This window comes from Microbacterium sp. NPDC087868, from assembly GCF_044900755.1.
GTDB classification, from domain to species: domain Bacteria; phylum Actinomycetota; class Actinomycetes; order Actinomycetales; family Microbacteriaceae; genus Microbacterium; species Microbacterium galbinum.
The window spans coordinates 614,420-669,587 of the sequence record NZ_JBJDNO010000001.1 but is presented as its reverse complement, the minus strand read 5'-3'; the positions used below and the strand labels follow the sequence as shown (position 1 = coordinate 669,587).

The following is a 55,168-nucleotide window of genomic DNA, read 5'->3' as shown; positions in this document are numbered from 1 at the left end:
CTGCCCCCGTCGTCGCCGATCGCGTCGAGGGTCCGTCGCAGCACGCCGCGCCCCTCGGGGACGACCGAGCGGAAGAGGAGGACGAGCGTGCACCCCTGAGCACGGCGATGCTGCTCATCACGGGTATCGTCGGTGGTGTGTACCTCCTGTACTCGATCGGCTGGGTGGTCGGTGGTCTGAGGCTCAAGCCGCTCGCCAACTTCTTCGTCGCCGACGAGATGTTCGTCCCGTGGTTCGTGCTGGCGGTCGCCGCACCCGCGCTGTGGTTCCTGGCCACGTGGGTGCTCACCCGCGGGCGGGCGTCGTGGGTGCGGGCATCCCTTCTCCTGCTCGGTGTCGTGCTCCTCGTGCCGTGGCCGTTCGTGACCGTGGGGGTGATCGGAGCATGAGCGCCGAGCAGAGCATCGACAGCACGCGCACCTCGCCCCGCTGGATCACCGGCCTCATCCTGGGGCTGGCCGGGCTGTTCTACGCCTATGCGGTGTGGAACGCCGTCGCGCACCTGATCCAGATGGCGCAGGGCGGGCTGACCGCTGGGGGGTGGATCACGCTGCTGTTCGGCGTCGTGTTCCCCGCGATCGTCTTCGTGTTCGCGTCCGCGATCGGACGTCGGCGCCGCGCGGGTGAACTCGCGCTGGCACTGCTCGCCGGCCTCGGGATCGTGGCGGTGTTCTGGCTCTGCGTGCTGTCGTTGAGCCTCGGACTCATCGCCGCCTGACGCACGTCACACGGTAAAGCCGGGCGATCCCCTCGGGTACAGTGGAGGAGATCGCGCCCCCGAAGGCGTGCGGCGCATCGGCCCCTATTGTGTTGCCCCGAAGGATCCACTGTGCCGAAGCCCGTAGTGCTCATCGCCGAAGTTCTCTCTCCTGCCACGATCGAGGCCCTGGGCCCGGACTTCGATGTCCGCAATGTCGACGGCACCGATCGCGAGGCGCTGTTCTCGGCGCTGTCGGAGGCGGATGCCGTGCTCGTGCGCTCGGCGACGCAGATCGATGAAGAGGCGCTGACGCACGCGCCGAAGCTGAAGGTCGTCGCCCGCGCCGGCGTCGGACTCGACAACGTCGACATCAAGGCGGCCACCGCGGCCGGCGTCATGGTCGTCAATGCCCCGACCTCCAACATCGTCTCGGCCGCCGAACTCACCGTCGGTCACATCCTCAGCCTCGCGCGCCGCATCCCCGCCGCGCACGCCTCGCTGTCGGCCGGGGCCTGGAAGCGCAGCTCCTTCACCGGAGCGGAGCTCTTCGAGAAGACCGTCGGCATCGTCGGCCTCGGCCGCATCGGCGCGCTGGTCGCCGCACGTCTGGCCGCGTTCGACATGCGCGTCGTCGCCTACGACCCCTACGTCACCTCGGCACGTGCGCAGCAGCTCGGTGTGCAGCTCCTCTCGCTCGACGAGCTCGTCGCCGAGTCGGACTTCCTCACGATCCACATGCCCAAGACGCCCGAGACCACGGGGATGATCGGTGCGGAGCAGTTCAAGGCCATGAAGCCGACCGCCTTCGTCGTGAACGTCGCGCGTGGGGGGCTCATCGACGAGGAGGCTCTGCGCGAGGCGCTCGTCGCGGGCGAGATCGCCGGCGCCGGCCTTGACGTCTTCACGTCCGAGCCTCCGGTCGAGGGCGGGAGCGCCCACGCGCTCCTCGACCTCCCGAACGTCGTCGTCACCCCGCACCTCGGTGCCAGCACCGAGGAGGCGCAGGAGAAGGCCGGTGTCTCGGTCGCCCGCTCGGTGCGCCTCGCCCTCGGTGGCGATCTGGTGCCCGACGCGGTGAACGTCGCCGGTGGTGTCATCGACCCGTACGTGCGCCCCGGCATCTCGCTCGTCGAGAAGCTCGGCCAGATCTTCGCCGCTCTCGCGACGTCGCCGCTCACGAGCCTCGACGTCGAGGTGCACGGCGAGCTGAACGACTACGACGTGAGCGTCCTCAAGCTCGCGGCTCTCAAGGGCGTCTTCACGAACATCGTGAGCGAGACGGTGTCGTACGTCAACGCTCCGCTGCTCGCCGAGCAGCGCGGCATTGCGGTGCGTCTGCTCAAGGACGACGTCAGCGCCGAGTACCGAAACGTCATCACGCTCACCGGTGCCCTCTCCGATGGTTCGCAGCTCTCGGTGTCGGGCACGCTCACCGGCCCGAAGCAGGCCGAGAAGCTGGTCGGCATCAACGACCACGCACTCGAGCTCCCGATCGAGAAGCACCACGTCGTCATGCTCTACACCGACCGTCCCGGAATCGTCGCGGTCTACGGGCAGAAGTTCGGCGAGGCCGGCATCAACATCGCCGGCATGCAGATCGCCCGCGAGGCCGCCGGTGCCCAGGCGCTGAGCGTTCTCACGCTGGACTCGCCGGTCTCCGACGAACTGCTCGACGACGTGCGCGATGCGATCGACGCCGACCTGTTCCGTCAGATCGAGATCACCGACATCTGATCACGGCGGGGGATTCGAGGGCGGGGCGCGCGAGCGCCTCGCCCTTCGTCGTCGACGGGATGCCGATCACGGAGCCGTCGCGCGGAGGACGAGCGCGATCAGTGCGGAGAGTTCGTCGGGCCGGGGGACGAGATGCTCGGAGCCGTTCACGTCGAGGGAGTTGTTGAAGTAGAGGCCGTCGCTGAGCAGCATGACGAGATCGAGTCCCGCCTGGTCGCGCACGTGCGGACGGATGGTGTCCTCCCAGCGCCTGCGCGAGTCCCGAAGGGCGTCCGCAGCGGCGACCGAGCCGCCCTGGGCGAGCCGTGAAGTGGTGACCAGCGCACGGTCGAGTGCGTCGTCCTCCATGACGGAGGTCCGCACGTAGTACGACACGGGGCCTTCGTCCGCGGCGTTCATGCGTGCGAGGTCGGCGGTCGTCAGCTCCTCCAGGCGCTGCAGGAGCCCGGCGACGAGCTCGTCCTTCGATCCGAAATGGTAGAGCAGACCGCCCTTCGAGACACCGGCGGCCTTCGCTGTCGCCTCGATGGTGGCGGCCCGCTCGCCCTCGGTGAGGACGAGCTCTTCGAAGGCGTCGAGCACGCGCTCGCGGGCGAGGGGTGGTCGGGGCATCGGGTCCTCTGCTCAGTCGTCGATCAGGGCGGATTCTGTTACTATACCAGCCGGACGGTTTAGTAATGCCGCCGCAGAAAGTGAGAGGTGTGACATGACCCGGACCGCGTCGATCCCGACGGCAGGAACGGATGCCCCCCGCGTCGGAGCCCGCGGATGGGCCGCGCTCATCGTGCTGATGCTGCCGGTGCTGCTGGTTTCGGTCGACAATACGGTGCTCAGCTTCGCGCTGCCCGAGATCTCCATCGCGCTCGCGCCCTCCGGTGCCGAGCAGTTGTGGATCATCGACGTCTACCCGCTCGTGCTCGCGGGACTCCTCGTGACGATGGGAACGCTGGGCGACCGGTTCGGCCGCCGCAGGATGCTGTTGATCGGCGCGAGCGGATTCGCCGCCGTGTCGGTGCTCGCAGCCTTCGCCCCGACCGCCGGTCTGCTCATCGCCGCCCGTGCACTGCTGGGATTCTTCGGCGCGATGCTGATGCCCTCGACCCTCTCGCTGCTGCGGTCGATCTTCGTGAACCGCGATCAGCGTCGGCTCGCGATCGCCGTGTGGGCCTCCGCGTTCTCCGCGGGCTCCGCGCTCGGACCGATCGTCGGCGGGTTCCTGCTCGAGCACTTCAGCTGGGGCTCGGTGTTCCTCATCGCCGTCCCGGTGCTCATCCCGCTCCTCATCGCCGCGCCGCTGCTCGTTCCCGAGAGCCGCGACCCGAACCCCGGACGCATCGATCTGCTCAGCATCGCCCTGTCGATGGCCGCGATGATCCCGGTCGTCTACGCGATCAAGTCGCTCGCGGTCGACGGACCCTCGGTCGTCGCCGGTGCATGGGCGCTGCTCGGGGTCGTGATGGGCGTGCTGTTCGTGCGCCGCCAGCTCCGCGCGGAGATCCCGATGCTCGACATGGCGCTCTTCCGGCGCGGCACCTTCTCGGGGGCGATCCTGGTGAACCTCCTCAGCGTCGTCGCGCTCGTCGGATTCCTGTACTTCGTGTCGCAGCATCTGCAGCTCGTGCTCGGCCTGTCGCCGATGATGGCCGGTCTGGCCCTCGTGCCCGGCATGGCCGTGATGATCGTCGCGGGGCTCGGCGTCGTACCGATCTCGCGACGCGTGGCGCCGCACCTCGTCGTGCCGATGGGTCTCGCGTTCTCGGTGGCGGGGTACCTGATCGTGGCGTTCACGACCCACGAGCACGGTGTCGCTCCGCTCATCATCGCCTTCGTGGTGCTCGGCATCGGCATCGGCGCCGCCGAGACGATCTCCAACGAGCTGATCCTCTCCAGCGCGCCGGCCGAGAAGGCGGGTGCGGCCAGCGCGGTCTCGGAGACCGCGTACGAACTCGGTGCGGTGCTCGGTACCGCGGTGCTGGGCGGCATCATCACCGCGTTCTACCGCGCTGCGATCGTGCTTCCGGCGGGGCTGCCCGCCGAGACCGCGGATGCCGCGCGCGAGACGCTCGCCGGTGCCTATACCGCCTCGAACGAGCTCTCGGGCACGCTGGGCGACGAGCTGTGGCAGGCGGCGGCGGACGCCTTCGGCTCGGGTGTCTTCATCACCTCGCTCATCGGTGCGGGACTCGTCGTGGTCGCGGGCGTCATCGCCGCCGTCACACTGCGCACTCGCACCCTGCGCTGACCAGTACGCTGGGGGAACCGAGCCGTCGACACCGACTCGCGGCTCGGTTCCCGAAGCAAGGAGTGTCATGTCGCGTGTCGTGAAGCTGGCCGTCATCCCGGGTGACGGCATCGGTCCCGAGGTCATCGCCGAAGCCGAGAAGGTGCTCGACGCGGTCACCGCCGAGACGGACGTGACGTTCGACAAGACCCGCTTCTCGCTCGGAGCCGCTCGGTTCCTCGAGACCGGAGACACGCTCACCGACGACGACCTCGCCGCGATCTCCGCCCACGACGCGATCCTGCTCGGCGCGGTCGGCGGAACGCCGGGCGACCCGCGGCTCAAGAACGCGAACATCGAGCGGGGCCTCCTGCTCAAGCTCCGCTTCACGCTCGACCACTACGTGAACCTGCGCCCCTCCAAGCTCTTCACGGGCGCCGTGGGGCCGCTCGCGAACCGCGGTGACATCGACTTCGTCGTCGTGCGCGAGGGCACCGAAGGTCCCTACGTCGGCAACGGGGGAGCGATCCGTCAGGGCACCCCGCACGAGATCGCCAACGAGACCTCGGTGAACACGGCGTTCGGCGTCGAGCGCGTGGTCCGCTACGCGTTCGAGCTCGCGGAGCGCCGTCGCCACAAGCTCACGCTCGTGCACAAGACGAACGTGCTCGTGCACGCCGGTGCCATCTGGCAGCGGATCGTGAACGAGGTCGCGGCCGAGCATCCCGATGTCGCGGTCGACTACCTCCACGTCGATGCCGCCACGATCTTCCTCGTGACGGATCCCGCGCGTTTCGACGTCATCGTCACCGACAACCTCTTCGGTGACATCCTCACCGATCTCGCCGGTGCCGTCACCGGCGGCATCGGACTCGCCGCCTCGGGGAACATCAATCCCTCGGGCGCCTTCCCGTCGATGTTCGAGCCGGTGCACGGTTCGGCGCCCGACATCGCGGGGCAGCAGAAGGCCGATCCGACCGCTGCGATCCTCTCGATCGCGCTGCTGCTCGACCACCTCGGCCTCACGGCCGAATCCGCACGCGTCAGCGCGGCGGTCGAGGCGGACATCGCGAGCCGTGACGGCGCGCGCACCACCGCCGAGATCGGCTCCGCGATCGCCGCACGCCTCTGATCCGCAGGCGTAGGCTGGAACCGCGCGAGGACGCGTACACCCCTCAGAACGGAACATCACCATGACGACCATCGACGCACAGGCAGCAGTGGCTCCGCTCGATTTCGCTGTGACCAAGAACCTCACCGCGGCCTCGCCCGCGCGAGTCGCCGAAGTGCTGGAGAACCCCGGCTTCGGCGTCGTCTTCACCGACCACATGGTCGACATCTGCTGGTCGCTCAAGGGCGGCTGGCACCGACCGCGCGTACAGCCCTACGGCCCGATCCCGCTCGACCCCGCGGCATCCGTGCTGCACTACGGCCAGGAGATCTTCGAGGGCATCAAGGCCTACCGCCACGCGGACGGGTCGATCCACACCTTCCGTCCCGACCGCAACGCCGCTCGCCTGCAGGCGAGTGCGCGTCGCCTCGCGCTCCCGGAACTCCCGACCGAGTACTTCATCGAGTCGCTGCGTCAGCTCATCGCCGTCGACGGACGCTGGGTGCCGTCCGGTGCCGATCAGAGCCTCTACCTCCGGCCGTTCATGTTCGCCAAGGAGGCGTTCCTCGGCGTCCGCGCCGCGCAGAAGGTGGCCTACTACGTCATCGCGAGTCCCGCGGGCGCGTACTTCACCGGAGGCGTGAAGCCCGTGCGCATCTGGCTCTCCGAGGAGCACTCCCGCGCGGGTCGCGGTGGTACGGGCAAGGCGAAGACGGGTGGGAACTACGCGTCGAGCCTCCTGCCGCAGGCGCTGGCGAGCTCGAAGGGCTGCGACCAGGTCGTCTTCCTCAACGAGAAGAACGACGTCGAGGAGCTCGGCGGCATGAACGTGGTGTTCGTGTTCAAGGACGGTCGCATCGTCACCCCCGAGTCCGACAGCATCCTCGACGGCATCACGCGCGACTCGCTGCTGCAGCTCGCCGAGGACCGTGGGTACACGGTCGAGCGCCGGGCGATCTCGATCGACGAGTGGCGCGAGGGCGTCGCCTCGGGAGACATCACCGAGGTGTTCGCGTGCGGTACGGCCGCCGTCGTCACCCCGATCGGCGCGCTCGTGGGCGAGGGCTTCGACGAGGCCCAGCCGATCGGCGAGCTCGCTCTGTCGCTGCGCGAAGAGCTCACCGACATTCAGTACGGGCGCCGTGACGACCGCCACGGCTGGCTGCTGCGCCTCGACGCCTGACCGCTCGCCCACCACCTGAGACCCCGTTTCGCCGAACCGGCAAAGCGGGGTCTCGTCGTCGGGGCCGCTGGATAGGCTGGAGTCATGAAGATCGCCCGATTCAGCCATGACGACGCCATCCTCTTCGGGATCGTCGACGAGAAAGACCTCGTCGTCCTCTCGGGCGACCCTCTCTTCGCAGGCTACGAGCCGACCGGTGACCGTGTGCCGATCGCTGACGCCGTCATCCTCGCCCCGGTGATCCCGCGATCGAAGATCGTCTGCGTCGGCAAGAACTACCACGACCACGCCGCCGAGATGGGCGGAGAGGCCCCCGAGGAGCCGCTGCTCTTCCTCAAGCCGAACACCGCCGTGATCGGCCCGGGCGACACGATCGTGCGCCCGGCGATCTCGGAGCAGACCGAGTACGAGGGCGAACTCGCCGTCGTGATCGGCAAGGTCGCGAAGAACGTCTCGGCGGCGGATGCCCTCGACTACGTGCTCGGATACACGATCGGCAACGACGTGACCGCCCGCGACCTGCAGCGCAAGGATGGCCAGTGGGCGCGAGCGAAGGGCTTCGACACCTTCTGCCCGCTCGGCCCGACGATCAACACCGACTTCGACCCGTCCGAGGCGACGATCGAGACGCGCGTCAACGGAGAGGTCCGCCAGAAGGCGCCGCTGACCGACATGATCCACTCGGTCGAGGAGATCATCGCGTACGCGTCGGCCGTCTTCACACTGCTCCCGGGTGATGTCATCCTCACCGGAACGCCCGCGGGCGTGGGCACCTTCGCGGCCGGTGACACGGTCGAGGTCGAGATCACGGGTCTCGGCATCCTGCGCAGCGCCGTGCGCGACGCCGTTCCCGCGGCATGAGCGCGCCGGCCCTCACCGCCGCGCAGCAGTCGGCGGTGCAGCGCCGCACGGTCCTCGTCCTCTCCCTCGGGCAGGTTCTCGGAGGGATCGCCTTCGGCGCGACGGTGTCGCTCGGCGCGCTCCTGGCCGCCGACATCTCGGGAGACGACGCGCTGTCGGGGCTCGCGACGGCGTCGGTCACGCTCGGCGCGGCGCTCTGCGCGATCCCGCTGGCGCGTCTCGCCGCGCGGGTGGGCCGTCGAAGGGCACTGACCCTCGGCAACCTCTTCGCACTCGTCGGCATCGCGGTCGTCATCCTCGCTGCGTCGCTGCGCGTCTTCCCGCTGCTGCTGGCGGGCATCCTCATGATCGGCGCGGGCAACGCGGGCAACCTGCAGTCGCGCTTCGCCGCGACCGATCTCGCCGTTCCCGCCCATCGAGGCCGCGACCTGTCGATCGTCGTCTGGGCGACGACGATCGGTGGCGTCGCCGGCCCGCTGCTGCTCGGGCCGGGGGAGATCGTCGGCGCCGCGATCGGGATGCCGCCGCAGACCGGATCGTACGTCTTCTCGTTCGTCGCGCAGTCGGCGGCCCTCGTGCTCTACCTCGTCGCGCTGCGCCCGGATCCGCTGCTGGCCGCGCAGCGCATCGCGACCGTCGCGGCGGCGGCCTCGAGCGTCCAAGCCGTCGACCGCCCCGTCGTCGCGCGCTACGCGATGTTCGCGATCGCGGGTTCCCACGTCGTGATGGCCTCCGTGATGGCGATGACCCCGATCCATCTCTCGCATATGGCGCACAGCATGCACGCGGGGCACGATGCGGCGGCTGCCGCGGCCGACGTCTCGCAGCTCGTCGGGATCACGATCGCGCTCCACGTCGCCGGCATGTACGCGCTCTCCCCGGTCTTCGGCATCCTCGCCGACCGCTGGGGGCGGCTGCGGGTCGTACTGTTCGGGCAGGTGCTGCTCGGCGGGTCGTTGATCTTCGCGATCTTCGCCAACGACCGGGCCTGGGGCGTCATGGTCGCCCTCATCCTCCTCGGTCTCGGCTGGAGCGCCGCGACCGTCGCCGGTGCCGCGCTGCTGACCGAGTCGAGTGCACCCGAGCTGCGCACGCGCCGGCAGGGGCGCAGCGACTCGCTGATGAGCCTGTCGGCGGCAGCCGGCGCGGTGCTGGCCGGGGTCATCCTGTCGAATTTCCAGTACGCGGGACTCGGGATCGCGGCATCCGTCCTGGTGCTGATCATCGTCGCGCTGTCACCTCTCGGCCGCCGCGCACGCTCGTGAAGTCCTGGGCGGGAGTGGGGGAGGCGTATGCGACCACGTACGCATCGCTCTGCGCGGGCACGGTCGGCACCCTGCTCGACGCCCTCGGGCCGGCTCGGGGACGCTCGCTGCTCGACGTGGGCGCGGGAACCGGAGAGCTGGTCGCCCGCGCGACAGGAGCCGGGTGGACGGCAACCGGTTGCGAGCCCGAGCCGACGATGCGGGAGGTCGCCGGGCGTGCGCATCCCGGACTGGAGTTCGTCGCCGCGGCGCTCCCCGAACTCCCGTTCGCGTCAGCGTCGTTCGATGCGGTGACGGCGAACTTCGTGCTCAACCATGTCGTCGATCCGCGAGCAGCGGCTCAGGAGATGACCCGGGTGGCGTCGCGCGGTGGTCTGCTCGCCGGGACGATCTGGACATCGTCCCCGTCGTGGTTCTGGCTCGAGGTGTGCGAGCGGGCAGGCGTGACTCCTGCCGCTGGCGAGCGGCTTCCGGCGCACAAGGACTTCGAGCGCACCGTCGGGGGCTTCTCCGCAATGCTGACGGATGCCGGTTGGCGGGACACGTCGACGATCGAACAGACATGGACGTGGGTGGCTGCGCCGGAGACCCTGTGGAGCTCGGCGGAGGGCGGCGTCGCCTCGGCGGGCCAGTTCTACCGCAGCCTCGATCGCGAAGAGCGTGTACGCTTCCGATCCGGTTTCGATGAGGCGTGTGCCGTCCACGCGCGCGGCGGGATGGTTCCCCTGCGTCATTCGGCGGCAGTGGCGGTGGGGCGCGCGCTCTAGAATCGAAGGGCTATGGCTACTCCTCACCCCCTCACCACGACCGCCAGCGGTGCCGACGTCCGCGTCCGCTTCTGCCCGTCGCCCACCGGCCTGCCGCACGTCGGCATGGTTCGCACCGCTCTCTACAACTGGGCGTACGCGCGCCACAACGGCGGCAAGCTCGTCTTCCGCATCGAAGACACCGATGCGGCGCGCGACAGCGAGGAGAGCTTCCGGCAGCTCGTCGACGCCCTCACGTGGCTGAACATCGATTGGGACGAGGGCGTCGAGGTCGGCGGACCGCACGAGCCGTACCGCCAGTCGCAGCGCCACGACATCTACCGGGGCGTCATCGACAAGCTCATCGCCTCGGGTGCCCTCTACGAGAGCTACTCCAACGCCGAGGAGATCGACGCCCGCAACGAGGCCAACGGTCGTGCGAAGCAGCTCGGATACGACAATTACGACCGCACGCTGACCGAGGAGCAGAAGGCCGCCTTCCGCGCCGAGGGCCGCCAGCCCGCTCTGCGTCTGCAGGTGCCGGATGAAGACCTCACGTACGTGGACCTCATCCGCGGAGAGGTCACCTTCCCCGCCGGTTCCTTCCCCGACTTCGTCGTGGTGCGCCCGAACGGCATCCCGCTGTACACCTTCGTGAACCCGGTCGACGACGCGCTCATGGGCATCACGCATGTGCTGCGCGGCGAAGACCTCATGCCCTCGACCGCCCGTCAGCTCGCGCTCTACGCCGCGCTCATCGACGCGGGCGTCACGACGTTCGTGCCGCGCTTCGCCCACATGCCGCTCGTGCTGGGGGAGACGGGCAACAAGAAGCTCTCGAAGCGCGACCCGCAGGCCGACCTGTTCCTGCACCGCGAGCGCGGCTTCATCCACGAAGGTCTCCTCAACTACCTCGCCCTGCTCGGCTGGTCGATCGGCCACGATCGTGACGTGTTCTCGCTCGACGAGTTCATCGCCGCGTTCGACATCGAGAACGTCAACCCGAACCCGGCCCGCTTCGACCAGAAGAAGGCCGAGTCGATCAACGGCGACCACATCCGCATGCTCGACGTGAAGGACTTCGCCGAGCGCACGATCCCGTATCTCGCCGCGGCCGGGCTCTTCGACGAGCCGACCCATGAGCAGCTCGTGCTGGCGTTCCGCGCCGCTCCGCTCGTGCAGGAGCGCGTGCAGTTGCTGGGGGAGGTGCCCGGCATGCTCGGCTTCCTCTTCACCGACGACATCGCCTACGAGGCCGATGCGCTCAAGGGCCTCCCGGCGAACGCCGGCGAGGTGCTCGACGCCTGCGTCGCGGCGCTGGAGCCCGTCACCGAGTTCACTCCGGAGAAGATCCAGGATGCCCTGGCGACGGCGCTCGTCGAGAACCTCGAGCTCAAGCCCCGTGTCGCCTACGGCCCGCCGCGCGTCGCGATCACCGGTCGCCGCGTGTCGCCGCCGCTCTTCGAGTCGATGGAGCTGATCGGCAAGGACGAGACGCTGCGTCGCCTGCGTCTGCTGTCGGAGACGCTGGCGGGCTGAGACGCCCGACGAACCGCCTGGAGGAGGACCCCGTTCGCGGTGGTCCTCCTCTTCGCGTTCGGGGCATGCACACGGAGCGCGACACGCGCGGCGGGAGCCGCTCCATTTGGCGCTTCCCGATCCGTCCGGTAGGCTTGACTCTCGGTGCGAGGCTCCGGTTTCGCCCTTGGGGTATGGTGTAATTGGCAACACGGCGGTTTCTGGTTCCGTTGTTCTTGGTTCGAGTCCAGGTACCCCAGCAAGACGAAGAGGCCCGGAATTCCGCGAGATGCGGAACCCGGGCCTCTTGCTTTGCCCGCGGGGAGCGGGCCCCGGAGGGCCTACTCGCACTCCCCGATGAAATCGAGGTAGCAGACGGCCTCGTGGGTCACGGCGGGCTCGTAGTCGTCGTTCGACACCTCGCGGGTCGCGGTCTCCGCGGTCTTCGTCAGATGCCCGAACGACCCGAGCGACGAGACGTACATGCCCTCCTGATCGAGGCCGCGCATCCGGTCGATCTCGGTGCGGTGCTGCGTGCAGAGCAGAGTCGCCGCACCCGTCAGCTCGACATCCGCGCAGGCGCCGGCGTACTGGGCCTCCATGAGGCCGATGCAGTCGGTCCAGTCCTGGTTGACCGTGCACGGGCTCACGCCGTCGTCCGCGACGTTGTACAGGCCCGTCTCGTACTCCTCGGTGTGGAACGTCTCGGGCTTCTCGGCGACATCGGTCTTGGTCCAGTGGCGCGCGGTCGTGAACGCGATCACGACGACGATGATCGCGGCGATCACGAGGGCGCCCACGATCGAGAGGGTGACCCACAGGCCGGTGCGCTTCTTCTTGGCGGGGGCTTCCCCTCCCGGCGTTCCGTACGGTGTGGTCGCTGAGTACGGATCCCCGGGCCCGCCGTAGGGCGCGCCCGTCGGGCCGTCGTGCGGCGCGGTCGCGGCGAACGCGGCCGGCGCGGCGAACGCAGCGGGCGCGGCTCCGTATACGGCGGTCGGGGCATCGGATGCCGGGGCCTGTTCGACGGGCGGCGACGGCTCCGCGGGCGGAGCGGCGGGCGGGGGAGCCGCGGCGAAGCCGCCGACCGGTGCGCCGGTATACCCGTCAGGCGCAGAAGAAGGTGCGGGCGCGGCCTCGGATGCAGGTGCAGGCGCGGGTGCCGCGGCCTCGGGCGCCGGGGGAGCGGGCTGACTGATCGACTGCCAGTAGCCGTACCAGCTCTGGCTGGCCTGGGGATCGGCGACGACCTGCTGGGCCTCGGCATCCGAGAGCTGGATGCCCAACGACTGGCGCGCCTGCGCATTCAGGAGGTACGAACGGAATTCATCGAGTGACAGGCCCATGCTGGCGATGATGGCAGAAACCCGCAGCGCGCGACAATCCGGTTGGGTATTCCTCCCCATGCCCGCCGCACCTAGCAGAGCGCACGCGAACGTGACCAGCCCCTTCTCGGATCGGGTGCCGGCGGGCAGAGTGCTCGCATGGCAGCTCTCGTGCGCGTGATCCCCGGTGAAGACCTCGGCTTCCGAAGGATCCGATCGGGATCCGGCTTCCGATACGTCGACAAGGCCGGTGACGCCGTACAGGATGCCGATCGGGAGCGCATCCACGACCTGGTCATCCCGCCGGCGTGGACGCACGTCTGGATCGCCGCGGACCCGCTCGCCCACATCCAGGCCGTCGGCGTCGACGGCGCGGGGCGCAAGCAGTACCTGTACCACCCGCTCTGGCGGGTCAAACGGGACCGCCACAAGTTCGGCCGCGCGCTGGCCCTCGCCGAAGCCCTTCCGCATGCGCGGGGGCGGGTCACCCGAGCATTGCAGCACGAGACCCTCTCCCGCGAGAAGGTGCTGGCCACCGCATTCCGGTTGCTCGATGACGGAGCCCTCCGGATCGGGTCGGAGCGCTACCTCGTGCGCCACGGCAGCCGCGGCCTGACGACGCTGCGCCGCCGTGACGTGCACGTCGAGGGGAACGTCGTGTCGCTCTCGTTCCCGGCGAAGAGCGGGCAGACCGCGGCGATCGAGATCACCGACGACGTGCTCGCGGCCGTGCTCGACGATCTGGCCGCTGGCCCGGACCGGGCGCCGCTCCTCGCGTATCGGCGGGGACGGCGGCGCGTGAAGATCACGCCCGCCGAGGTGAACCGCTACCTCAAGGACGTCACGGGCGACGCGTTCACGGCGAAGGACTTCCGCACCCTCCACGGCACGATCCTCGCGGCCGACGCCCTCGCGCGCATCGGCCCGCTCGACTCCCGTCGGGATCGCGAGCGCGCCGAGCGCCTCGCCGTACAGGCCACGGCCTCCGCGCTCGGCAATACGGTCGCGGTCGCCCGGGGCAGTTACATCGATCCCCGCGTCTTCAAGCTTTACTCCCGCGGGAAGACGCTCGACCTCTCGGTCGCCCCGGAGACCGCGATCCGCCGTCTTCTGGGCGACACGAGGCGGCGTCGCTGATCAGCTCTCGCGAGGGTAGGTGTAGAAGCCCTCACCCGTGGCCACGCCGAGCTTGCCCTGGTCGATGTAGCGCTCCTTGATGAGGTCGGCGAATGCCTGCTGCTTCGCGTCGCCCATCCGCGAGATGTTGTAGGCGGTCGTGAGTCCGACGATGTCGTAGATCTCGAAGGGGCCGGCGGGTGCTCCGGTGCCGATGCGCCATGTGGCGTCGATCGCCTCCGGCTCCGCGATGCCGTCGACGAGCAGCTCGCCCGCAGCCTGGAGGAAGGGCACGAGGAGGGAGTTGAGGAGGTAACCCGCCTTCTCCTTCTTGATCTCGATCGGCACCATGCCGATGCGGCGTGCGAACTCGACGACCTCGGCATACACCGCCGGGTCGGTGGAGGGAGTGCCCATCACCTCTGCCGTGTTGTGCGACCAGATCTCGTTGGCGAAGTGCAGGGCGAGGAAGCGGTCGGGGCGCCCCGTCGAATCGGCGAGCGCGCTCGGGAGAAGGGTCGACGAGTTGGTCGCGAAGACGGTCGACGACGGTGCGGCCTCCGCCATGCGCCGGTAGATGCCCTGCTTGAGCTCGAGGTTCTCGGGAACGGCCTCGATCACGAGGTCGGCTGCGGCGACGGCGTCTTCCAGATCGGTGGTCAGACGGATCCGCGGGATGGCCGCGTCCGCGCCGCCGTCGGCTGCGCCCTCCACCGAATCCGCGACGTACCGCGCGGCCAGTCCGCGGAATCGCTCGCCGGCCCGCTCGAGGGCCGCATCGTCGATGTCGTAAGCGGTGACGTCGAATCCATGGAACGCGGTCTGGAACGCGATCTGCGATCCGAGGACGCCGGTGCCCAGGACGGTGATGTTCTTCATTTCTCTTCCTTCTTCTGCGGCCTCGTGGGCCGATTTCGGGGGCGACGCGTCCGGGTCAGGACGCGTCGGCGGTGCGGTCGAACCTTTCGAGATCGTGCGCGAAGCGGGCGACCTCGTCGTCGGACCACGGAACGAGGTGCGCCTCCACGATCCGCTGGAGCGACGTCAGCGCACGGTGGAAGGCATCTGCGCCGTCCTCCGTGAGCTCGAGCGGGCGTCCGCGTCCGGTGTCGTTCGGCGTCTCGCGGACGAGTCCGAGACGGATCAGCGCTGCGAGCTGGCGTGAGACCGTCGATCGGTTGAGGCGGAACATGCGCGCGATATCGGTGGAACGGATGCCGGGCTGCTCGGCGATCGCCATCATGATCGACTGCTCGGTCATCGAGAGGGGAGTCTCCTCGTCGCGCGCGTCGGCGAGGCCGCGGCGGGTGATCGCGACGAGAGAGCGGAGCACGCTCATGCTGTGGTCCTGACGATCCATGTGCATCTCAGCCTCCTGTTGCCTAATGCAACGCTACGCCGATGTGTTGCATTCCGCAACATAATCACGGGATGGCCCGCACCCCGACGGTTCGGATGGGAGGATGGAGGGATGGAAACCGCCAACCTCACCCGTGACGAGACCGCGGCGCGATCCGCCGCGATCACCGCGCACCGGATCCGTGTCGAGCTCGATCTCGCGGGCGCTCCCGAGCGCGCGCGGACGGGCTTCCACTCCCGGACCACGCTCGAGTTCGACGCCACGGCGACCGAGACCTGGCTCGACTTCATCGGGGAGTCGGTCGAGCGCGTCGTGGTCAACGGCGACGAGGTCGAGGTCGAGTACGACGGCGCCCGCATCTCTCTCCGCGGTCTCGCGGCCACGAACACGGTCGTCGTCGATGCCGTCGGTGCCTACAGCCGTTCGGGCGAAGGTCTGCACCGGTTCCACGATCCCGCCGATGGCGAGACCTACCTGTACACGCAGTACGAACCGGCGGACTCGCGCCGGGTCATGGCCTGCTTCGAGCAGCCCGACATCAAGGCGTCGTACACCTTCGTCGTCGATGCGCCGGCCGGCTGGGAGGTCCTCTCCAACCAGGCCGCCGTGCGCACCGAGGCGGGCGTCGGCATCCAGCGCGTCGAGTTCGCTCCGACGTTGCCGATCTCGAGCTACATCACCTCGGTCGCTGCGGGGCCCTACACCCGCGTCGACGGGGAGTGGCAGGGCGGCGACCAGCGCATCGCGCTCGGGGTGTTCGCCCGTCGATCGCTCGCCCAGTACCTGGAGGCGGAGGAGATCCTCGAGGTCACCCGTCAGGGTCTGGACTTCTTCGCGGAGGCGTTCGCCTATCCGTATCCCTGGGGCAAGTACGACCAGATCTTCGTGCCCGAGTACAACCTCGGGGCGATGGAGAACCCGGGGCTGGTCACATTCACCGAGGCGTACCTCTCCCGCGGCGCGGCGACCGATGCCCAGCGCGCGGCACGAGCGAACACGATCCTCCACGAGATGGCGCACATGTGGTTCGGCGACCTCGTGACGATGCGCTGGTGGGACGACCTCTGGCTCAAGGAGTCCTTCGCTGACTACATGGGTGCCCACGCCTCGGCCGCCGTGACCCGGTACACCGATGCCTGGGTGACGTTCGCGGCCCGGCGCAAGGCCTGGGCCTACCAGCAGGATCAGCTGCCGACCACGCATCCGATCGTCGCCGACATCACCGATCTCGAGGCCGCCAAGCTCAACTTCGACGGCATCACGTATGCGAAGGGCGCGTCGGTCCTCAAGCAGCTCGTCGCCTTCGTGGGCGAGGACGCGTTCTTCGAAGGAGCCCGCCGCTACTTCGCCGCCCACGCGTTCGGCAATACGACGCTCGACGACCTGCTCGTGCAGCTGAGCGCCGTCTCGGGTCGAGACATGGGCGAATGGTCCCGGGCGTGGCTGGAGACGACGGGCATGTCGACGCTGTGGCTGGAGGAGACGGACGATGCGGATGCCGCAACCCGTGTGCTCGTGCAGACCGACCCGCGTCCGCACCGCCTGCGCATCGGTCTGTACGCCCGCGAGGGGGAGCGGCTCGTGCGTCGCGAGCAGATCGCCGTCGACATCAGCGAGGAGCGCACGTCGATCGTCGTCCCCGAGGCGGATCTCGTGCTGCTGAACGACGACGACCTGACCTATGCGAAAGCGCGTCTGGATGAGCGCTCACTCACCGCCGTCGAGGAGTCGCTGTCGGCGATCGATGACCCGCTCGCGCGTGCACTCGTCTGGTCGTCGCTGTGGAACGCCACCCGCGACGGCGATCTCGATCCCCGGCGGTATCTCGGCATCGTGCGCGCGCACGCACCGCTCGAATCCAACAGCGGGCTCCTCACCGGTGTCCTCGCGAACGCCGCGTTCGCGATCCGCCACTTCGTCGCGGACGCGCATCGCGACGCGGAGCAGCGGTCGTGGCTCGCGGCGTCGCTCGTCGCCGTGTGGGACGCGGATGCCGGCAGCGATGCACAGCTGTCGTGGGCGCGCGCCTTCGCCGGGGCATCCGCGTACGACGACCACCATGCCGAGCAGGTGCGGGAACTGCTGGGCGGGCACGTGCCCGACGGTCTCGTCGTCGACCCCGACCTCCGTTGGCAGTTGTTGACCGCGTTGGCGACCACCGGGCACGCCGATGCCGCGGAGATCGCCGCCGAGCTCGAGCGCGATGACACCGGAAGCGGCCGGACAGCCGCGCGTCGCGCGCTGGCCTCCCGTCCGGAAGCCGACGTGCGTGCTGCGGCCTGGGAGGCGGCCTGGAACGACCTCTCGCTCAGCAACGACCACCTCGATGCAGAGATCGGGGGGTTCCGTGCCGGCGGACGCCGTGATCTCATCGCGGGCTTCGACGCGGAGTACTTCCGCCGCATCGGCGACGCGTGGCGGAGCCGCAGCATCGAACTCGCGCGGCGCCTCGTGCTCGGGCTGTTCCCCTCGTCGGACACCACTGACGCGGCCGACGCCTGGTTGGCCGAGAACGCGGAGGCGCCCGCTGCGCTGCGCCGACTCGTGCTCGAGCAGCGCGATCACCTCGCCCGCGAGATCCGCGTGCGGGCGGCGCAGAGCTAGGGCGTCCGCGGTTCGAGGGCCATCCCCATCACCGTGCGCACGATCCACGGATGCGCGCGGTCGTCGTCGATGTGGGTCATCCCCAGGTTCTCGGCGACGCCGCGCGAGGCGCGGTTCTCGGGATGGATGATCGCCGTCAGCACGATCGGTGCGTAGCGCTGTCGTGCGAGTTCGAGGCACGCGTGCGCGGCCTCGGTGGCGAAGCCCCGTCGTTGCATCTCCCGTCGCACGTGGTACCCGACCTCGAGCACACGCTCGTCGTTCACCGATTGCCAGGTGAGTCCGCAGTCTCCGACGAACTCGCCCTCGTGGGTCTCGATGATCCACAGGCCGTGGCCGTCCTCGGCATAGCGAGTGCGCATCCGTGCGATCCAGTCGGCGCTCTCCGCCCGCGTCTTCGGCGCCGGGTAGTAGGCCATGACCTCGGGGTCGCCGAGCATCGCCGCGACGCGGTCGAGGTCGTCATCGCCCATCTCCCGGAACCGCAGGCGTTCGGTCGGGTGGGGGAGGAGGCTGAGTGTCGACATCAGATGTCGAGCGACTCGCCGGGCTCGAGCACGAAGAACTCGCCGCCGCCCTGCTGCGTCGCCCACTCCAGACGCTGGCGGTGCATGGTCTTTCCCGCCACCGAGAGCGTCATGTCGTGCGTGCCGAAGGCCCGGCGGGGCTTCACCGCGAGAACGTAGTCGATCGCCTCGCCGATCTTCAGCCACGGGGCACCGAGGGGTGCCGCGAGAGTGCCGACCTCGACGCCCTCCGGCACGGCGTAGGAGTCGCCGGGGTAATACAGCTCGTCGTTCACGAGCACGCCGACGTTCTCGATGACGGGGATCGACGAGTGGATGATCTCGTGCGTTCCGCCGAAGAAGCGCAGAGTGAATCCACCGACCGTGCGCGTCTCGCCGGGGGAGACGACGGTGATCTCGTAGCCCTCGGCCGCGCGGGCGACACCCGCCGGTCCGAAGATCGGAACGCCCGGCGCCATCCGCAGGATGCGGTCGAGATGCTCCGGCGTCCAATGATCGGGGTGTTCGTGGGTGAGCACGACGGCGACGACGTCGCCGAGGTCGTCGAGCGGAGTCGTGAAGGAACCCGGATCGATGAGCAGGGTCTCACCGTTCTGATCGATGCGGAGGCTGGCATGTTCGAACTTGGTCACGCGCATGCGTCGAGTCAACTCCCTCTCCGTGCGCCGTGCAAACCCTTGACTTTCTGCGCGCCACGCCCGGGCGACGTGATGCCGGGGCCTCGATTTGGCGTCGTGAGAAATGCCGTGGCATACTTGAACGGTTGTCGCGCGACGGAAACGAAACGCAGACGGCCCCATCGTATAGCGGCCTAGTACGCCGCCCTCTCACGGCGGTAACGCGGGTTCGAATCCCGCTGGGGTCACACAACAAGAGAAGGCCCCCGGTTCTCCGGGGGCCTTCTTCGTGCGTCGACGTCCGGTCTCAGGTCGCGCGCTTCGCGCCGGTCAGCCACAGCGCGACCGCCGTCGTCACCAGAGCCGCCGCGGCGAGCGGGAAGTCGAGCCCGTACATGGTGATGCCGATCACCGGGGAGACGAACACGAGCACCGCGACGGTCGTCGCTGCCGGGGAGGGGAAGCGCGCGGGTGTCTGCCGCGGAGCCTTCTCGAAGCGCACGAGCCACAGCGATGCCAGCCACACGGCGCCGAGGACGATCGCGAAGAACACCGGCCGCGTCCACCACCATGCGGCGCTTCCGGGGGTGGGCATCGGCAGGGGCAGCAGCAGCTCGATCCCGATGAGCACGAGGATCACCGGGAAGTGCCAGAGGTAGATCGTCATCAGGCGGGAACCGATCAGGAAGACCGCGCCCTGCGCCGGTCGCGTGCGCATGAGAGCCGTCAGCGGCTGGCGCAGGAGCGTCAGCCCCGCAGCCTGCACGATCGCCAGTAGCGCCATCGGCGCGGTCGGAGGCCACTGGTTCGTGAGCATGCTCGCGGGATATCCCGCGATCGCGACGAGCGCCCAGAGAGCGCCGTAGCCGGCCACGAAGATCGTCGCGAGCTGCCACCGACTGCGCCGTGCGAACCAGCCGTCGTACAGGAAGAAGCCCACCTGCTGCGCGAACAGCCAGATGAAGACGATGTTCGGGATGCCGAAGATCTCCTGGCCGAAGCCGTACCCCGTCGGCGGCACGCGATCGATGCCCATCAGCTCGCCGAGAACCAAGAACCGGAAGGCGTCGACCGCGAAGCCGGCGAGCAGCAGCACGACGAGTACGCGCGCGCCGAACCGCTCGTGCAGACGCATCATGAACGGCGCGCACGCCTGAGCGATCAGATACGCGGCGAGGAACCACAGCGGTGAGCCGACGCCGATCGCGATCGAGTCCACGAAAGCGGGATCGAGGTCGATCAGCCGTGTGCCGCCCAGGGCGACCGTGAAGAACACGAAGACCGGGAGTGCGGGGCGGGCGAGCCGGGCGAGCCGCACGCGCACGAAACCGTCGGCCGTCTCTCCTCGGGCGGTCGCGGAGCGCCATCCCGCGCGCGCCGCGTATCCGCCGACGACGAAGAACAGCGGCATGATGTTGACGATCCACGTGCCGGCGACGAACCAGGACTGCAGCTCGACGGTCTTCTCGATCACCAGAGATCCGTCCGAGCCTCGGCCGACGCCGGTGAACAGGATGTGCACGAAGACCACGAGGAGCACGCACGCCACGCGTGCGAGGTCGAGCGTGAGGTCTCGTCCGGCGGGGACGGTGCGGGTCGTCGTGTCGGCGGCGGCGCGGGTCATGCCGAAGACTCTAGCGCCGCGAGGCCGTCGCCCAGGTGCCCGTGCCGTCACCTGTGCAGAAAGCGCCGAAGGGGCACCCGCAGAGTATGCGGGCGCCCCTTCGGGTGCGAGCGTCGGTCAGGCCTCGACGTCGGATGCCGCGGCCGTCGCAGCGTCTCGACGCATCCGGCGGGCCCGACGGATGAGCCAGATCGCGAGCACCACCACGCCGGCGATCGCGGCCCAGGGGAGGAGGAAGCCGACGGCGATCACGAGAGCGTTGAGCGAGACGATGAGCCCGTTCCATCCTGCCCACAGCCCGTCACCGAACCCCGCGGGATCGGCCGTCGTCGTCGTGGCGGTCCGGGTCAGCTGGACCTGGAGGCTGGACATCGCGACCTGGTCGTCGAGCGCGGCGAGCTGCTGCTCGTAGGACTCGAGCTGCGCCTGGCGGTCGGTCAGCGCGACCTCGGCCTCGATGAGCTCCGAGACGGATCCCGTCTGCGCCATGAGTTCGGTGAGCCGCTGGACCGAGGCCTTCGTCGCGTCGACACGCGCCCGGAGATCCACGGCGACGTCGGTGACGTCCTGGCGGGAGATCGACGACGACAGCACCTCCCCGCATTCGTCGAGCTCGGCGATGACCGCGGCCAGGTCGGCGGACGGTACGCGGATGCTGATCCACCCGTACCCCGAATCCGCCGGAGCGGGCTCCGACGTGCCGTCGACGGCCAGGGCCTTGCCGACCTCGGTGCTCTCGACGTACCCGCCGTGCTCCTCGGCCAGCGCGCTGATGGCGTCCGCGGCATCTGCGATGTCCTTCACCTCGAGCGTGGCGTTCGCGTTCGCGATGATCTCGCGGTCGGCCGTGGCGACGTCTCCGCTCGCGATCGAGCTCGATTCCGCCGCGCTGTCGAGGCTCGCACTGCGATCGCCGGAGACACCCTGCTCGGGCATCGCGACACCCGGGACGGGCGCATCGACGGCGGGGGAACTGAAGCCATCGGCCGTGCTCGAGGCGCCGCCGGAACCGACGACGCCGAGGATCGGGGGCGTCACCAGCACGCCGACCGCGAAGGCCGCGGCGACGCCGACACCGGTCAGCCAGCGACGGCGGCGCGCTCCGGCACGCGCAGGAGCCACCTGCGGGGCCGGGCCGGGAGCGCGCTCCTCGGCGATCTGGGCGAACACGGCGGTCTCGATGCGCGTGACCGCCTCATCCGACAGCTCGGGCAGCTCTTCCGGGGTGGTCTGGTCGTTCATGCGTCTCTCACTTCCTGGACGGCGCCCCGCAACTGGGTGCGCACTCGGGAGAGACGGTTCCGAACGACGGCGTGACTCACACCCAGCTCCTCCGCGGCCGCCTGATAGGCGTACCCCTCGGTGGCGCAGAGGCGGAAGATCTCGCGATCGATCTCGCTGAGGTTTCCCACCTCATCGGCGATCCGAGCCGCGAGCGCCGCCGTGATGACCTGCTCCTCGACGTTCACCGTGTCGGGGAGGGAGTCATCGAGCGCGTCGGAGGTGTGCGCCTGATCCCGCCGCCGTTGCCGCAGACGATTCGCCGCCTGGAAGCGGCAGATCGTCGCGAGCCACGGCAGGATCGACTCGCCCTGGAGGTCGAGTGCGGGGAGCTTGCGCCAGGCGACCAGGAAAGTCTCCTGGGCGATGTCCTCGGCATCCGCGGGGGAGGCGAGGATGCCGTAGGCGATCCAGTACACGGGTCGGACATGTGCGCGGTACAGCTCGCGGAAGGCGCTCTCGTCACCCGACGCGGCCTGCGCCGCCCATCTCTGATCACTCGTCTGCGTAGGCATCCTGATTCCGTTCGGTGTCTCTCACCCGGAGAGTGTCGAGGGATGCCCCATCGTCTCAGAATCTTCGGAGCGCCGATATCGTCGGCGCTCCGATAGCATTGCGTCTGCGAGGGGGAGTATCCCGGATCCGCGCGTAACGTCATCACGAGCACCAAGGCCGCTGCTCCGGGCGCGCGACGCACCGTGTGCGGGGGAGAGACTCTCGATCCTTCTAGACCCTTCGCGAAAGCTGTCGTTCCCCGTGGAAATCCCTCTCTGGTTCGAGATCACCTCGATGATCGTCCTCACGGTCATCCTCATCGGCGACCTCCTGCTCATCCGGCTCCGGCCGCACATCCCCTCCACGAAGGAGTCGACCCTGTGGGTCGTCTTCTACGTCGGACTCGCCCTGCTGTTCGCCCTCCTCCTGGGTAACGTCGGCGGGTGGCAGAACGCCGGCGACTTCATCACCGGGTGGGCGCTGGAGTACAGCCTCTCGGTCGACAACCTCTTCGTCTTCGTGCTGATCATGGCCCAGTTCGCCGTGCCGCGGCGTCTGCAGCAGCAGGTGCTCATGGTGGGCATAATCATCGCGCTGCTCCTGCGCGGTGCCTTCATCCTCGTCGGCGTCACGATCATCGAGAACTTCTCCCCGATCTTCTACATCTTCGGCGCCTTCCTCGTGTGGACGGCGATCCGCCAGGCGATGCCCGAGGGCGACCACGACGGCGAGGTGCAGCGCGAGAACTTCATCGTGCGCCTGCTGCGCCGCCGGATCGACATCAGCGAGACGTACGACGGATCCAAGATCCGCACGACCGTCGACGGCAAGCGCATGTGGACCCCGATGATCATCGTGTTCATCACGATCGGAGTGACCGACCTGATCTTCGCGATCGATTCGATCCCCGCGATCTTCGAGATCACGACGAACGGGTTCCTCGTGTTCTCGGCGAACATCTTCGCTCTCATGGGCCTGCGTCAGCTGTACTTCCTGCTCGGTGACCTGCTCGACCGCCTGCGTTACCTCCATTACGGCATCGCGGTGATCCTCGGGTTCATCGGCATCAAGCTGATCCTGCACGCGCTGCACGTCAACGAGCTGCCGTTCATCAACGGCGGTGAGCACGTGGAATGGGTGCCCGACATCGACAACATGGTCTCGCTCGGAGTCATCCTGGTCTCGATGACCGTGGCGACCATCGCGAGCCTGATCGCGGCTTCGCGGGAGAAGCGGGCGCAGAAGGTGGCACCGCCCGCGGAGTGATCCCGGAGAGACGCGACTCGGGCGCGGATCACTCCGCCGACCAGAGGATCTCCGCGTCGAGGGTGGCGTCGATCGTCTGACGGAGCAGTGCCCCGACCGATTCCGACTGCAGAAGCGAATAGCGGTCGTACTCGCCGAGCGGGGCGATCGCTGCGAGCTGCCAGGACGCGGCGAGGGGATCGTCGGAGAGCTCGGTGTTCGGATCCCAGCGCGCCTCAGGTGCGCGGGCGAGCACGCGCCGCACGATCGACTCGCCCTCGGCGAGCAGGGGAGTCAATCCGTCGTGCCACTCCAGAGTGGGGAGCGGGGTCAGAGCGGCTCGTGGATGCGGGTCGTCATCGAGCCACTGCTCGACCAGGAACCGTTCCGTGCCGACGGCGAGCGCATGCAGCACCTCGGTGTCGGCGGACACGCTGACGAGCCGCGCCAGGGTTCCGACGCGACTGCGCTGATCGCCACCGCCCGCCTCGGCGCCGCGCTCGATCAGCACGACGCCGAACTCCGGATCCTCTTCGTCCAGGAGCCGCCCGATCATGGTGAGGTATCGGGTCTCGAACACACGGAGCGGGAGCGGGGTGTACGGGAACAGCACCGAACCGAGGGGGAACATCGGCATCGGGCTCATGGGATCAGTCAACACCCCGCGCCGCGCGGAGGCCAGCGACGTACAGTGAAGAGATGCGCAGACCGCTCCCCGTCACTCCCGCGCCCGGCCAGGAATCGGTGTGGGACTACCCGCGACCGCCTCGAGTGGAAGCGGTGGCGGCACGCGTGACGATCCGGCTCGGTGGCGAACTGATCGCGGACACCCACCGGGCGATGAGAGTGCTCGAGACGAGCCACCCGCCGGTCTACTACCTCCCGATCGCCGACTTCGCACCGGGTGCGCTCACCGACGCGGCCGGTTCGTCGTTCTGCGAGTTCAAGGGTGCAGCGCGCTATCTCGATGTCCACGGCGGAGGTGTCGTGCGCGCGGGCGCCGCATGGAACTACCCGGCTCCGACGCGGGGTTTCGAAGCGCTCGAGGATCGCGTCGCCGTGTACGCCGGGCCCATGGACGAGTGCACGGTCGGCGGAGAGATCGTCGTCCCGCAGCCCGGTGGTTTCTACGGCGGCTGGGTCACGTCGGCCGTGGTGGGTCCGTTCAAGGGGATCCCGGGCTCGATGGGCTGGTAGTTCCCGCCCGCCGATGATCAGAACGCCCGCAGGTTCGCCTGCAGCCCGCCGTCCGCGTACTCACGGCGCAGGATGCCGCGCCGACGGAGGATCGGCACCAGCTCGTCGAGCGTGCGGTGCAGGGTCACCGGGTGGAAATCGCCCCAGAGCAGTACGCCGTCGTTGCCCCACTCGCCGAGCTCCTCGATCAGGTCGGCGAACTCCTCCGCCGTACCCACGAAGCCGCTCCGATCGCTGATGCGTCCGGCGCGGACGAGGGCGGTGAGGTGCGCGCGCAGGGGGGCGTCCTCGCCGCGGTCGCCGATCAGTCGCTGGATGCTTCCGCGTGACACGTGTGCGCCGAAGATCGACAGATCGAGCGGGCGATCGAGGTCGAGTCCGGTGAGATCGGTCTCGAGATCGCTCGACTGCTTGCGTGCGATCTGCTCGAGGGCGGCGTCATCGGGATGGGCCGAGGCGGCGACGAGCCGGTCCGCTTCCTCGGGCGACGAGACGATGACGGGCTGGATGGCGAACAGGATCTTGATGTCCTCCGGGCGGCGTCCGCGTTCGATCGCCGCATCGTGGATCTTCTTCCGATACGCGCGCACCGACTTCTCGTTCAGTGGCGCGAGCGCGAGCTGCACATCGGAGTTCGCGCCCGCGAAGCCGAGGCCGCGGCCCGACCCGCCCGGCGACACGATCGCCGGTTCGCCGTCGGTGAAAGGGATCGCGTTGAGCGGCCCGTCGAAGGAGTAGTACTCGCCGCGGTGCTGCACCGGGCGCAGCTTCGAGCCGTCGGCATAGACGTCGCTGTCACGATCGAGCACGAGGGCTCCGTCGTCCCAGCTGCGCCAGAGCGCGCGGATGCCGTCGAGCCATTCCTCCGCGCGGTCGTAGGCCTCGTCGTGCCCGAGCTGCGCCGCGCCGGAGAAGTGACGGGCGCTCCCGGTGTCGGTGACGACGTTGAGACCGAGGCGATGTCCGCTCAGATGCTGGAGCGTGGCGAACTGGCGGGCCGACGTGAACGGCAGGGACGCCGCGGGATTCACCGTGGGCACCACGCCGAGATGCTTCGTCGCCTGGAACAGGTAGGGGGCGAGCAGCAGAGGGTCGTGCTTGGGCCCACCGAAGGCGTGGCGCACCCGCAGATCGATGGTCGAGTGCGATCCGAGCGAGGGGCCGTCCTCGATGATCACCAGATCGAATCCGGCCTGCTCGAGCGTGCGCGCCGCTTCCTGGTAGATCTCGGGTCGTGTCCAGTCGTAGTCCCAATCGAGCGACGGGTAGCCCCAGCCCTGCGGTCCGAAGCCGCGCGCGAGGAACCAGCCGAAGTGCTGCGGGCGGCTCATGCGACGACCTCCCGAACGGTCTCGAGCACGCGCGACAGATCGGCGATGAGGTCGTCGATGTCCTCGATGCCGATCGAGAGGCGCAGGGTACCCGGGTGCACGCCGAGGGCGAGGCGCTCGTCCTCGGTGCGGTGGGAGTGGCTGGTCGTGCCCGGATGCAGCACCAGGGAGCGGACGTCGCCGATGTGCGTCATGTGGATGAAGACGCCGACGCTCTCGACGAAGTCGCGTGCGGCGGGGAGGCCTCCGCGGAGGGTGACGGTGAAGATGGAGCCGAACCCGCCCTGGAGATAGCGCGCCGCGGTCGCGTGATCGGGGTGGGTGGGGAGACCGGCGTAGTCCACCCGCTCGACGTCGGGATGCTCCGACAGCCACTCGGCGACCGCTTGGGCGTTGCGCGACTGCCGTTCGACCCGCAGTCCGAGCGTCTCGACGCCCTGACCGATGAGGAAGGCGTTGAGCGGGGAGGGAGAGGCGCCGAATCGAGGAGCCACGCTCTCCCGGGCGTACGCGATCCGCGCGTTCCCACCGTGCCGTGCGGCGACACTCGGCTCGCCGTTGCGGCCCGGGAGAACGAGATGGGGAGCATTGTGTCCGGCGACCGCCGGGTCGAAGCGGCCGTCGTCGACGATCACACCGCCGAGCACCGAGCCGTGCCCGGCCAGGAACTTCGAGGCGGAGTGCACCACGATCGCCGCTCCGTGCTCGAGCGGACGCACGAGGAACGGCGTCGCGAGCGTGTTGTCCACGATCAACGGGATCGCCGACTCGTCGGCGACCGCGCTCACCACGGCGATGTCGAGGATGTCGTTGCGGGCGTTGGCGATCGACTCGGCGAACAGGGCCCGGGTGTTCGGACGGATGGCAGCGCGCCAGGCATCCGGATCGGCAATGTCGTCGACGAACGTCGTCTCGATCCCCAAGCGGGAGAGATTGTCGAGGAAGAGTCCTCGACTTCCCTCGTAGATGTGCGTCGACGAGACGATGTGGTCGCCGGCGCCCGCGACCGTCAGAAGGGCGGTCACGACCGCCGCCTGACCGCTCGCGACGAGCAGGGCATCCGCCCCGGACTCGAGCGCGGCGATCTGCCGCTCCACGGCCCGAACGGTCGGATTGCCCGTGCGGGTGTAGCCGAAGCCGGCTCCGGTGCCGAAGTGATCGGCGGCGTGATCGAAGTCGTCGAACTCGAAGCCGGCGGTCAGGTAGATCGGCGTGGCGCGCGCAGCGGCGGAGTCTCGCGTCCTCGCGGCGTGCACGGCGCGAGTCGCGAAGCGGGCGTTGTCGGCGGTCATGCGATGCCTCTCGATGATTCGGGTGAACAGTAGAGTGTCACGGCGCGTCATCGGGCGCCGAAGCGGTGGTAACCTGACGTCATGCGGATCGTGCTCCTTCTTAGCGGCCGCGACGAGACCTCGTTCTGAGCCCCTCCTCGTCGCGGAGTCCATCGTGGGCCGAACCGCCAGCTTCAGGAGAAGAGCCATGAACACCCCCGCAGTCGACGTCGATTCCTCACGCCCGAGAACCCTGGCCGAGAAGGTCTGGGACGACCACCTGGTCGTCAAGGGCGAGAACGGTGAGCCGGATCTCATCTACATCGATCTGCACCTCGTGCACGAGGTCACCAGTCCGCAGGCCTTCGACGGCCTGCGCTCGGAAGGGCGACCGCTGCGCCGCCTCGACCTCACGATCGCCACGGAGGACCACAACACCCCGACGTGGGAGATCGACAAGCCGATCGCCGATCTCACCAGCCGCACCCAGATCGAGACGCTGCGCCGCAACGCCGCCGAGTTCGGAGTCCGTCTGCACTCCCTGGGAGACGCCGAGCAGGGGATCGTCCACGTGGTCGGCCCGCAACTCGGACTCACCATGCCGGGCATCACGGTCGTCTGCGGCGACTCGCACACCTCGACCCACGGTGCCTTCGGCGCCATGGCCTTCGGCATCGGTACGAGCGAGGTCGAGCACGTCATGGCGACCCAGACGCTGCCCCTGAAGCCGTTCAAGACGATGGCGATCAACGTCGAGGGAACGCTGCGACCCGGCGTCACCGCCAAGGACATCATCCTCGCCGTGATCGCGAAGATCGGCACCGGCGGTGGCCAGGGCTACGTGCTCGAGTACCGCGGCAGCGCGATCCGCGCCCTCTCGATGGAGGGGCGCATGACGATCTGCAACATGTCGATCGAGGCAGGTGCCCGCGCCGGGATGGTCGCGCCCGACCAGACGACCTTCGACTACCTCGAGGGGCGTCCGCACGCGCCGAAGGGCCAGGACTGGGAGGATGCCGTCGCCTACTGGCGCACGTTGCCCTCCGACGACGGGGCCGCCTTCGACGCCGAGGTGTTCATCGACGCCGACGACCTCGAGCCGTTCGTGACCTGGGGCACCAACCCCGGACAGGGAAGTTCGCTCTCGGCGGCGGTGCCGGATCCCGCCGCGATCACCGATCCGAACGAGCGCGCCGCCGCGGAGCGCGCACTCGAGTACATGGACCTCACGCCGGGGACGCCTCTCAAGGAGGTGCCGGTGGATGCCGTCTTCATGGGGTCGTGCACGAACAGCCGCATCGAGGACCTGCGCGCCTTCGCATCGATCATCGAGGGCAAGAAGAAGGCGGACGGGGTGCGCGTGATGGTGGTGCCGGGCTCGGCGCGTGTACGCCTCGAGGCCGAGGCCGAGGGCCTCGACCGGATCATCAAGGACTTCGGCGCCGAGTGGCGTTTCGCCGGGTGCTCGATGTGCCTGGGCATGAACCCCGACCAGCTGGCACCGGGGGAGCGCTGCGCATCGACCTCGAACCGCAACTTCGAAGGCAGGCAGGGCAAGGGCGGGCGCACGCACCTCGTGTCGCCCCTCGTCGCGGCGGCCACGGCCATCCGCGGAACCCTGTCGAGCCCGAGCGATCTGGAGGTCTGATCATGGAGAAGTTCACCACCCACACCGGCATCGCCGCTCCTCTGAAGCGGTCGAACGTCGACACCGACCAGATCATCCCCGCCGTCTTCCTCAAGCGGGTCACCAAGACCGGCTTCGAGGACGCGCTGTTCCACGGCTGGCGGCAGGACCCCGAGTTCGTGCTCAACCAGCCGTCGTATCAGGGCGCATCCGTGCTGCTGGCCGGCCCCGATTTCGGCACGGGCTCGAGCCGTGAGCACGCCGTCTGGGCGCTGCGCGACTTCGGCTTCACAGTCGTGCTCAGCCCGCGCTTCGCCGACATCTTCCGCGGAAACTCGGGTAAGCAGGGCTTGCTCGCCGCAACGATCTCCGAAGAGGATCTCGAGCGTTTCTGGGCCGAGATCGAGCGGAATCCCGGGGTTCGGATGACCGTCGACCTCGAGGCGCGCACCGCGTCGATCGGCGACATCCAGGCCGAGATCGGTATCGACGATTACACTAGATGGCGGCTCCTCGAAGGGCTCGATGACATCGGGCTCACGCTGCGCAACGAAGACAAGATCGCGCAGTTCGAGGCCCGTCGCGAGTCGTGGCGGCCCCGGACCCTTCCCGTTCAGTAACGCGGTGGAGGCGGGTGGCTGAGGGGCACCCGCCCCGAACACAGTGAATTGAAGTGAGGCTCCGAATGACGACACCCGTGCGCGACGCTCTTCCGGACGGAGTCCCCGCACTCACCGGAGACGTCCTCGCGATTCGAGGCGGACGCCCGCTGCGCGGCCGCGTCGACGTCAAGGGGGCGAAGAACCTCGCCACCAAGGCGATGGTCGCCTCCCTCCTCGGTGAGACCGTCAGCACCCTCCGCGACGTGCCCGCGATCAGCGACGTCGCGGTCGTCCGCTCCCTCCTCGAGGTGCACGGCGTGCGCGTGTCCGAGGGCGACGAGCCCGGTGCGCTCGTCTTCGACCCGAGCGACGTCGAGTCGGCGCACTTCGAGGAGATCGACGCCCACGCCGGTGCATCGCGCATCCCGATCCTCTTCTGCGGCCCGCTGCTGCACCGTCTCGGTCAGGCGTTCATCCCCGACCTCGGCGGGTGCCGCATCGGCGACCGCCCCATCGACTTCCACCTCGACGCACTCCGCAAGTTCGGCGCCGTCGTCGAGAAGCTCCCCAGCGGCATCCGTCTGTCGACCCCCAACGGTCGCCTGCACGGCGCGAACATCCACCTCCCGTACCCGAGCGTCGGCGCGACCGAGCAGGTCCTGCTGACGGCCGTGCGAGCTGAGGGCGTGACGGAGCTGCGCAACGCAGCGATCGAGCCCGAGATCATGGATCTCATCGCCGTGCTCCAGAAGATGGGCGCGATCATCTCGTACGAGCCCAACCGGGTCATCGTCATCGAGGGCGTCGAGAAGCTCCGCGGCTACGATCACCGGTCGATCTTCGACCGCAACGAGGCGGCTTCCTGGGCATCCGCTGCTCTGGCGACCGACGGCGAGATCTTCGTCGGCGGCGCGAAGCAGCAGGAGATGCTGACCTTCCTCAACGTCTTCCGCAAGGCGGGCGGATGGTTCGACATCCAGGAGGACGGCATCCTCTTCCGTCGTGAAGGCGAACTGCGCCCCGTGGTCGTCGAGACCGACGTCCACCCCGGCTTCATGACCGACTGGCAGCAGCCGCTCGTGGTCGCCCTCACCCAGGCCAACGGCCGGTCGGTCGTGCACGAGACGGTGTACGAGAACCGCATGGGCTTCACCGAGGCCCTCGTGAAGATGGGCGCCGACATCGTCGTCCACCCGCGCGGGCTGCAGGCCGGACCGCGCCGCGTGCCGCGCCGCGACCTCGAGCAGGCCGCCGTCATCACGGGGCCGACCCCGCTGCACGGCGCCGACATCGTCGTGCCCGACCTCCGGGGCGGGTACAGCCACGTGATCGCGGCGCTCACCGCTTCCGGCGAGTCCAAGGTCTCGGGGGTCGACATCCTCAGCCGCGGCTACGAGAAGTTCCTCGCGAAGCTCGACGCGCTCGGCGCCGACTTCGACGTCCTCCGGTGACGCCGATGCGCAACAGGTCGCCGGAGACGACGCGGCCCAGCATCTTCTGGCCGGTCGCAGTGATCGTCCTCCCGCTCGTCTCGTTGATCGCGAAGATCCGGGTGAGGAACCCGGAGAAGCTCCCGCGCGAAGGGGCGTACGTGCTCGCGCCGAACCACTATTCGGAGTTCGATCCGCTGATCGTGGCGGTCGCCGTGTGGCGGATCGGACGCGCACCGAGGTTCATGGCGAAGGAGAGCCTCTTCCGTGTGCCGGTTCTCGGATGGATCCTGCGCAGGACGGGGATGATCCCCGTGGCGCGTGCGTCGTCGGCCACGGCGGCCAAGCAGACGATGCTGCAGTCGAAGGAGATCGTCGAGAACGGTCGCGGGGTCATCGTCTACCCCGAGGGCACCCTCACCCGCGATCCCGACCTGTGGCCCATGCGCGGTAAGTCCGGCGCGGTCCGCCTGGCCCTGACCGACGGCATCCCGCTGATCCCGATGGCCCAGTGGGGCACCCAGGAGATCATGGGCCGGTACCAGAAGGGGCTGAGCCTCTGGCCGCTCCGGAAGCCCGTGGACGTGATCGTCGGCGACCCCGTCGACGTCTCCGACCTGCAGGGGCGTGGCGGCGACCAGGCCGCCCTGAACGAGGCCACCACGCGGTTGATGAACGCGATCACCGTTCTGCTCGAAGAGCTGCGCGACGAGAAGGCCCCCGCCGAGCGGTGGAACCCGTCGACGCACGGTCAGAAGGAGACGGGGCGCCTTGACTCCTAAGCGAACGACGCACCAGGGGCCGCGCGTCGCCGTGATCGGCGCCGGCAGCTGGGGCACGACCTTCGGCAAGATCCTCGCCGACGGCGGCGCCCAGGTCACCATGTGGGCACGTAGAGCCGAGCTGGCGCAGGAGATCAACGAGGCCAAGCGCAACTCGCGATACCTCCCCGGCATCAACCTTCCGCGGTCGATGGCCGCGACGCATGAGCTCGCAACCGCGCTCGAGGGCGTCGATCAGGTCTACCTGTCGGTGCCCAGCCAATCCCTGCGCGAGAACCTGAAGGCGTTGCGGCCGCTGCTCGCCGGATCGGACGCCAAGATCGTCAGCCTCATGAAGGGCGTCGAGCGCGGCACCGGACTGCGCATGAGCCAGGTCATCCAGCAGGAGCTCCGCTGCGATCCCGACCGAGTGGCCGTCGCTTCGGGACCCAACCTCGCGCTCGAGATCGCTCGGGAGCAGCCGACGGCCGCCGTCATCTCCTCGCGTAGTCAGGAGACGGCGGAGACGGTCGCCCGCGCCGCGCGCAACGATTACTTCCGCACCTTCGTGAACACCGATGTGATCGGCACCGAGTTCGGCGGAGTGCTCAAGAACCTCATCGCCGTCGCGATCGGGATCGTCGACGGCGTCGGCTACGGCGAGAACACGAAGGCGTCGATCATCACCCGCGGACTGGTCGAGATGACCGACTTCGCGGTCGCCAACGGTGCGCACCCGGAGACCCTCCAGGGGCTGGCGGGACTGGGCGATCTGATCGCGACCTGCCAGTCGCCGTTGAGCCGCAACAACACGGCCGGGCGTCTGCTCGGCCAGGGATACAGCTTCCAGGACGTCGTCAAGCAGATGCAGCAGACCGCCGAGGGACTCGCGTCCGTCGCGCCGATCCTGCAGCTGGCACGCGAGTCCGAGGTGCACATGCCCATCGTCGAACAGGTGAAGATGGTGCTCGACGGCAAGATGAGCCCGCGCGACATCGCACCCCACCTGACGACGGACGACGACACCCCGCAGGGGGAGAGGACCAACCATGGACAAGCAGACGGTGGTGGTGCTGTTCGGAGGGCGCTCCAGCGAGCATTCGATCAGTTCCGCAACGGCGGGCGGAGTGCTGGGCGCGATTGATCGTGGTCGCTACGACGTGATCCCTGTCGGGATCACCCGCGAGGGCGCCTTCGTTCTCGAGGACGACGACCCGGCCAAGTTCCCGCTCGATGCCGCGCACCTCCCTGAGGTGGTCGACAACGGCACCCGCGTGCTGTGGCCCGAACCCGGCGGAGACCGCACGCTGCGCGTCGTCCGTGTCGATGGAACGATCGACGGTCTCGGTGAGATCGACGTGGTGCTCCCGATCCTCCACGGCCCGCACGGAGAGGACGGCACGATCCAGGGGTACTTCGACACCCTCGAGGTGCCGTATGCCGGTGGCGGTGTGCTCGACTCGGCGCTCTGCATGGACAAGCACTTCATGAAGATCGCGCTGCAGGCAGCCGGCATCGTCGTGGCGCCCTGGGTCACGGTTCGGCGCCGTGCATGGGAGCAGGATGCCGCGCAGGTGCGCGCACAGGCTGCCGAACTGGGCCTCCCGCTGTTCGTCAAGCCCGCGCGTGCGGGCTCGAGCGTCGGCGTGTCGAAGGTGGAGGCGCTGGACGAACTCGACGCGGCGCTCGCGGTCGCGTTCGCCGAAGACGACAAGGTACTGATCGAGACCGGCGTCAGCGGACGTGAGATCGAGGTGGCGGTGCTCGAGGGCGCCGACGGCGTGCGCGCATCGCTGCCCGGCGAGATCGTGCTGACCTCGCGCGGGTTCTACGACTTCGAGGGCAAGTACCTCGGGGGAGACGGCGTCGATGTCGTGTGCCCGGCCGTGCTCACGGATGCGGAGATCGCGGCGATCCAGAGCGCGGGTGTGAGCGCGTTCGAGGCCGTCGACGGTCGCGGGCTGGCGCGCGTCGACATGTTCCTCACTCCGGAGGGCGACCTCGTCGTCAACGAGCTCAACACGATGCCGGGGTTCACCCCGATCTCGATGTTCCCGAAGTGCTGGGTGGCCTCCGGTCTCAGCTACGGCGACCTGATCTCGGAGCTCGTCGAGGCGGGCCTGCGTCGCTGATCGGCGGCGCGAGGTGCCTCAGCCCGCTGTCGGAGGCTGAGGCTGGCCGGGGTGCGGGCCCGGGTACGGCTGCTGCGGGTACTGCTGCTGCGGATACGCCTGCTGGGGCGGGTACGCAGGTGCGGGATGCCCGGCGCCGTACGCACCGCTCGGCTCCGCCGGGCCGGCGGCAACGCGGTGGACGATCGCGGCCACGAGAGCGGTGACCCACCCCCAGACGAGTGCCCAGGTGACTCCCGCGGTGCTGATCGTGAAGAACTGCACCTGGTAGATCTCGATCTGCGTGGGGTCGATCTGGAGGTAGGCGAGCGTCAGCGGCGCACGGACGAGACCGGCGGCTGCGGACGCGATCATCACGGCGCCCCAGGTGCCGAAGAAGACGGCGGCGCCGCGCCCGGGAAGAGCTCCGCGGACGATCATTCTCACGAAGAGCCAGGTCAGGCCGCTCAGCACGACGAGGGCCAGGAGCATGCCCAGGACCGGCAGCGGCGAGCCTCCGCGGCCGAAGCCCCACCCGAGCGGATCGGGCAGGATCCAGGCCCGCGGGACGTTCGGCACGCCGCCGAGCACGAAGAGGTAGCCGGCGAGGGAGCTGAGGAGAGCGCCGACGCCCACCAGGACGGCGGCGATGACGGGAGTTCGATTCGCGGGCTGAGGGTTCATGCCGCGAGTCTAGGAGACCGCGCTCAGCCGGCGGGGGACTCCACGCGGTCGGTGCATTTCGCGGTCGCCCGCTCGAGCCCGGGCTGGATGCTGGCGGAGAGCTTCTCGACGACCGTGCGGAAGTCGATCTCGGCGCCGCGTCGGATGATGACCTCGACGGCGGGGTCGCGCCCGTAGGTGACCAGGCGTTGACGCTCCTCCTCCTGGTCGAGCACGAGCCAGTCCACGCTGCCGATCGTCGTGCAGACGAGATCCGACGGCGCGGGCGGGGCGACGCCGCAGCGCAGCACGATCGTCGGATCACCCCATGCTCCGGTGGCCTGGGCATCCGTCCACACCCGGTCGAAGCCGGCGACGTTCTCGGGCAGCAGCACCGATACGTTCGCGCAGGCCGGGTTGTTCGCATCATCCGCGGGCTCGAGGTGGATCGTCGTGGAGCATCCGGCGAGGGCGATCGCAACGGCTCCGGCGACCGCGACGGCAGCAGCGAGGCGACGGAAGAGGGGCATGCTTCCAGGCTACCTTTGAGTTCATGCCCTCCCGACCCGAGAACCACGACCCCCTGCTCGGCGAGCTCTCGGAGGGAAGCATCCTGCGCGCGATCCTGTCGCGCACGCCGCCCGGATCGCACACGATCCTCGGTCCCGGAGACGACGCGGCGGTGATCTCCGCCCCATCGGGTTCAGTGGTCGCGACGACCGACACCCTCGTGCACGGTCCCGACTTCCGTCTCGCCTGGACCTCCGGCTACGACCTCGGGTGGAAGGCCGCCGCGGTCAACCTCGCCGATGTCGCTGCGATGGGGGCTCGTCCGACGGCCTTGCTGGTCGCCCTCGCCGTCCCTCGCGATCTGCGGCTGTCGTTCGTCGAGCGGCTGGCGGACGGCTTCCGCGACGCGTGCGAGGCGCTCGCGCCGGGGTGCGCGGTGGTCGGGGGCGATCTGACGGTCTCGGATGTGCTGACCGTCGCGGTCACCGCCCTCGGCGATCTCGAGGGGCGCTCGGCCATCACCCGCTCGGGCGCGCGGCCCGGGGAATCCGTCGCCATCGCCGGTGAGCTGGGCCTCGCGGCCCGCGGGCTGGCGGTGCTGTTCGGTCGTTTCCGCGACGGTGAGACGCCTGTCCCCGTCGATCCGTCGAGGCTCGGCGACGGTGAGGCGGCCGCGGTCGCCGCCCAGCTGCGACCGTCCCCGCCGATCGGCCTCGGACCGATGGCCGCCGTGACGGGTGCGACCGCGATGATGGATGTGTCCGACGGGCTCGCGCTCGACGCCGGTCGCTTGGCGGATGCCTCCGGTGTCACCCTCGCACTCGACGGGCACGCGCTCGGGTCGGATGCGCGTCGCGCCCTGGCCGGAGGTGAGGACCACGCCCTTCTGGCCACCTTCCCCGAGGGGATGCTCGCTCCGGGCTTCCGCGTGATCGGACGCGTGGTCGAGCGATCCGGTGACGGTGTGCTGTGCGACGGCGAACCCGTCGATGTCCGGGGATGGGACCCCTATCGCGACTGGGATTCCGCCGCGGGCTGATCGCGATCCGCGCCGTCGAGCGGCTGCCCCCACCACACGGTGGTGTCGCCGTAGGTCTTCTCGCGCACGAGCTCGAGCCCCGCGGCGTCGAGATCCGGGGGTGTCGATCGGCGCGCACGCTCGACCACGACCAGTGCGTCGGGGGAGAGCAATGGCGCGAGGGCGACGAGATCCGCGGTCATCGCCTCGTCATCGAGGTCGTACGGCGGGTCGGTGAACACCAGGTCGAACGGGCCCTGCGCACGCACGAGGAACGGATGCACGGCGCTCTCGTGCACGCGGGCCGCCGCGACTCCGCCGGCGCGTGCGACGGCCGCGGAGTTCTTGCGCACGATCGCTGCGGCGGCGCGCCCCCGTTCGACCAGATCGGCGCTGCGAGCGCCGCGGCTGAGCGACTCCAGCCCGAGGGCGCCGGAGCCGGCGTACAGATCGAGCACCCGGGCGTCATCGATGGCGCCGAACGACTCGAGCGCTCCGAAGAGCGACTCCCGCACCCGATCGCTCGTGGGGCGGGTGCCGGCGTCCGGCACCTCCAGGCGCGTTCCTCCGGCCGTACCGGCGATGATCCTCGTCACCCGTTCACGATACGACAGGCGGAGTGACGCGGGTGTCGGTGGCGTTCCCTAGACTCGATGCATGTCGCTCACCCTGGATTCGTCGCTCGACGACGCGTTGGGTACGACGACCGCGAAGACGCTGGATCGGGCGTTCTCGATGCGCACGGTGGGCGATCTTCTCTCGCACTATCCGCGCCGCTACGCCGATCCGGGCGAGCTGACTCCGATCCGCGAGCTCCCGCTCGGCGAAACGGTGACGATCGTGGCCGAGGTGCTCTCGTCGAGCTTCCGTCGCATGCGCAATCGCAACGGGGCGATGGTGGACGTCGTGATCGGCGACGGGATCGGTCGGATGTCGCTGACGTTCTTCGCGAAGAACATCGGTCAGGCGGAGTGGCGGTCGAACGATCTCGCGGTGGGTCGGCGAGGCGTGTTCTCCGGCAAGGTCGGGGAGTTCAACGGCGTGACGCAGTTCGCGCATCCCGAGTACGAGTTGTTCGATGACGAGGATTCCGCTCGACGCAGTGCGGATGCCCGCGCTTCGGTGCCGATCCCGATCTACCCGGCGACGTCGACGGTACAGACCTGGCAGATCGCGAGATTCGTCGGTCGGGTGATCGATGCGCTCGTCGACGTGCCCGATCCGCTCCCGGAATCCGTGCGATCCCGAGAGGAGCTCCTCACCGCGCGCGAGGCCATCGAGCTCATCCATCGGCCCCGCACCAAGAACGACATCGATCCTGCGGTGCGCACTCTGCGCATGCACGAGGCATTGACCCTGCAGACCGCTCTGCTCCAGCAGCGTGATGCGGTGCGCGCGCTCTCCGCGACCCCCCGCGCCGCGTCGCCGGGAGGGCTGCTCGAGCGCTTCGATGCCGCGTTGCCCTACACGCTCACGCCCGACCAGCAGACGGTCGGTGCGCAGGTCGCCGAAGACCTGATCGGCGCGTGGCCGATGAACCGGCTGGTGCAGGGCGAGGTCGGTTCGGGAAAGACGCTCGTCGCGCTGAGGGCGATGCTCCAGGTGGCCGAGAGCGGGGGACAGGCGGCGCTCATCGCGCCGACCGAGGTGCTCGCGGGGCAGCATCTGCGCTCGATCACCAAGATGCTGGGTCGCGAACTGGCTCCGCTCGTGATGCCGACTCTCCTCACCGGCCAGATGCCGGCTGCCGAGCGACGCAAGGCCGCCCTGCGCGTCGCCTCCGGCCAGGCATTGATCGTGGTCGGCACCCACGCACTCCTCGGCGAGAAGACCACGTTCGCCGACCTCGGTCTCGTGGTCGTCGATGAACAGCACCGCTTCGGCGTCGAGCAGCGCGAGGCGCTGCGCGCGAAGGGCTCGAGCCCGCATGCACTCGTGCTCACCGCGACACCGATCCCGCGCACGGTGGCCATGACGGTCTTCGGCGACCTCGACACCTCCGTCATCCGGACGATGCCGGCGGGGCGCGCGGGCATCGAGTCCTTCGTCGCTCCGCTCGCCGAGCATCCCGGGTGGTTCAACCGTGTCTGGGAACGCGCGGCCGAGGAGATCGCCCAGGGGCGTCAGGTCTTCGCGGTGTGCGCGGCCATCGACACGACCAAGAAGACCGGCGAGGCGGGGGAGCAGCCGGCGATCGCGTCGGAAGGCGGGAACGGCCCGCGCTGGGGCGTCGTGCAGCTCGATGAGGCGCTCGCGACCCATCCCACACTCGGCGGGTTGCGACGTGCGGTCCTGCACGGACGGATGCCGTCCGACGAGAAGGATGCGGTCATGCAGGCGTTCGCGCGCGGCGAGATCGATCTCCTGCTCGCGACGACCGTGATCGAGGTCGGCGTCGACGTTCCGAACGCGTCGACCATGATCGTGCTCGACGCCGATCGCTTCGGCGTGTCCCAACTCCACCAACTGCGTGGACGCGTCGGTCGCGGTGGCGTCCCGGGGCTCTGCCTGCTGGTCACGGAGGCCGAGTCCGGCTCCGTCGCCCGAGAGCGCGTCGATGCCGTCGCGGCTACGCTCGATGGCTTCGCGCTGGCCGAGGTCGATCTCGAGCTGCGCGGCGAAGGCGACGTGCTCGGCGCCGCCCAGGCGGGCGTGCGCTCCTCGCTCAAACTCCTCCGGGTCGTGAAGGACGCGGGCCTCATCGTGCGTGCTCGCGAGCTGGGTGAGGAGATCCTCGCGGCTGACCCCGACCTCGCGCGACACGCCGGTCTGCGCGACGCGATCCTCCGGCGAGTGAGTGACGAGGACAGAGCCGCGCTCGCGAAGAACTGAGCTCGATGTCGCCGCACGGGGAGTGCATCGGAGAGGTGCCCTAGGCTGGTGGGCATGAGCAGCAGGATCGCCGTCGTCCCCGGTTCCTTCGATCCGCCCACGCTCGGACACCTCGACGTGATCCGGCGGGCCGCGACCCTGTTCGACGAGCTCCATGTGCTCGTCGTGCACAACCCCGGCAAGGAGGCGATGCTCCCGATCGTTCAGCGCATGTCCTTGCTGGAGCGATCGATCGCCGACGACGGGATGCCCGGCAACATCATCATCGGCTCGTGGAGCATGGGGCTGCTCGTCGACTACGCGCGCGACGTGAATGCGGGAGTCCTCGTCAAGGGCATCCGATCGCAGATCGACGTGGCCTACGAGTCGCCGATGGCGATCGTGAACCGCCACCTCGCCGACATCGAGACCGTATTCCTCCTGCCCGATCCCGCGCACGCGCTGGTGTCGAGCTCACTCGTGCGTCAGGTGGCCTCGCTCGGGGGCGACATCTCCCCGTTCGTCCCGCCGGTGGTGGCCGAGTTCCTCGACACGGGCGCCCGGGGGATCTGAGACGGAGCGTTCGTCCAGCCCCGCGCCGGTGAGGGCCGGTAGCATTGTCGGGTGCGATCCCGACTGAACGGCCCCTTCATCTTGCCCGTCCGCGACATCGTCCGGCGGCCGGGGGAGATGCGCGAGCATACCTTCACGGTGACGCTTCCCGAGCAGTGGGGCGAGGGGATCGTTTCGTTCGAGAAGGGCTCGAACCTCGACCTCGACGTGCGACTGGAGTCCGTGCACGAGGGGATTCTCGTCTCCGGAGCGGCCGACGCGGAGTACGTCGGCGTGTGCGGTCGATGCCTCATCGACATCGCTCGGCCCGTCGAAGTCGAGTTCCAGGAGCTTTTCGCGTATCCTGGTGAGGAAGAAACTGACTTCGAGGTTCAAGACGACCACGTGGATCTTGAAACTCTCGTCAGGGATGCGACTGTTTTGGCGCTTCCATTTCAGCCGGTGTGTCAGCCGGATTGCCTGGGTCTCGACCCGGAAACGGGCGAAAGGCTGACCGCAAGCACCGGGACGGAGCAGGCCGCTCCCATCGATCCTCGATGGAGTGCGCTCCAGCAGATCACAGACCAAGACGGAACGGCACAGAGCCGCGCCGCCGAGAAAGAAGAGAGCTAGTCATGGCTGGTAACCCCCCGAAGCGCAAGGTTTCCCGTTCGAACACCCGCTCGCGCCGCGCGCAGTGGAAGGCGGCGCCCGTCGCCCTCGTGAAGACGATCGAGAACGGCAAGGTCGTCTACAGCCGTCCGCACCAGGCGAAGGTCGTCACCGACTCGCAGGGCACCGAGCTGTTCCTCGAGTACAAGGGCCGCAAGGTCGCTGACGTCTGAGTCGCGAGTCATCGTGACGGAGGTCCCTGAGGGGAAGCGACCTCTCCCAGCAAAGCTCCGCGTCGATATCGACGCGGAGCTTCTGGAGTTGGCGCTCACTCATCGTTCCTACGCCTACGAGCACGGCGGCATCCCGCACAACGAGCGTCTCGAGTTCCTCGGGGACTCGGTGCTCGGGCAAGCGGTGACCGTGATGCTGTTCACCACGCACCCCGAACTCGATGAGGGGCAGCTGGCGAAGCGCCGAGCGAGCGTCGTGTCGACCGTGGCGCTGGCCGAGGTGGCACGAGGAATCGATCTCGGCAGTCACCTTCTCCTGGGACACGGCGAAGAGCAGACCGGTGGACGCGACAAGGACTCGATCCTCGCCGACACCATGGAAGCCGTCATCGGCGCGACCTACCTCTCGGCGGGTCCGGATGCGGCGACCGAGCTCGTTCTGCGACTCACCCGGCCGCTGCTCGACGACCCCGAGCGCTACGGCGCGGCGATGGACCCGAAGACCAGCCTGCAAGAGCTGGCCGCGCGTATCGGCGCGACCCCGCCCGTCTACGGCGTGGTCGCCAGCGGTCCGGATCACGATCGGCGCTTCACAGCGACGGTCGTCGTCGGCGATGTCCGGATGAACGGCCTGGGAAGCAGCAAGAAGACGGCCGAGATGGCTGCGGCGCTCAGCGCCTGGCGCTTCCTCAGCGAACGTGCCTGAGCTTCCCGAGGTCGAGGTCGTCCGAGCGGGGCTCGCTCCCGCCATGACCGGCGCGATCATCACGGGTGTCAGCGTGTTCGACGAGCGTGCCCTCACCCGACATCCGGCCGGCGCCGCGGATTTCGTGCGTCGCCTCGAAGGGCGCCGTGTCGTCACGGCCTCGCGACGCGGCAAGTTCCTGTGGCTGCCGCTCGAGTCGGATGACTCCGCCTTGATCGCGCATCTCGGGATGAGCGGTCAGATGCTGCTGCGCGCGCCGGATGCTTCGGCCGAGCGTCACGAGCGCATCCGACTGCACATCGAACATCCGACGCACGGCGAGCTCGCCGTCGTGTTCGCCGACCAGCGCACGTTCGGATCACTCGCCGTCGACGCTCTCGTCGCCGACGGCCCGAGCGCCGTGCCATCGCAGGTGCTGCACATCGCCCGCGACCCGATCGATCCGTTCTTCGACGACGTGATCTTCCGCGCGGCCCTGGCCAAACGCGGCAGCGCGATCAAACGGGTTCTCCTCGACCAGACGGTCGTCAGCGGCATCGGCAACATCTACGCCGACGAGGCGCTGTGGGCCGCTCGCATCCACCCCGAGACCCCGGCCGACCGACTGTCGACGCAGGCCGTGCGTCGGCTTCTCGGCGAGGTCCGATCCGTGCTCGCCAAGGCCCTCGCCGAGGGCGGGACGAGTTTCGATGCGCAGTACGTCAACGTCAACGGCCAGGCGGGGTACTTCGCCCACTCGCTCAACGCCTACGGGCGCGGCGGCAAACCCTGCCCGCGCTGCGGAAAGCCCATCGTGCGGGAGAGCTTCATGAATCGCTCCTCGCACTACTGCCCGCGCTGCCAGCGGCGCCGCTGACCCGCCACGCTGCCAGCGGCGTCGCTGACCCGCCGACCGCACTCAGAGCTTCTTCTGCCACGCCCCGGCATACGAGACCGGTACGAAACCGATCGCCTCGTTGATGTCGAGCATCGGCCGGTTCTCCTCGGCATTGAAGGTCGAGACCCGCGTCGAGTCGGGCGCGAGTTCGCGCCACCGCAGCAGGTTTGCGCACTTGACGATGGTGCCGAGCCGATGCCCGCGGTGCTCCCGAGCGACGAGCGTGCCGAACTGATGCGTCACGCCCGCGCGGTCCTCGCCGATGAGCAGCTCGTTGTACGCGACGATCGCGCCGGTCGGCACATGTCGCACCGCGGCGACGGAGACCATCTGGCCGGCGCTCGTGAGGCGGGCATCGCGACGCACGACGCGTGCGGCATCCCACTCCTCGGCGTCGAACTCCATGTCGCCGCTCGGTGCATCGGTCACCAACCGTGCCAGCACATCGGCGTAGCCGTCGCGCAGCTCCGGCGGGGTCGGCAGATTCCACTCGATGCGGCGGTAGTCGGAACCGGCTCGACTCATCGCCTGCTCCAGAGCGTCGCGCAGCGGCGCCGCGTCGGCGGTGAGATCGAGTTCGCTGTTGCGTTCGACCTGCTCGAGTCGGTAGCCGCGCGCCTCCAGCAGGTCGGTCAGCGCGATCGCGGGCACTCGTCCCCATCCGGTCTTCGGGACCAGCATCCGATCAGCCTCGATCGGGCGGTGCAGGCTCCAGATCTGGAGGATGTCGCGTCCGCGTGCGCGCGCCTCGTCCTCAGCGCGATCGAGCAGAGCCTCCTCGACGCCTTCGCTCCAGTGCTCCTCCGGCACGAGCAGGTCGAGCTCGGCCGCCCGCGCCCCCGCCTCCTGAGCGTAGTCGACGGTGACGGCGCCGACGATGCGGTCGCCCCGTCGGGCGAGGAAGCCCGTATGCAGTGTGTCGGTCGTGTCGTGCCACGCGGGCAGCATCTGCGCGGCGGTCGGCGCGAGATCGGGCAGGCCGACCATCTCGTCGCATACCCGGTGGCCGAGCTCGCCATAGGCGAGGAACCCCGCGGCGTCGGGGTCGTCGAGCGTCGGGGGAACGGCCAGGGGGACGATCGTCGTCGGGGCGGTCATGTCAGTTCTTTCTTCCAAGCGCCCTCGTAGGCGCGCGCGGTGAAGCCGATCGCTTCGTTGATGGCGAGCATCGGCCGATTCTCTTCGGCGTTGTAGGTGATGATCCGATGGGAGGTCGGCGCGATCGCAGTCCAGCCCTCAAGGGCTGCGCATTTCACGCGCAGCCCGAGTCGGTGTCCGCGGTGCTCGCGCAGCACCAGGGTGTCGTGCTGGATCGTCGTCGCCGATCCTCTCGTGCCGGTGCCGAGTTCGGTGAACGCGGCGAGTTCTCCCGTGACGATGTGCTGGGCGGCCGTGACCTGGAGAGTGTGACCCGCCTCGGCCTGCCGCTGCTCCATGCGGCGCACGCGTGCCGCATCCCATGCCTCCTCGTCGGCGTCGAGGTCGGCCGACGGTGCGTCCGTCGACATGCGCGACTTCAACAAGGCGTACCCGTCGAGGTGTTCGGCCGGTGTCGGCAGCGTCCAGCGCACGACCCGGTAGCCGCTCGATGCGGCCTCCGCCTCGGCGAGGAGCTCGGCGCTCCGCGCGCGGGCGACGTCGTCGAGATCCAACAGGCTGATCCGGTACACCTGCTCGAGCGAGAAGCCGCTGCGGGTGAGGAAGCGGGCGACATGATCGTTCGGGACGCTGCCGTGCCCGGTGGGCGATTCGAGGCGCGCCCCGTCAGCGGTGGGCTGTTCCGTCCAGTTCTGGATGACACTGCGGCCGTGCGCTCGCGCAACCTCCTCGACGTGAGGGAGGATCGCCCGCCCGATGCCGCGCCCCCAGGCGAGGGGGCGCAGCTCGATGGTCGCGATCGCCACACGCGACCCCGCCTCGTGGGGGAGATCGACGACAACGCGCCCGATGATCTCCTCGGAGAGCCGAACGGTCCACACGAGCGTCGTCTGCTCCTCGCGCGATCGCAGTCGGGGGAGGAGTTCGGCCGGCGAGAGATCCTGCTCGTCGCGTCCGGTGAGTTCCCGGTAGACGAGGTTGCGGACGCGAGCGAGCTCACGGAACTCGCGAGCCTCCGCTGCATCCGCCCGGGCCGGAACCACGAGCGGATGCAGGGTCGCGCCTGCGCTGAGGGGGATACTCATCCGATTCTCCTTCTCAGTGCATCTGACGCTGGAGGTGGTAGGCGAGGATCGCCGCGCTCTCCTGGGGGCTGCGGTGCTGTTCGTGGAGGAACAGCGGTGCAGCCGGAGCGAACTCGCGCTTCGGTCGGCGGGGGCGTTGCGTCCGACGGAGCAGCCAGAGGCCGATCCGCAGTGACAGGCGATCGCCGAGCGACAGGGCGCGCAGTTCTTCGGGTTCGGGGATGTGCAGGACCGTGCGGTCCTGAGTATCCGGTGGGTGGGTGATGTTGCGGGACAGCGTGATGTTCACGGTGGCTTCCTTCGAAAGGGGTGTGCAGAAACGCGGAAGACGCGGCGTCGACGGCCGGACGGCCGGACGGACGGATGCGCAGAGGGCGCGGAGAGCGGATGCCGAGAGGCGTGAGCCGCGGATCGATGACGATCGGCGGCGGTGGCGCACAGGGCGATCGACGCGGACGGATCCCCGAGGGGATCAGTCGAGGGCGGGTGCTGTTCTAGGAGACAGCGTTGCCGTCGACGCCGAGGTCGGTTACCGAGTACGCAAGGCGCGGCGCAGTGGAAGCGTGCGCGACCAGACCGTTGGTCTGTGCGGAGAGCTGAATGTTCATCATCGGTAACCTCCCTTCTTGAGGTGTCGGTGGCCCAAGCTAGCGAACGTTCGGGCGCCGAGTCAAGCATTTTCCCAGTTTCACGGCGTGTCGCGCGTGTCGGTCTCCGGTGCTTCCCGCGCGGTCTCCCGGCCGAATCCCGCGTTTCCGGTAACGTATGGGCGTGATTCTCCCCGAACGATCGGTGCCCCGATGCATCTGAAGAGCCTGACCCTCAAGGGCTTCAAGTCGTTCGCGCAACCGACGAGCTTCGTCTTCGAACCCGGTGTGACGTGCATCGTGGGACCGAACGGCTCCGGTAAGTCGAACGTCGTCGACGCTCTCGCCTGGGTGATGGGGGAGCAGGGTGCGAAGACCCTCCGCGGCGGCAAGATGGAGGACGTCATTTTCGCGGGCACGTCGACGCGCGGCCCGCTGGGTCGTGCCGAGGTTCAGCTGACGATCGACAACAGCGACGGTGCGCTTCCGATCGAGTACGCCGAGGTGACGATCAGCCGAACGCTCTTCCGCAACGGATCGAGCGAGTACGCCATCAACGGCGACAGCTGCCGGCTCCTCGATCTGCAGGAGCTGCTCAGCGATTCCGGCCTCGGTCGTGAGATGCACGTGATCGTCGGGCAAGGACGTCTCGATACCGTTCTGCAGGCGTCGCCCGAAGATCGGCGCGGCTTCATCGAAGAAGCCGCCGGCATCCTCAAGCACCGTCGACGCAAGGAGAAGACGGTTCGCAAGCTCGACGCGATGGAGACGAACCTGACGCGTCTGAGCGATCTCGCGGGGGAGATCCGTCGCCAACTCAAGCCGCTCGGTCGTCAGGCCGAGATCGCCCGCGAGGCGCAGTCGATCGCTGCCGTCGTGCGCGATGCGAAGGCACGAATCTTCGCCGACGACGTCGTGGCCCTGCGCACGGCGCTGGCCGACCACACGCGCACGGAGAAGGAACGACACACCGAGCGCCTCGTGCTCTCGGACCAGGCCGACACCGTGCGGGCGAGCATCCACCGGCTCGAACAGGATCAGAACTCCGTCGCCGTCGATCAGGCGCGCAGCGTCGCGTTCGGGCTGGAGCAGGTGCAGGAGCGCATGCGCGGTCTCTACACGCTCGCCAATCAGCGGCTCGCCCTCCTCGGCACCGAGGACGACGATGCCGCGGTCACCGCGGTCACCGTTACGCAGGCGACGATCGACGAGGCCAAGGACGACATCACCGAGATCTCGGCCGGTCTCGGTGACGCCCAGGACGCGGCCGTCGCGGCCAGCCGAGAAGTCCTGAACGCCCGCGCCGAGCTCGACACGCTCGACGTCGACATCGCAGAGCAGAGCGCTCTGGTGTCGGAGTACGACATGCGTCTCTCGGAGCTGCGCGGCACCGCCGATGCGGCCGCCTCCGCGCTTGCCGCCGTGCGCGGCGCTGTGCTCCGCCAGGAGAACGCGCTCGAGGCCGCGAACGAGCGGCGGCGAGAGGCGTCGGAGGCGCTCGAGGCGATCGAGGATGCCGAGGCGCCCGACGGTTCTGCGGCCGATTACTCCGCGGCGTACGAGAGTGCGCAGCGCGCGGCGACCGCGGCGGAGGCTGAGCGCGAGACTCTGCGCGAGCGGCTGCACGCCGCCGAGCGCGAGGTCGACTCGTTGACGGCCAAGGCGGCGGCGCTCGGGAGCGCGCTGGCGCTGTCGGGTGGTTCCGCCGAGATCGTGAAGGCGGGTGGCCCGGGGATCCGGGGTCTCGTCGGCGACGCGGTGCAGGTCCGATCGGGCTTCGAAGCCGCGGTGGCCGCCGTGCTCGGTCCCCTCGCCGAGGGCGTGCTCGTCGATACAGCCGCCGATGCGTTCACGCTGGCTGCCGAAGCGGCCGACCAGCGGAGGGGAGTGGTCGACTTCGTCGCGGCCGAGACCTCGCGTCGTTCGGTCGAACTCCCGCAGTTGTCCGGAGTGACCCCGGCGGTTTCGGCCGTCGATGCGCCCGCGGGAGTGCTCGGAATTCTCGCCCACGTCCTCATCGCCGACGATCTCGATGCTGCTCGCGCTGCGCGCACCGCACTGGATGCGCTCGACGACGAGTCGACCACGATCGTCACCGTCGGCGGAGACGTCGTCACCGCCCACAGCCTGCGCACCGGGTCGGGAGGCGAACGCTCGCGCCTCGAGCTCGCGGCCGAGCGCGACGCCGCCACAGAGCGGCTCGCCGAGGTGCAGGTGATCGTGGATTCGCTCCGCGAGGCACGGGAAGACGCGAACGAGGCCGTCGAGACGACGCGGCGCCAGTCGAAGGACGCCCTGCGCGCACTGCGCGAGCTGGACGCGGCCCTGGCCACGCACGCCGAACAGGTGAACCGCATCACGGTGCGTCACGAAGCCGCGGTCGCCGAGTGCGAGCGTCTCGAGACCGGTCTCGCACAGGCGCAGTCGGCCGTGGCGGATGCCGAGGCGAAGGCGGAGTCCGCGAAGACCGCGCTCGACGATGCCGTCTCCGCTCCCCGTCCCGTGCTCGATGCCTCGGCGCGTGACGGTCTGCTGGAGGCGTTGGAATCCGCACGCGAGGGCGAGGTGCGGGCGCGGCTCGAGATCGAGACGCTCCGCGAACGCGTGCGTGCGGCGCAGTCGCGGGTGACCGCACTGGAGCGCCAGCGCGAGCAGGAGCGGGATGCCGCCGCCGAAGCTGCCCGCCGTGCCGTGATCCGCCGCGCGCAGCGCGAGGCGGCCGCCGGTGTCGCCGAGGAGCTCCCTCGCGTCCTCGACTCGCTCGACCGTTCGGTCACCGAGGCGCGCGTGGCGCTGGCCGAGGCCGAGACGGCTCGGGCGGCCCAGAACCAGGAGCTCACCGGACTGCGGGCGCAGGAGTCCTCATTGCGGGAACGCCTGGCCGGGCTCACCGAGAGCGTGCACGGCCTCGAACTGCAGATCCACGAGAAGAAGCTCCACCTGACCGGGCTGCTCGAACGCGTCGCCTCCGAGCTCGCGCTCGACGAAGACATCCTCGTCGCCGAGTACGGCCCCGATCAGCCCGTTCCGCGCGACATCGCCGAGGTCTCGGACGACCACGAGATCGACGTCGACCTGACCATTCCGTTCGACCGCCGCATCCAGCAGCGACGCCTGGCCGACGCCGAGCGCAAGCTCGCACAACTCGGCCGGGTGAATCCGCTCGCGCTCGAGGAGTTCGCCGCGCTGGAACAGCGTCACGCGTTCCTCACCGAACAGCTCGCGGATCTCACGCAGACCCGTCAAGACCTGATGACGATCATCGCCGACCTCGACGAGCGGATGCAGACCATCTTCGCGAGCGCGTTCGCGGATACCCAGGAGGCGTTCGGCGAGGTCTTCCCCCTGCTGTTCCCCGGCGGTACGGGGAGCATCTCGCTCACCGACCCCGACAACATGCTCACGACCGGGATCGAGGTCGCCGTGCGCCCGGTCGGGAAGAAGATCGAACGGCTCTCCCTGCTCTCGGGCGGAGAGCGCTCACTCGCAGCCGTCGCTCTGCTCGTGGCGATCTTCAAGGCGCGTCCGAGCCCGTTCTACATCCTCGACGAGGTCGAGGCCGCGCTCGACGATGCGAACCTCGGCCGACTTCTCACGGTCTTCGAGCAACTGCGCGAGACCTCGCAGCTGCTCGTGATCACGCACCAGAAGCGCACGATGGAGATCGCCGACGCGCTGTACGGCGTGTCGATGCGTCAGGACGGCGTCTCCGCGGTGGTCGGGCAGCGCGTGGGCGATCGCGCGGCCGCGGCGAGCTGAGGTCTCGCAGCGAATCGCCGGGGACGGCGGCGGACTCCGCGATGCTTCGCGCCCCGTAGGCTGGGGGGCATGGCGGAGAAGTCCTGGTCCCTCGGTCGCGCACTGCGCGGCATGTTCGTCAAGCCCACGATCGATGAGACGACCTGGGACGACCTCGAGACGGCGCTGATCACGGCGGACTTCGGTCCCGACATCAGCGAGCGCATCGTCGAGGAGCTCCGGGCGAAGGTCGAACGGTTCCGTACGACCGACCCGAAAGACCTCCAGCGGATGCTGCGCGAGACGCTCGAGGAGCACTTCGCGAAGTTCGACACCACGCTCAAGCTCACCGAGCGCCCCGCCGTGGTGCTCGTCGTGGGCGTGAACGGCGTCGGGAAGACGACCACGATCGGGAAGTTCACGAAGTTCCTGCGCGGATTCCAGCGCAGTGTCGTCGTGGGCGCCGCCGACACCTTCCGCGCGGCGGCCGTCGACCAGCTCGCCACCTGGGCCCAGCGCGGTGGCGCCGCGATCGTGCGGCCTCAGCAGGAGGGCCAGGACCCCGCATCGGTGGCGTTCCAGACCGTCGAGTACGCGCAGCGCGAGGGGATCGAGATCGCGATCATCGACACCGCGGGCCGACTGCACACCAAGGGCGGCCTGATGGACGAGCTCGGCAAGATCCGGCGTGTGGTCGAGAAGCAGGCGCCGATCAGCGAGGTGCTGCTGGTGCTCGACGCCACGACCGGGCAGAACGGGGTGATGCAGGCGGAGTCCTTCCTGCAGCACGCGGGGGTCACGGGACTCGTCCTCACGAAGCTCGACGGGTCTGCCAAGGGCGGTTTTGTTCTGGCGGTTCAGGAGCGCACCGGCATCCCCGTCAAGCTCCTCGGTCAGGGTGAGGGCATCGATGACCTGACCGGATTCACCCCGCACGTGTTCGTGCAATCACTTGTCGGATGACGACGGGACTACCGTCGCGAGCATGAGGCTGGTTTCATAGCGGTATGGCGATCGAACACGACTACTTCGGGCTCCTGTCCTCAGGGCCGGACGGATCGATCTTCTGGTCGGAGACGGTCGAACTCGGCGACCAGAGCGTCACCGTCGACCTGACCGCGCCCGATCAGGACGATGTGTCGTCCGAGGCGCTCGACATCGCAGCCTCGTTGATCGCCGGGCTCGAGAACGTCGACGACACGGCACGTCGCGGGATGCTGTCGGAGGTCGACGATCGCACGAGCGAGGTGACCGAGTACATCCTGCAGCAGCAGGAGGCCTACGGTGACGACCTCCCTGATGTCCTCGTCGACATCTCGGGCGACGCCGCCGTCGACATCATCCGTTCTCTCCGGCTCATGAGCATGACGATCCTCGCCGACGAGCACGGCGGGTCCGAGCCGTTCGCGGTGCTGGAGTACGCGCTCGACGCCGCCACCACCGACGACGTGCTCCTGGTGAACCTCGGTTCCGACGGCAGCGTGCAGTCGGTGATGAGCGCCGACTGACGCGACGGTCTGTGCTCAGACCGCCTGGGCGAATCCCAGATCCGCGCTGTCGGCGATGTGGGCGAGGTGCGCGGGGATCTCCCGTCCCTTCGACACCATCGACTGCGCCCACAGGCGGCCCGCACGGTACGACGAACGCACGAGGGGCCCGGCCAGGACACCGAGGAACCCGATGCGCTCGGCCTCGTCCTTGAACTCGACGAACTCCGCCGGCTTCACCCAGCGCGCCACCGGGAGGTGACGCGGCGACGGGCGCAGGTACTGCGTGATGGTGATGATGTCGCACCCGGCGTCGTGCAGATCCTGGAGCGCCTGGACGACCTCCTCCGGTTCCTCACCCATGCCCAGGATGAGGTTCGACTTGGTGATGAGGCCGGCGTCTCGCGCCTGTGTGATCACGTCGAGCGAGCGCTCGTAGCGGAACGCCGGGCGGATGCGCTTGAAGATGCGCGGCACGGTCTCGACGTTGTGCGCGAAGACCTCGGGGCGCGCATCGAAGATCTGCCCCAGGAACGCCGGATCGGCGTTGTGCTCGTTGGCCAGCAGCTCGACGCCGGTGTTCGGATTGAGCTCGTGGATCTTGCGGACGGTCTCCGCGTTGAGCCAGGCTCCCGTGTCCGGCAGATCGTCACGCGCGACGCTGGTCACCGTCGCGTAGCGAAGGTTCATCCGCACCACGCTCTCGGCGACCCGACGCGGCTCGTCGGTGTCGTAGTCGGCGGGCTTGCCGGTGTCGATCTGGCAGAAGTCGCACCGGCGCGTGCATTGCGAGCCCCCGATGAGGAAGGTGGCCTCGCGGTCCTCCCAGCACTCGAAGATGTTGGGGCAACCGGCCTCCTGGCACACGGTGTGCAGGTCCTCGCTCTTCACGAGCGACTGCAGGGCCGTGTACTCCGGGCCCATCTTCGCCTTGGTGCGGATCCATTCGGGCTTGCGTTCGATCGGCGTCTCGGCGTTTCGTACTTCGAGGCGGAGGAGCTTGCGCCCCTCGGGGACGGCGGTCATGCGGTGACTCCTGAGTACTCGGTGGCGAAGGTGCGGATCACGGAGGAGAGGATGTCGGCGGGGGAGACGTCCGCCCCGACGATCTCGCTGATGGTGGTGACGCCGGCATCGGTGATGCCGCACGGGATGATGCCGCGGAAGCCTGCGAGGGAGTTGTCGCAGTTGAGCGCGAACCCGTGCATCGTCACGCCCTGCTGCACCCGCACGCCGATCGCGGCGACCTTGTCCTCGGACAGCGGGCGGCGCACCCAGACGCCGCTCCTGCCCTCGACCTGGTAGCCGTCCACGCCGAGCGGTCCGAGGACATCGATCAGCAGACGCTCCAGGCGGCGCACGTGGGCGACGACGTCGAGCGGCTCCTCGAGTCGGACGATGGGGTATCCGACGAGCTGCCCCGGTCCATGCCAGGTGATCTTCCCACCGCGGTCGACGTCGATCACGGGCGTCCCGTCCGCGGGGCGTTCGTGCGGCTCGGTGCGCTTGCCGGCGGTGTACACGGCCTCGTGCTCGAGCAGGATGAGCGTGTCGGGGCGGGTGCCGTCGACCACGTCCGTGTGGATCCGTCGTTGAAGATCCCATCCCTCGGCGTAAGGGACGAGGTCCGGAGCGAGTCCGGCCGTCACGATGTCCAGCATCCGATCTCCCGTCGAAGCGCATTGTTGTAACGCGTCCAACAATACGCCTCTCGATGCTCGCCGCGACGCATCGGCGCGGCGCGGTACCGTGAAGGCATGAAGACCACCGGTCGTGCCGGACGCCCGAAGGCGTCGTCTCGCGAGACGCTCGCCGAGGCCGCCTGCGAACTCTTCCTCGAGCAGGGGTACGAGTCGACCTCCATCGCCGAGATCACTCAGCGGGCAGGGGTGAGCCGGTCGAGCTTCTTCAACTACTTCGCGTCGAAGAGCGACGTGCTCTGGTCGGGGCTCGACGCTCGCATCGCTGAGACATCCGATGCTCTCGACGCCCTCGATCGTGACGCGAGCGACGCGGACGTGCGCCTGATCCTGCTCGCAGCGGTGCGGGAGTTCGCCCCCGACCCCCTGGCGCTCGCACTGCGGAACGTCGCGGCGATGGGCCTCGAGGACGAGCTTCCGCGCGACGCGGGCGTGCGCCAGGCGCGGCTGGCCGCGGCGATCGCACAGGCCGCCCGCGCCTCGGGGATCGATGAGATCCGCGCCGATATCCTCGGTGCGGCTCACGCCGCCGCGGTGCTCTCGTCGCTCCGGGTCTGGGCGGAGCAGGGGGCGGGTCGTGCGGCACCCGAGAACGTGCTCCGCGATGCGCTCGACCTCATCGGCGACCTCCGCTGGTCCCGCTGATTCGAGAAGCCGGGCCGAGCCGACGATCCGCGTCGGTCGACTCGCGTAGAATCGGAGCACCATGGCTACGTTTGGCACGCTCTCCGATCGGCTCACCGAGACCTTCCGCAATCTGCGCACGAAGGGAAAACTCACCGCGAGCGATGTCGACGGCACCGTGCGCGAGATCCGCCGCGCACTCCTCGACGCCGACGTCGCACTCACGGTCGTCAAGGACTTCACGGCGAAGGTCCGCGAACGTGCGCTCGGAGACGAGGTCAACAAGGCGCTGAACCCCGCCCAGCAGGTCGTTCAGATCGTCAACGAGGAGCTGGTGCAGATCCTCGGCGGAGAGCAGCGTCGTCTGCAGTTCGCGAAGACCGCTCCGACCGTCATCATGCTCGCCGGCCTCCAGGGCTCGGGAAAGACGACGTTCGCCGGAAAGCTCGCCAAGCAGCTCGAGGGCGAGGGGCACACGCCTCTGCTCGTCGCCGCGGACCTCCAGCGCCCGAACGCCGTGAACCAGCTGCAGGTCGTCGCCGAGCAGGCCGGCGCCACCATCTACGCCCCCGAGCCCGGCAACGGCGTCGGCGACCCGGTCAAGGTCTCGCGGGACGGTGTCGAGCACGCGCGCCGCCAACAGCACGACGTCGTGATCATCGACACCGCCGGACGACTCGGCGTCGACGCCGAGCTCATGAAGCAGGCGGCCGATATCCGCGCGGCGGTCCAGCCCGATGAGGTCCTGTTCGTGATCGACGCGATGATCGGTCAGGATGCCGTGAACACGGCGAAGGCGTTCCAGGAGGGCGTCGATTTCACCGGTGTCGTGCTCTCGAAGCTCGACGGCGACGCGCGCGGTGGAGCCGCGCTCTCGGTCGCGTCGATCACCGGTCGCCCGATCATCTTCGCCTCCACGGGTGAGCGTCTCGAAGATCTCGAGCCCTTCTACCCGGATCGCATGGCGAGCCGCATCCTCGACCTCGGTGACATCCTCACTCTGATCGAGCAGGCGCAGCAGGCGTTCGACGAGGAAGAGGCGATGAAGGTCGCCGAGAAGCTCGCGACCGAGCAGTTCACCCTCGAAGACTTCCTCGAGCAGCTTCAGCAGATGAAGAAGATGGGCTCGATGAAGAAGATGCTGGGGATGCTCCCCGGCATGGGCCAGATGAAGCAGCAGCTCGACGACTTCGACGAGCGCGAGATCGACCGCACCGAAGCGATCATCCGGTCGATGACGCCGGGCGAGCGCCGCAATCCCAAGGTTCTCAACGGCTCGCGCCGCCTGCGCATCGCCCGCGGCTCGGGCATGACGGTCACCGACGTGAACCAGCTCGTCGCCCGCTTCGAACAGGCCGCGAAGATGATGAAGACCGTCGCCCGCGGCGGCACCCCGAACATCCCCGGCATGGGCCCGGTCCCCGGAATGGGACGCCCCGGCGGATCGTCCAAGCGCGGGAAGAAGGGCAAGTCGTCGAGCGGATCGCGCTCGGGCAACCCGGCCAAGCGTGCGGCCGAGAACTCCGGAGCCGTCGCTACCGCGCAGCCGACCGGTTCGGGATTCGGTCTGGGCGGCGGCGCGAAGGCGCCGACCGAGGCCGATCTCGCCGAGATCCAGAAGCTGTTCGGCAAGAGCTGACGGCCCGCCCGGGCATCGCCGCGAACTGCCCGCCGACCAATGCGGCGAGGACGACGGCGATCCCGACACCCTGAATGACGGTGAACGACTCGCCGGCGACGACGACGCCGAGGAGCGTCGCCACCACCGGGGAGAGCAACGCGAGCAGTCCGGGCGCGATCACCGGCAGTTTCTGGATGCCGCCGAACCACAGGGTGTAGGCGAAGATGCCGCCCGCCGTCGCGAGCCACGTGTAGCCGAGTGCGGCCGTCGCGTCGATCGCCGGGGGCGTCCCCTCGATCAGGAGCGTGAGGGGCAGGAGAACGAGACCTCCGGCGCCGAGCTGCCACCCCGCGTAAGTGATGGGACCGACCCCCTTCGGCCGCCCCCAGCGCTTCGTCAGGACCATTCCGGCGCCGGTCGCCGTCACGCCGCCGAGCGCCGCGAGGACTCCCCACGCGTCGAGCCCCGCTGACGGCCCGAGGACGATGAGTGCGACGCCCATCGTGCCTCCCAGTGCCGCGGCCGCGGAGAACGGACGGATGCGCTCGTGCAGCACGAGCGCACCTAGCGCGAGCACGATCAGCGGTTGAGCGCCGGCGACCGCGGCAGCCACCCCTCCCGGAAGACGCTCGGCGGCGAGGAAGAGCAGGGGGAAGAACGCCCCGATGTTGAGCGCGCCGAGCACCATCGCCTTTCCCCACCAGGCGCCGCGGGGGAGTCTGCGCGAGAGCAGGATCGCGAGGAGCCCGGCGGGAAGGGAGCGCAGGAGTCCGGCGAAGAGCGGATGCCCCGGCGGCAGCATCTCCGTCGTGACGAGGTAGGTCGTTCCCCAGGCCATCGGTGCGAGGGCGGTGAGGAGCAGGATGCGCAGACGGGTCATGTTCTCAGCATGGACACGCAGCCAACATGAATCCAACGCATTCTGAGCATGCTGTTCATGACGTGAGATCATGTGCAGATGGAGCTTCAACAGATGCGCTACGTCGTCGAGGTGGCCGCGACGCGGAGCTTCACCCGAGCCGCCGAGCGTTGCTTCGTCACGCAGTCCGCGCTGAGCCACCAGATCGCCGCCCTCGAGCGGGAGCTGGGTCAGCGACTGTTCATCCGGTCGAGCCGCGGTGTCCGGATGACCGAAGCGGGGGAGGCCTTCCTCCCGCCGGCGCGCAGCGCGCTCGCTTCTGCGCAGCAGGCCATCGATGTGGTGGCCGCCGAGCCCGATCAGCTGGACGGCACCGTTCGGATCGGAATCATCCCGACGGTCGTCGCCGTCCGCGTTCCGCGCCTCCTCGCGTCGTTCCGAGCCGCACACCCCGCCGTACGGGTCGAACTGGAGATGGGCAACAGCGATGACCTCGTCGCGAAGATCCGGCGCGGCGATCTCGA

The 55,168-nt window shown here is 69.0% G+C and carries 54 protein-coding genes and 2 tRNA genes (2 of these 56 cut by a window edge); 35 read left to right on the top strand and 21 right to left on the bottom strand.

Annotation, left to right across the window (positions count from 1 at the left end):
• The 3 genes from ACI2JZ_RS03370 to serA all read left to right on the top strand — a co-directional run.
• A protein-coding gene (locus tag ACI2JZ_RS03370) for a hypothetical protein (RefSeq protein WP_404596509.1) crosses the window boundary here: on the top strand, positions 1-389 show its 3' portion. The gene continues 103 nt to the left of window position 1, outside the view; the window shows 389 of its 492 coding nt (coding positions 104-492); the start codon falls outside the window, past its left edge; the stop codon is at positions 387-389.
• Positions 386-718 carry a hypothetical protein gene (locus ACI2JZ_RS03365; RefSeq protein WP_336640485.1) on the top strand — a complete coding sequence of 111 codons (333 nt, stop codon included), beginning with the start codon at positions 386-388 and terminating at the stop codon, positions 716-718. Before ACI2JZ_RS03370 ends, ACI2JZ_RS03365 begins: the two co-directional genes overlap by 4 nt.
• A 111-nt stretch (positions 719-829) precedes the next feature.
• Positions 830-2,434, top strand: coding sequence for a phosphoglycerate dehydrogenase (gene serA / locus ACI2JZ_RS03360; protein ID WP_247622660.1), 1,605 nt, complete (start codon positions 830-832; stop codon positions 2,432-2,434).
• A gap of 66 nt (positions 2,435-2,500) precedes the next feature.
• On the opposite strand, the gene ACI2JZ_RS03355 is transcribed toward serA, so the two are convergent.
• Positions 2,501-3,046, bottom strand: a complete 546-nt coding sequence (locus ACI2JZ_RS03355) for a TetR/AcrR family transcriptional regulator (protein ID WP_404596508.1) — start codon at positions 3,044-3,046, stop codon at positions 2,501-2,503.
• 94 nt (positions 3,047-3,140) lie between these two features.
• On the opposite strand from ACI2JZ_RS03355, the gene ACI2JZ_RS03350 reads away from it, so the two are divergent.
• The 8 genes from ACI2JZ_RS03350 (at position 3,141) to ACI2JZ_RS03315 (ending at position 11,599) form a co-directional block, all read left to right on the top strand.
• Entirely contained in the window at positions 3,141-4,676 is a 1,536-nt protein-coding gene (locus tag ACI2JZ_RS03350; protein ID WP_404596507.1) for an MFS transporter, read from the top strand.
• A gap of 67 nt (positions 4,677-4,743) precedes the next feature.
• Complete coding sequence (locus ACI2JZ_RS03345) at positions 4,744-5,787, top strand: 3-isopropylmalate dehydrogenase (RefSeq protein WP_404596506.1); 1,044 nt, start codon at positions 4,744-4,746, stop codon at positions 5,785-5,787.
• Between the two features lie 61 nt (positions 5,788-5,848).
• Positions 5,849-6,949, top strand: a complete 1,101-nt coding sequence (locus ACI2JZ_RS03340) for a branched-chain amino acid aminotransferase (RefSeq protein WP_404596505.1) — start codon at positions 5,849-5,851, stop codon at positions 6,947-6,949.
• A gap of 84 nt (positions 6,950-7,033) precedes the next feature.
• Positions 7,034-7,810, top strand: coding sequence for a fumarylacetoacetate hydrolase family protein (locus ACI2JZ_RS03335; RefSeq protein ID WP_247632345.1), 777 nt, complete (start codon positions 7,034-7,036; stop codon positions 7,808-7,810).
• On the top strand, positions 7,807-9,075 hold the full coding sequence (locus ACI2JZ_RS03330) for an MFS transporter (RefSeq protein WP_404596504.1): 1,269 nt from the start codon (positions 7,807-7,809) through the stop codon (positions 9,073-9,075). Before ACI2JZ_RS03335 ends, ACI2JZ_RS03330 begins: the two co-directional genes overlap by 4 nt.
• A complete protein-coding gene (locus ACI2JZ_RS03325; RefSeq protein ID WP_404596503.1) occupies positions 9,072-9,842 on the top strand; it encodes a class I SAM-dependent methyltransferase in 771 nt (256 codons plus the stop codon). The genes ACI2JZ_RS03330 and ACI2JZ_RS03325 overlap by 4 nt, the downstream gene beginning before the upstream one ends.
• A gap of 12 nt (positions 9,843-9,854) precedes the next feature.
• Positions 9,855-11,360 (top strand): glutamate--tRNA ligase, encoded by a 1,506-nt coding sequence (gene gltX, locus ACI2JZ_RS03320; RefSeq protein ID WP_404596502.1) that lies wholly within the window; start codon positions 9,855-9,857, stop codon positions 11,358-11,360.
• Positions 11,361-11,527: 167 nt separating this feature from the next.
• Positions 11,528-11,599: transfer RNA gene (locus ACI2JZ_RS03315), tRNA-Gln, on the top strand.
• 81 nt (positions 11,600-11,680) lie between these two features.
• On the opposite strand, the gene ACI2JZ_RS03310 is transcribed toward ACI2JZ_RS03315, so the two are convergent.
• Positions 11,681-12,685 (bottom strand): hypothetical protein, encoded by a 1,005-nt coding sequence (locus ACI2JZ_RS03310; protein WP_404596501.1) that lies wholly within the window; start codon positions 12,683-12,685, stop codon positions 11,681-11,683.
• Positions 12,686-12,823: 138 nt separating this feature from the next.
• Here ACI2JZ_RS03310 and ACI2JZ_RS03305 point away from each other — a divergent pair, with 138 nt between their 5' ends.
• Complete coding sequence (locus ACI2JZ_RS03305) at positions 12,824-13,801, top strand: DNA topoisomerase IB (protein ID WP_404596500.1); 978 nt, start codon at positions 12,824-12,826, stop codon at positions 13,799-13,801.
• On the opposite strand, the gene ACI2JZ_RS03300 is transcribed toward ACI2JZ_RS03305, so the two are convergent.
• Positions 13,802-14,659, bottom strand: coding sequence for a 3-hydroxyacyl-CoA dehydrogenase (locus ACI2JZ_RS03300; RefSeq protein ID WP_404596499.1), 858 nt, complete (start codon positions 14,657-14,659; stop codon positions 13,802-13,804).
• Positions 14,660-14,714: 55 nt separating this feature from the next.
• Positions 14,715-15,140, bottom strand: coding sequence for a MarR family winged helix-turn-helix transcriptional regulator (locus tag ACI2JZ_RS03295; RefSeq protein ID WP_404596498.1), 426 nt, complete (start codon positions 15,138-15,140; stop codon positions 14,715-14,717).
• Between the two features lie 111 nt (positions 15,141-15,251).
• Here ACI2JZ_RS03295 and pepN point away from each other — a divergent pair, with 111 nt between their 5' ends.
• Positions 15,252-17,744, top strand: a complete 2,493-nt coding sequence (gene pepN, locus ACI2JZ_RS03290) for an aminopeptidase N (protein ID WP_404596497.1) — start codon at positions 15,252-15,254, stop codon at positions 17,742-17,744.
• Here the strand turns inward: pepN and ACI2JZ_RS03285 are convergent.
• On the bottom strand, positions 17,741-18,271 hold the full coding sequence (locus ACI2JZ_RS03285; protein WP_404596496.1) for a GNAT family N-acetyltransferase: 531 nt from the start codon (positions 18,269-18,271) through the stop codon (positions 17,741-17,743). The genes pepN and ACI2JZ_RS03285 overlap by 4 nt on opposite strands.
• Positions 18,271-18,909, bottom strand: coding sequence for an MBL fold metallo-hydrolase (locus ACI2JZ_RS03280; RefSeq protein ID WP_247622645.1), 639 nt, complete (start codon positions 18,907-18,909; stop codon positions 18,271-18,273). Before ACI2JZ_RS03280 ends, ACI2JZ_RS03285 begins: the two co-directional genes overlap by 1 nt.
• Before the next feature lie 154 nt (positions 18,910-19,063).
• On the opposite strand from ACI2JZ_RS03280, the gene ACI2JZ_RS03275 reads away from it, so the two are divergent.
• Positions 19,064-19,136: transfer RNA gene (locus ACI2JZ_RS03275), tRNA-Glu, on the top strand.
• 59 nt (positions 19,137-19,195) lie between these two features.
• Here ACI2JZ_RS03275 and ACI2JZ_RS03270 read toward each other — a convergent pair.
• The 3 genes from ACI2JZ_RS03270 to ACI2JZ_RS03260 all read right to left on the bottom strand — a co-directional run bounded on the left by ACI2JZ_RS03270 (position 19,196) and on the right by ACI2JZ_RS03260 (position 22,308).
• The gene (locus tag ACI2JZ_RS03270) at positions 19,196-20,512 is read right to left on the bottom strand and encodes an acyltransferase family protein (RefSeq protein WP_404596495.1); all 1,317 of its coding nucleotides are present in this window, start codon (positions 20,510-20,512) and stop codon (positions 19,196-19,198) included.
• 117 nt (positions 20,513-20,629) lie between these two features.
• Positions 20,630-21,754 (bottom strand): DUF4349 domain-containing protein, encoded by a 1,125-nt coding sequence (locus tag ACI2JZ_RS03265; RefSeq protein ID WP_404596494.1) that lies wholly within the window; start codon positions 21,752-21,754, stop codon positions 20,630-20,632.
• Entirely contained in the window at positions 21,751-22,308 is a 558-nt protein-coding gene (locus ACI2JZ_RS03260) for an RNA polymerase sigma factor (protein WP_247622642.1), read from the bottom strand. Before ACI2JZ_RS03260 ends, ACI2JZ_RS03265 begins: the two co-directional genes overlap by 4 nt.
• A 241-nt stretch (positions 22,309-22,549) precedes the next feature.
• Here ACI2JZ_RS03260 and ACI2JZ_RS03255 point away from each other — a divergent pair, with 241 nt between their 5' ends.
• Positions 22,550-23,554 carry a TerC/Alx family metal homeostasis membrane protein gene (locus ACI2JZ_RS03255; protein ID WP_247622641.1) on the top strand — a complete coding sequence of 335 codons (1,005 nt, stop codon included), beginning with the start codon at positions 22,550-22,552 and terminating at the stop codon, positions 23,552-23,554.
• A 28-nt stretch (positions 23,555-23,582) separates the two neighbouring features.
• On the opposite strand, the gene ACI2JZ_RS03250 is transcribed toward ACI2JZ_RS03255, so the two are convergent.
• On the bottom strand, positions 23,583-24,179 hold the full coding sequence (locus tag ACI2JZ_RS03250) for an LON peptidase substrate-binding domain-containing protein (RefSeq protein ID WP_404596493.1): 597 nt from the start codon (positions 24,177-24,179) through the stop codon (positions 23,583-23,585).
• Positions 24,180-24,232: 53 nt separating this feature from the next.
• On the opposite strand from ACI2JZ_RS03250, the gene ACI2JZ_RS03245 reads away from it, so the two are divergent.
• Positions 24,233-24,730: a DUF427 domain-containing protein gene (locus tag ACI2JZ_RS03245; RefSeq protein WP_336640470.1), complete on the top strand. Its 498-nt coding sequence runs from the start codon at positions 24,233-24,235 to the stop codon at positions 24,728-24,730.
• Positions 24,731-24,747: 17 nt separating this feature from the next.
• Here ACI2JZ_RS03245 and ACI2JZ_RS03240 read toward each other — a convergent pair whose 3' ends face one another.
• Positions 24,748-26,061, bottom strand: coding sequence for an LLM class flavin-dependent oxidoreductase (locus ACI2JZ_RS03240; protein ID WP_404596492.1), 1,314 nt, complete (start codon positions 26,059-26,061; stop codon positions 24,748-24,750).
• A complete protein-coding gene (locus tag ACI2JZ_RS03235; protein ID WP_404596491.1) occupies positions 26,058-27,353 on the bottom strand; it encodes an O-acetylhomoserine aminocarboxypropyltransferase/cysteine synthase family protein in 1,296 nt (431 codons plus the stop codon). Before ACI2JZ_RS03235 ends, ACI2JZ_RS03240 begins: the two co-directional genes overlap by 4 nt.
• A gap of 187 nt (positions 27,354-27,540) precedes the next feature.
• On the opposite strand from ACI2JZ_RS03235, the gene leuC reads away from it, so the two are divergent.
• The 6 genes from leuC to ACI2JZ_RS03205 all read left to right on the top strand — a co-directional run bounded on the left by leuC (position 27,541) and on the right by ACI2JZ_RS03205 (position 33,884).
• Positions 27,541-28,980 carry a 3-isopropylmalate dehydratase large subunit gene (gene leuC, locus ACI2JZ_RS03230; protein ID WP_247622636.1) on the top strand — a complete coding sequence of 480 codons (1,440 nt, stop codon included), beginning with the start codon at positions 27,541-27,543 and terminating at the stop codon, positions 28,978-28,980.
• Between the two features lie 2 nt (positions 28,981-28,982).
• Positions 28,983-29,579: a 3-isopropylmalate dehydratase small subunit gene (gene leuD / locus ACI2JZ_RS03225; protein WP_404596490.1), complete on the top strand. Its 597-nt coding sequence runs from the start codon at positions 28,983-28,985 to the stop codon at positions 29,577-29,579.
• Between the two features lie 65 nt (positions 29,580-29,644).
• Complete coding sequence (gene murA / locus ACI2JZ_RS03220) at positions 29,645-31,012, top strand: UDP-N-acetylglucosamine 1-carboxyvinyltransferase (protein ID WP_247622634.1); 1,368 nt, start codon at positions 29,645-29,647, stop codon at positions 31,010-31,012.
• A gap of 5 nt (positions 31,013-31,017) precedes the next feature.
• Positions 31,018-31,773, top strand: coding sequence for a lysophospholipid acyltransferase family protein (locus tag ACI2JZ_RS03215; protein ID WP_404596489.1), 756 nt, complete (start codon positions 31,018-31,020; stop codon positions 31,771-31,773).
• On the top strand, positions 31,763-32,896 hold the full coding sequence (locus ACI2JZ_RS03210; RefSeq protein ID WP_247632328.1) for an NAD(P)H-dependent glycerol-3-phosphate dehydrogenase: 1,134 nt from the start codon (positions 31,763-31,765) through the stop codon (positions 32,894-32,896). Before ACI2JZ_RS03215 ends, ACI2JZ_RS03210 begins: the two co-directional genes overlap by 11 nt.
• Entirely contained in the window at positions 32,802-33,884 is a 1,083-nt protein-coding gene (locus ACI2JZ_RS03205; protein WP_404596488.1) for a D-alanine--D-alanine ligase family protein, read from the top strand. Before ACI2JZ_RS03210 ends, ACI2JZ_RS03205 begins: the two co-directional genes overlap by 95 nt.
• 18 nt (positions 33,885-33,902) lie before the next feature.
• Here the strand turns inward: ACI2JZ_RS03205 and ACI2JZ_RS03200 are convergent, their stop codons facing one another.
• Positions 33,903-34,547: a hypothetical protein gene (locus ACI2JZ_RS03200; RefSeq protein WP_404596487.1), complete on the bottom strand. Its 645-nt coding sequence runs from the start codon at positions 34,545-34,547 to the stop codon at positions 33,903-33,905.
• Between the two features lie 23 nt (positions 34,548-34,570).
• Positions 34,571-35,056, bottom strand: coding sequence for a DUF3515 family protein (locus ACI2JZ_RS03195; protein ID WP_247956066.1), 486 nt, complete (start codon positions 35,054-35,056; stop codon positions 34,571-34,573).
• A 23-nt stretch (positions 35,057-35,079) separates the two neighbouring features.
• Here ACI2JZ_RS03195 and thiL point away from each other — a divergent pair, with 23 nt between their 5' ends.
• Positions 35,080-36,075 (top strand): thiamine-phosphate kinase, encoded by a 996-nt coding sequence (thiL, locus tag ACI2JZ_RS03190; RefSeq protein WP_336640463.1) that lies wholly within the window; start codon positions 35,080-35,082, stop codon positions 36,073-36,075.
• Here the strand turns inward: thiL and rsmD are convergent.
• Positions 36,045-36,650 carry a 16S rRNA (guanine(966)-N(2))-methyltransferase RsmD gene (gene rsmD / locus ACI2JZ_RS03185; protein WP_247622627.1) on the bottom strand — a complete coding sequence of 202 codons (606 nt, stop codon included), beginning with the start codon at positions 36,648-36,650 and terminating at the stop codon, positions 36,045-36,047. The two genes, thiL and rsmD, sit on opposite strands and share 31 nt — an antisense overlap.
• A gap of 61 nt (positions 36,651-36,711) precedes the next feature.
• Between rsmD and ACI2JZ_RS03180 the strand changes: the two genes are divergently transcribed.
• From ACI2JZ_RS03180 to mutM, 6 genes are all read left to right on the top strand, one after another.
• Positions 36,712-38,886 (top strand): ATP-dependent DNA helicase RecG, encoded by a 2,175-nt coding sequence (locus tag ACI2JZ_RS03180; RefSeq protein WP_336640461.1) that lies wholly within the window; start codon positions 36,712-36,714, stop codon positions 38,884-38,886.
• Between the two features lie 54 nt (positions 38,887-38,940).
• Positions 38,941-39,438 carry a pantetheine-phosphate adenylyltransferase gene (gene coaD, locus ACI2JZ_RS03175; protein WP_404596486.1) on the top strand — a complete coding sequence of 166 codons (498 nt, stop codon included), beginning with the start codon at positions 38,941-38,943 and terminating at the stop codon, positions 39,436-39,438.
• Positions 39,439-39,501: 63 nt separating this feature from the next.
• Entirely contained in the window at positions 39,502-40,050 is a 549-nt protein-coding gene (locus ACI2JZ_RS03170) for a DUF177 domain-containing protein (RefSeq protein WP_247624698.1), read from the top strand.
• A gap of 2 nt (positions 40,051-40,052) precedes the next feature.
• Positions 40,053-40,262 (top strand): 50S ribosomal protein L32, encoded by a 210-nt coding sequence (rpmF, locus tag ACI2JZ_RS03165; RefSeq protein ID WP_247622624.1) that lies wholly within the window; start codon positions 40,053-40,055, stop codon positions 40,260-40,262.
• Between the two features lie 13 nt (positions 40,263-40,275).
• Positions 40,276-40,968, top strand: coding sequence for a ribonuclease III (gene rnc / locus ACI2JZ_RS03160; RefSeq protein WP_404596485.1), 693 nt, complete (start codon positions 40,276-40,278; stop codon positions 40,966-40,968).
• Positions 40,961-41,824 (top strand): bifunctional DNA-formamidopyrimidine glycosylase/DNA-(apurinic or apyrimidinic site) lyase, encoded by an 864-nt coding sequence (gene mutM / locus ACI2JZ_RS03155; protein WP_336640460.1) that lies wholly within the window; start codon positions 40,961-40,963, stop codon positions 41,822-41,824. Before rnc ends, mutM begins: the two co-directional genes overlap by 8 nt.
• Before the next feature lie 42 nt (positions 41,825-41,866).
• On the opposite strand, the gene ACI2JZ_RS03150 is transcribed toward mutM, so the two are convergent.
• Genes ACI2JZ_RS03150 through ACI2JZ_RS03140 form a run of 3 tightly spaced genes read right to left on the bottom strand, consistent with a single transcriptional unit; the run spans position 41,867 to position 44,317 of the window.
• Positions 41,867-42,943 carry a GNAT family N-acetyltransferase gene (locus tag ACI2JZ_RS03150; protein WP_404596484.1) on the bottom strand — a complete coding sequence of 359 codons (1,077 nt, stop codon included), beginning with the start codon at positions 42,941-42,943 and terminating at the stop codon, positions 41,867-41,869.
• The gene (locus ACI2JZ_RS03145) at positions 42,940-44,028 is read right to left on the bottom strand and encodes a GNAT family N-acetyltransferase (protein ID WP_404596483.1); all 1,089 of its coding nucleotides are present in this window, start codon (positions 44,026-44,028) and stop codon (positions 42,940-42,942) included. The genes ACI2JZ_RS03150 and ACI2JZ_RS03145 overlap by 4 nt, the downstream gene beginning before the upstream one ends.
• Positions 44,029-44,041: 13 nt before the next feature.
• Positions 44,042-44,317 carry a hypothetical protein gene (locus ACI2JZ_RS03140; RefSeq protein ID WP_247632318.1) on the bottom strand — a complete coding sequence of 92 codons (276 nt, stop codon included), beginning with the start codon at positions 44,315-44,317 and terminating at the stop codon, positions 44,042-44,044.
• Between the two features lie 511 nt (positions 44,318-44,828).
• On the opposite strand from ACI2JZ_RS03140, the gene smc reads away from it, so the two are divergent.
• The 3 genes from smc (at position 44,829) to ACI2JZ_RS03125 (ending at position 49,861) form a co-directional block, all read left to right on the top strand.
• Complete coding sequence (smc, locus tag ACI2JZ_RS03135; RefSeq protein WP_404596482.1) at positions 44,829-48,374, top strand: chromosome segregation protein SMC; 3,546 nt, start codon at positions 44,829-44,831, stop codon at positions 48,372-48,374.
• A 69-nt stretch (positions 48,375-48,443) separates the two neighbouring features.
• Complete coding sequence (gene ftsY / locus ACI2JZ_RS03130; protein ID WP_247622614.1) at positions 48,444-49,316, top strand: signal recognition particle-docking protein FtsY; 873 nt, start codon at positions 48,444-48,446, stop codon at positions 49,314-49,316.
• Between the two features lie 44 nt (positions 49,317-49,360).
• The gene (locus ACI2JZ_RS03125) at positions 49,361-49,861 is read left to right on the top strand and encodes a DUF2004 domain-containing protein (protein WP_247622613.1); all 501 of its coding nucleotides are present in this window, start codon (positions 49,361-49,363) and stop codon (positions 49,859-49,861) included.
• Positions 49,862-49,876: 15 nt separating this feature from the next.
• On the opposite strand, the gene lipA is transcribed toward ACI2JZ_RS03125, so the two are convergent.
• Together lipA and lipB are read right to left on the bottom strand one after the other, a co-directional pair.
• Positions 49,877-50,866, bottom strand: coding sequence for a lipoyl synthase (gene lipA / locus ACI2JZ_RS03120; RefSeq protein ID WP_247622612.1), 990 nt, complete (start codon positions 50,864-50,866; stop codon positions 49,877-49,879).
• A complete protein-coding gene (gene lipB / locus ACI2JZ_RS03115) occupies positions 50,863-51,501 on the bottom strand; it encodes a lipoyl(octanoyl) transferase LipB (protein WP_336640455.1) in 639 nt (212 codons plus the stop codon). Before lipB ends, lipA begins: the two co-directional genes overlap by 4 nt.
• A gap of 96 nt (positions 51,502-51,597) precedes the next feature.
• On the opposite strand from lipB, the gene ACI2JZ_RS03110 reads away from it, so the two are divergent.
• Positions 51,598-52,185 carry a TetR/AcrR family transcriptional regulator gene (locus tag ACI2JZ_RS03110; RefSeq protein WP_404596481.1) on the top strand — a complete coding sequence of 196 codons (588 nt, stop codon included), beginning with the start codon at positions 51,598-51,600 and terminating at the stop codon, positions 52,183-52,185.
• Positions 52,186-52,246: 61 nt separating this feature from the next.
• On the top strand, positions 52,247-53,803 hold the full coding sequence (gene ffh / locus ACI2JZ_RS03105) for a signal recognition particle protein (protein WP_404596480.1): 1,557 nt from the start codon (positions 52,247-52,249) through the stop codon (positions 53,801-53,803).
• Here ffh and ACI2JZ_RS03100 read toward each other — a convergent pair.
• A complete protein-coding gene (locus ACI2JZ_RS03100; protein WP_404596479.1) occupies positions 53,700-54,665 on the bottom strand; it encodes an EamA family transporter in 966 nt (321 codons plus the stop codon). The genes ffh and ACI2JZ_RS03100 overlap by 104 nt on opposite strands.
• Positions 54,666-54,743: 78 nt before the next feature.
• Here ACI2JZ_RS03100 and ACI2JZ_RS03095 point away from each other — a divergent pair, with 78 nt between their 5' ends.
• Positions 54,744-55,168 carry the 5' portion of a LysR family transcriptional regulator gene (locus ACI2JZ_RS03095; protein ID WP_404596478.1) on the top strand. Its footprint extends 457 nt past the window's final position, so only the first 425 of its 882 coding nucleotides appear in the window; the start codon lies at positions 54,744-54,746; its stop codon lies beyond the right edge, outside the window.

Excerpts from the sequence above, each read along its gene's own strand:
- ACI2JZ_RS03365 (WP_336640485.1), top strand. The coding sequence starts at position 386 with ATGAGCGCCGAGCAGAGCATCGACAGCACGCGCACCTCGCCCCGCTGG.
- ACI2JZ_RS03355 (WP_404596508.1), bottom strand. The coding sequence starts at position 3,046 with ATGCCCCGACCACCCCTCGCCCGCGAGCGCGTGCTCGACGCCTTCGAA.
- ACI2JZ_RS03350 (WP_404596507.1), top strand. The coding sequence starts at position 3,141 with ATGACCCGGACCGCGTCGATCCCGACGGCAGGAACGGATGCCCCCCGC.
- ACI2JZ_RS03345 (WP_404596506.1), top strand. The coding sequence starts at position 4,744 with ATGTCGCGTGTCGTGAAGCTGGCCGTCATCCCGGGTGACGGCATCGGT.
- ACI2JZ_RS03340 (WP_404596505.1), top strand. The coding sequence starts at position 5,849 with ATGACGACCATCGACGCACAGGCAGCAGTGGCTCCGCTCGATTTCGCT.
- ACI2JZ_RS03335 (WP_247632345.1), top strand. The coding sequence starts at position 7,034 with ATGAAGATCGCCCGATTCAGCCATGACGACGCCATCCTCTTCGGGATC.
- ACI2JZ_RS03330 (WP_404596504.1), top strand. The coding sequence starts at position 7,807 with ATGAGCGCGCCGGCCCTCACCGCCGCGCAGCAGTCGGCGGTGCAGCGC.
- gltX (WP_404596502.1), top strand. The coding sequence starts at position 9,855 with ATGGCTACTCCTCACCCCCTCACCACGACCGCCAGCGGTGCCGACGTC.
- ACI2JZ_RS03310 (WP_404596501.1), bottom strand. The coding sequence starts at position 12,685 with ATGGGCCTGTCACTCGATGAATTCCGTTCGTACCTCCTGAATGCGCAG.
- ACI2JZ_RS03305 (WP_404596500.1), top strand. The coding sequence starts at position 12,824 with ATGGCAGCTCTCGTGCGCGTGATCCCCGGTGAAGACCTCGGCTTCCGA.
- ACI2JZ_RS03300 (WP_404596499.1), bottom strand. The coding sequence starts at position 14,659 with ATGAAGAACATCACCGTCCTGGGCACCGGCGTCCTCGGATCGCAGATC.
- ACI2JZ_RS03295 (WP_404596498.1), bottom strand. The coding sequence starts at position 15,140 with ATGGATCGTCAGGACCACAGCATGAGCGTGCTCCGCTCTCTCGTCGCG.
- pepN (WP_404596497.1), top strand. The coding sequence starts at position 15,252 with ATGGAAACCGCCAACCTCACCCGTGACGAGACCGCGGCGCGATCCGCC.
- ACI2JZ_RS03285 (WP_404596496.1), bottom strand. The coding sequence starts at position 18,271 with ATGTCGACACTCAGCCTCCTCCCCCACCCGACCGAACGCCTGCGGTTC.
- ACI2JZ_RS03280 (WP_247622645.1), bottom strand. The coding sequence starts at position 18,909 with ATGCGCGTGACCAAGTTCGAACATGCCAGCCTCCGCATCGATCAGAAC.
- ACI2JZ_RS03270 (WP_404596495.1), bottom strand. The coding sequence starts at position 20,512 with ATGACCCGCGCCGCCGCCGACACGACGACCCGCACCGTCCCCGCCGGA.
- ACI2JZ_RS03265 (WP_404596494.1), bottom strand. The coding sequence starts at position 21,754 with ATGAACGACCAGACCACCCCGGAAGAGCTGCCCGAGCTGTCGGATGAG.
- ACI2JZ_RS03260 (WP_247622642.1), bottom strand. The coding sequence starts at position 22,308 with ATGCCTACGCAGACGAGTGATCAGAGATGGGCGGCGCAGGCCGCGTCG.
- ACI2JZ_RS03250 (WP_404596493.1), bottom strand. The coding sequence starts at position 24,179 with ATGAGCCCGATGCCGATGTTCCCCCTCGGTTCGGTGCTGTTCCCGTAC.
- ACI2JZ_RS03245 (WP_336640470.1), top strand. The coding sequence starts at position 24,233 with ATGCGCAGACCGCTCCCCGTCACTCCCGCGCCCGGCCAGGAATCGGTG.
- ACI2JZ_RS03240 (WP_404596492.1), bottom strand. The coding sequence starts at position 26,061 with ATGAGCCGCCCGCAGCACTTCGGCTGGTTCCTCGCGCGCGGCTTCGGA.
- ACI2JZ_RS03235 (WP_404596491.1), bottom strand. The coding sequence starts at position 27,353 with ATGACCGCCGACAACGCCCGCTTCGCGACTCGCGCCGTGCACGCCGCG.
- leuC (WP_247622636.1), top strand. The coding sequence starts at position 27,541 with ATGAACACCCCCGCAGTCGACGTCGATTCCTCACGCCCGAGAACCCTG.
- leuD (WP_404596490.1), top strand. The coding sequence starts at position 28,983 with ATGGAGAAGTTCACCACCCACACCGGCATCGCCGCTCCTCTGAAGCGG.
- murA (WP_247622634.1), top strand. The coding sequence starts at position 29,645 with ATGACGACACCCGTGCGCGACGCTCTTCCGGACGGAGTCCCCGCACTC.
- ACI2JZ_RS03215 (WP_404596489.1), top strand. The coding sequence starts at position 31,018 with ATGCGCAACAGGTCGCCGGAGACGACGCGGCCCAGCATCTTCTGGCCG.
- ACI2JZ_RS03205 (WP_404596488.1), top strand. The coding sequence starts at position 32,802 with ATGGACAAGCAGACGGTGGTGGTGCTGTTCGGAGGGCGCTCCAGCGAG.
- ACI2JZ_RS03200 (WP_404596487.1), bottom strand. The coding sequence starts at position 34,547 with ATGAACCCTCAGCCCGCGAATCGAACTCCCGTCATCGCCGCCGTCCTG.
- ACI2JZ_RS03195 (WP_247956066.1), bottom strand. The coding sequence starts at position 35,056 with ATGCCCCTCTTCCGTCGCCTCGCTGCTGCCGTCGCGGTCGCCGGAGCC.
- thiL (WP_336640463.1), top strand. The coding sequence starts at position 35,080 with ATGCCCTCCCGACCCGAGAACCACGACCCCCTGCTCGGCGAGCTCTCG.
- ACI2JZ_RS03180 (WP_336640461.1), top strand. The coding sequence starts at position 36,712 with ATGTCGCTCACCCTGGATTCGTCGCTCGACGACGCGTTGGGTACGACG.
- coaD (WP_404596486.1), top strand. The coding sequence starts at position 38,941 with ATGAGCAGCAGGATCGCCGTCGTCCCCGGTTCCTTCGATCCGCCCACG.
- rpmF (WP_247622624.1), top strand. The coding sequence starts at position 40,053 with ATGGCTGGTAACCCCCCGAAGCGCAAGGTTTCCCGTTCGAACACCCGC.
- ACI2JZ_RS03150 (WP_404596484.1), bottom strand. The coding sequence starts at position 42,943 with ATGACCGCCCCGACGACGATCGTCCCCCTGGCCGTTCCCCCGACGCTC.
- ACI2JZ_RS03145 (WP_404596483.1), bottom strand. The coding sequence starts at position 44,028 with ATGAGTATCCCCCTCAGCGCAGGCGCGACCCTGCATCCGCTCGTGGTT.
- smc (WP_404596482.1), top strand. The coding sequence starts at position 44,829 with ATGCATCTGAAGAGCCTGACCCTCAAGGGCTTCAAGTCGTTCGCGCAA.
- ftsY (WP_247622614.1), top strand. The coding sequence starts at position 48,444 with ATGGCGGAGAAGTCCTGGTCCCTCGGTCGCGCACTGCGCGGCATGTTC.
- ACI2JZ_RS03125 (WP_247622613.1), top strand. The coding sequence starts at position 49,361 with ATGGCGATCGAACACGACTACTTCGGGCTCCTGTCCTCAGGGCCGGAC.
- lipA (WP_247622612.1), bottom strand. The coding sequence starts at position 50,866 with ATGACCGCCGTCCCCGAGGGGCGCAAGCTCCTCCGCCTCGAAGTACGA.
- lipB (WP_336640455.1), bottom strand. The coding sequence starts at position 51,501 with ATGCTGGACATCGTGACGGCCGGACTCGCTCCGGACCTCGTCCCTTAC.
- ACI2JZ_RS03110 (WP_404596481.1), top strand. The coding sequence starts at position 51,598 with ATGAAGACCACCGGTCGTGCCGGACGCCCGAAGGCGTCGTCTCGCGAG.
- ffh (WP_404596480.1), top strand. The coding sequence starts at position 52,247 with ATGGCTACGTTTGGCACGCTCTCCGATCGGCTCACCGAGACCTTCCGC.
- ACI2JZ_RS03100 (WP_404596479.1), bottom strand. The coding sequence starts at position 54,665 with ATGACCCGTCTGCGCATCCTGCTCCTCACCGCCCTCGCACCGATGGCC.